Below are 55704 nucleotides of genomic sequence, written 5' to 3'. Positions count from 1 at the left end.
GACGAGCCGGAACCAAGCACCGGTGAACCGGGCCCCGGGCTCCTGCCGGCGGGGCAGGTGCGCGCGGGCCGCGCCGTCATCGAAGTCCGAGAGGCGGTCGACGGCGGCGTGGATCGCACCCGCCTCGTGGCCGGTCCCGTCGGTCCCGTCGGTCCGGTCCGTTCCGGCCCGGGGGAACGCGGCGCCGGGCGCGGGCTTCCTCGCGGCCACGGCCCGGGCGGCGGCGCGGAGGGCGGCCGGGTAGCGGGCGGGCCCCCGGGTGCGGCTGCGGCGGATGGTGGGCGCGGCGGCGATGACTGCGACGAGGACGTCGAGGCGGGCGGCGAGCCGGTCCGCGGTGCTGCCGGGGCGGGGCGGCCTCAGCCGGTGCACGAGCAGGGTCAGGTGGGCGTGGTCCATGGCCTCGGTGACGCGGTGGCGGGCCGAGGCCCACGTGGCGGGGTCGGCTTCGAGGAGGTCGGCCACCGCGTCGTGGGCGGCGGCGACGGCGGCGCGTTCTCCTCGGTACGGGTCGTGCAGTGCGCCGGCGAGGGACAGGAACATCAGCGGCAGCCCGCCGAGCAGGAAGAGCAGGGGGTTCTGCCACCAGGGTGTGGTGGTGGGCAGCCCGAGCCCCATGACGGTGGCGAGGAGCCAGACCAGGGTGGTCATGGAGGTGATCCGGCCGATGGTGGAGAGCAGTCCGGAGCAGCCGGCGACGAGCGTGACCGCGAGGACCTCCAGCCAGGCGGAGCCGCCCGCGGCCCGTCCCAGCGCCAGGCCGATCGCGCCCCCGAGCTGGGGCAGGGCGAGGGCGAGCGCCCGCGTGCGCACGGGGGCGGAGCTGTCGTCGACGGCGGCTCCGTACGCGCCGAGCCCGGCCGCGGCTCCGATCAGGGGCTGGCCGACGAGCTGGCCGACGACGAGGGGAACGGCCATGCCGATCGCTCCGCGGACCACCAGGGCGCGTTCGACCGGTATCGGCTTGATACGGGTGACGGCGTGCAGCCAGCCCGTGCGCGAAGTCGTCCTGCTTGCGGTGCGGGTCCTCATCGGCCGAGCATTCCTTCCTACGCGAGCCTGGGCACGGCACGGTGGGCCAGGCGGACCGGATGGTCACCTTCCAGGCCACCACCTTCTTCCATGAGTACCAGACATGTACCAGTTCGCGTAGAGTCCACAGTCGGTACGTCCCCGGCGAGCCGCCCGGGCGCGCATGTCCTGACCTCCCGACACCCGATTCCCTTGGACTCGACACCGATGCCGGATCCCGCCTTCGCCCCCGTCGAGGCCGACGGGGCGCACCCCCCGTACGTCCTGGTCCGCGACGCCCTGGCCCACGCGATCGCGGCCGGCACCCTGCCCGGGGGCTCCCGCCTCCCCTCCGAGCGGCATCTGTGCACCCAGCTCGCGGTCAGCCGGGGGACCCTGCGCCGGGCCCTGGGAGCACTGCGGGAGCTCGGCGTGATCGAGGCCTCGGAGCGCCGCGGCTGGCAGGTGCGCACCGCGGCCTTCAGTCACGCGGCCGGCGGGGCCGCACTCGAAGGCTTCACCGCCCTCAACCACGACCTGGGCCGGGCCGTCACGGCCAAGGTCCTCCAGAGCAGGACCCGCCGCGCCTCGTCCGCCGAATCGGACCTGCTGGACGTCGAATCCGGCGCCACGGTCTTCGAGCTGCGCCGACTGCGCTTCCTCGACGGGCTGCCCGTCTGCCTCACCCATGACCTCGTGCCCCGCGCCGTCGCGGCGGGCATCGGCGCGGTGGACTTCACGACCGGATCGCTCTTCGCCCACCTGGCCTCCACCGGGCACGCCCCCGCCACGGCCCGCTTCAGCGTCCGCGCCGCTCCCGCCACTGCGGACCAAGCCCCCGCCCTCGACCTGGCGGTGCGCGAGCCCGTACTGCTCACCGTGCGCACCTCCCTCGACGCGGCCGGAGCCGTCGTGGCCCACACCCGCGAGGCCTACCGCGCCGACCGCTACGAACTCCGGCTGACCCTCGGCTGACCCGCGACGGCGGCAGCGCCGTGCCCGCAGCCGCGGGCAGCCCTCGTCCTTTCGGCCGAAGGAATCCAGGGGGAGTTCAGGCCGAACGGCCAGCGACCAGCCCGGTCCCCATTGGGTACAACTGTGGTTGAGGGCCACCCGGCGGCGGACGCGCCGTCGAGGGACTCGGCGACCGCGAGGAAGCCGCGCACCCTTCGCACGGTGCCGGAACCCCGATCCGGATCAGGATCCGTGGGTCCCGGACCACCCGTCATGGCTGCGCGCCCGCCCCGCGCGGGCGACCCTCGGCGTCGGACGGCGCGGGCCCCGCGAACCGATGCCCTGCCGGTGCCGGCACCGCACGCACCAGCACGACGCCGGCACCCCCGTGGCAGCCAAGAGGAGATCCGCACATGCCCACCGCCGCACCTCCCACTCTTCCGGGCCCGGACGCGACCACCCGGACAACGGTGCCGGTACGGGGACTGCTCCCGCTGTGCCTGAGCGAGGCGGCGGAGCGGTTCTCCTTCTACGGCATGCGGGCCGTCCTCGCGCTCTTCCTCGTCGACACGGCCCACGGCCTCGGCATGTCCCCGGCCGTGGCCACCGCGCTCGTCGGCAGCTACCTGTCCGCCTGCTACTTCACGGCCCTGCCCGGCGGCTGGATCGCCGACCGGATACTCGGCGCCCGCCGGGCCGCGATCGCGGGCGGGGTCGTCATCCTCGTCGGCCACGTCGTCCTCGCGCTCGACCTCGGCGCCGCCGGCCTGTACACCGGCCTGGTCCTCGTCGCCGTCGGCACCGGCCTGCAGAAGCCCAACATGACGGCCCTGGTCGGCACCCTGTTCACCCACCAGGGCGACAGCCGGCGCGACGCCGCCTACAGCAAGTTCTACGCCAGCATCAACATCGGCGGACTCCTGGCCACCCTGCTCGTGGGCTGGCTCGGAGTGGAATTCGGCTGGCCCGTCGCCTTCTCGGCCGCCGCCGTCGCCATGGCCGCGAGCCTCGTCGTGTTCGTCGGCTCCAGCGGCCTGCGCGCCACCGACGACCGACCGGCGCACCCCCTCACCACCGCCGAACGGCGCCGCATCGTACGGACCACCGCCCTCGTCCTGTTCTGCGCGGCGGCCGTTGCCGCGGCCCTCGCCGGGACCGACCACCTCACCCTCACCGGGTGCCTCAGCGCCTTCGCCGTCCTCGCCGTCCTGGTACCGGCCGGATACTTCGTCAAGCTCCTGCGCACACCCGACCTCGACGAGCGGGGCCGCAACGGGATCCGCGCCTACCTCTGCCTGTTCATCGGCGCCGTGGTCTTCTGGGCGATCTTCGACCTCGCCGCATCCAGCGTCCAACTCTTCGCCGACCGGCACGTCGACATGCTCGGCATGCCCACCACCTGGCAGGCGGCCCTCAACCCGATCATGATCGTGCTGTTCGCAGGCGCCCTGGCCGCCGTGTGGAAGCGCGTGAACGTATCGGCCCCCGCGAAATTCGCCACCGGCCTGATCCTCGCGGGCGCGTCCTTCCTCCTCCTGGCCGTCGCCGTCACGCAGACCGGCGGGGGCGTCCGGATCAGTCTGCTGTGGCTCGTCGGCCTCTACTTCCTCCAGACCGTCGGCGAACTCTTCCTCAGCCCCACCGGTCTGTCCATCAGCCACAAACTCGCCCCCGCCGGCATGGGATCCCAGCTGGCCGGCCTCTTCTTCCTCTCCGCCTCCTGCGGTGACGCCATCGGCGCCCAAGTGGCCTCCCGCCTCACCGGAACCCCCCTCTACCTCACCCTGGGCACCCTCGCCGTCCTCGCCGGCTGCGCCATGGTCCTCGCGACTCCCCGCATCCGAGCCCTCATCGGGGAGTAGCGAAAGCACCACGCCCTCGTCTCACTCGGCAGGATGCTCCAGCAGCGCCTCGTGCTGACGCGCGGACGCATCACGTTCTTCTTGTTCGCATCGTTCGGAACCCTGTGGAGCGGGCTGTCCTTGCCCCTGGCGGGAGCGCCGTGGCGGCTGAGCGAGAGCCAGATCGGGCTGTTCGGCCTCGCCGGCCCGGCACCCCGAGTCGATCTGGGCGGAACGCCCCAGGGGGAGCGCACCTGCGTCAGAGCCGCATGACGCAGGTGACCTCGGCGCCGATGTCACGTGCGGCGATCTCCATGCCGTCGGTGATCTCGCGTACCAGCCAGAGACCGCGTCCGCCCTCGGCGGTGCCCGGGTCGGGCCGTACGTGGGGGACGCTGTCCGGGGTGAAACCCGGGCCTTCGTCGGTGACCCGGCAGCGCAGGGCGTCCGGGCCCTGGTAGAGCCTGAGCGTGCCGGACCCACCGCCGTGCCGCACCGCATTGCAGGTCACCTCGTGCACGGCCAGGACGAACGCGTCCCGGCGGGCCTGCGGAAGACCGGCGTCCAGGGCGATCCCGTCGATCCGCAGGCGAAGTTTGCCCAGGTCGGCGGCGTGGAAGCGGGTCTCCCACACCAGCTCTTCGCCCGCCGGGGGCGACGCCGAAGCCGGCAACCGGGTCATCCCAGGGCTCCTTCGTCCTCGACCAGGCAGAGGCCGGCCACCGCGAGCGCGCCGAGCCGCCGGAGCAGACCCGCGTGGAACGTCGAACAGCGGACCTCCACCCGCACCTTCGGATCGGCGTCCCGCACCTGACGCAGGAGGTCCGCGGCGCACGTCACCGACAGGAAGGGGACCGGAGTGAGGTCCAGGAGCAGCGGACGGCCCGCTCCGGCCCCCCGCAGCGCGGAGCGCAGGGCCGAACTCCACGGCGCGCGCGTCGACCAGTCCGCGTCGCCCACCATCCGCACCCCGTGGCCGAAGTGGAATGCGCCCAGATCCCCGGGATGCTCCAGGAGTGCCACGGGATGGCCCACCCGCATGGCCTCCACCGTCCCGGCGGAGAACCGGCGGCGGTCGTAGGTACAGATCTCCGCGTACGAGCGGTCGGTGAACAGGGCCTCCGCGTGCGTCTCCCGGTGCATGACGCCCTCGATGTCCATGCCGAGGTCCTCCACCCACGCCATGTCGATGACCGACCGCAGGCCCGCGTAGCCCTCGTCCCGGGCCCGTAGGGTCTCTTCGCGCAACCGGCCCAGCTGCTGCCCGGCGGTGAATCTCCGGTGCGGACTGATCAGTTCCCGCATGCTCGTGAGCCGTAGCTGGCCGCGCTCCAGCGCCTGAACGGGCCGCTCGTCCGGGAACATCTGCCGGACCACCTCATCGTGCGGCACGTCCGGGTCGGCCATGACGACGACCTTCTCGTTGCGGGCCAGCCCGAGCATCGCGAAGACCCCCAGCACCCCCCAGCGCACCTCGTCGTCCGCGTAGTGCGCAAAAGCGTGATCCCCCAGGCCCATCTGCTCCACCGACAAGGTGTGAGCGCCCACAGGAACGGCCATGGTCCCCCCTCCCTCCGTGCGATCCGCCCCGCCGTCCCCGTGCCGGAACGATGTGGGCGCGATGAAGGCAGCGACGGTACGGCTCGCGGCGGCATCGGGGGCCATCAGTCCAGTTTTGGATGAAGGTGAACCTCTGTGGCGCTTCCTGTTCGCACGCGCTTTCTGCTCCGCGGTCCGTACGTTCGCAGTCAGGGGCGCGGCTCCGGGGTGATCAGTGGCACCCGTACTGCGCGAGGATCGCCCGGGTGCGGGCGTCGGCGGGGGCGGGGGCGGCGGACTTGGTGGGCGCGCTCAGGACGAGCTGCGCGCTGCGGGGTTCTCCGTCCGGGCGGACGGCGAACCGGCCCCGGACCGCGAGTTGAGCCGGCTGCGTGGCGGTGGCCTTCGTGGGCTCGATGTCGGAAAGGGCCGCGATGGTGACGTGCGGGCTGGCGTACGGGGTGCCCGCGAGGCAGCGGCCCGCGCCGCCGGGGGAACGGTTGTAGTGGCCCTGGACGTCACTACTCGCCCAGGTGAACAGCGATGCCACGGTCAGGCCGCAAGCCAGGGCCCAGATGAGGCAGGCCCCAAGGAACCGGAGCGTTCGATTCGAGGTGCGACGCCGGATCCACAGCAGAGCCGCCACGGCGGCGCCCGCGAAGACGGCCGTGCAGACGACGCCGAGGGCGGCGTAGTCCGTGAGGGCCGAGGAACCCGCGATCAGGGACCACCGGGCCACGGGGACGGCCAGCCCCGCGACCGTGAGCAGCAGGGCGAGCAGGTAGGCGCCCGTCAACCGAACCGACATGACCGTGCACCTTTTCGTGAGGACTTCAAGGGTCCCTTCTGGAATAGCGCCGTCAAGGGCCGTCGTACATCGGCCGGTCGGCCGGATCCGGCCGCCGAACGGCCGATGTATCCCGCTCGTCGACCTCTCCATGAGGTGGCGGGTTCCCGGCGTTCGGCCGGGGCGCCGGAATTCTTCCCGGGCCCTGGTCGTGTCAGCGGGTGCGGAGGCCGTCGACGGCGATGCGCGCGGCGGTTCCGATGACGGCGTCGACGGCGGGGAGCGTGGCTGCGGGGTTGGCGGCGCGGGTGAAGACGGCGATGGCGTAGCGACCGCCGTCCGGGTATTCGACGACTCCCACTTCGTTGCGGAGCGTGGGCAGGGTGCCGGTCTTTCCCGCGACGTGTACGTCGTCGAAGGGGAATCCGGAGGCCATGCGGTGGGGCCAGACCTGGAGGCCGAGGAGGCGGCGGACAGCGGCGCAGTGCTCGGGAGCGGTTGCTTCGTCGCGCCAGACGGCCCGCAGGAGGGTGGTCATGTCGCGGGGGGTGCTGTGGTTGGTGCGGGCGGGGTCGAGCGCGCGCAGACGAGCGATGACGTGAGGGTCGCTCAGGGCCTGGATGCCGGTGGGGCCCGCGTCCTCGCGGAGGGTGGCGAGGGTCCCGGCGAAGGAGCGGACGGCGCGGGTGCGGGTGAGGCCGAGGCTCGCGGTGGTGGCATTGACGGCGTCGAGGCCGACGCGTTCCAGGATGAGCGCGGCGGCGGCATTGTCGCTGAGGGCGGTCATGAGGTAGGCGGCGTCGCGCAGCGAGATGCGGACGGGGTCGAGCATGGCGGACAGGCCGGTGGGACCGCCCGCGCGGTGCGCGGGCTCGCAGTGCACCTGCTCGGTCAGGTCCACCAGGCCTTGCTCGGCCTGCCGGTGGAGGGCGAGGAGGAGGGGGAGCTTGTGGACGCTGGCGGTCACGACCGGTTGGTCGGCGCCGGCGCTGATCTCGGCGCCGCTGTCGATGTCGACGGCATGGAGCCAGCCGGTGGCTCCCGCTTCGCTGAAGGCGCTGTGGATGCGCTGGAGGGGGTTCACAGCCAGTACTCCGATGCCGGACGCAGGTGCAGGGGGCGCGGGGACGGGGTGTCGGACAGGACGGTGGTGTGCCGCAGCCCTCCGGGGACGGCGTCGGCGAAGGCGCTGACGGAGGCGCTGCCCCGGCCGCGCGGCCAGGCGGCGGAGTAGCGCCAGGTCAGCGGGGCGCCGGCCAGGGGCCGCCACAGGACGTCGGATCCGGACGGACCGGTCGGACCGGTCGGAGCGGTCGGAGCGGTCGGGGCGCGTGGCGGCGCCGGGCTGAAGGCCACGGCGTTCACCGAGAGGATCAATCCCTCGACGAAGCTGTCGCCCTGGCCGTGACGGATCGCCTCGGGCGTGTAGCCGTCCCGGGCGCAGGTGGTGAGCATGTCGTCGTAGAGGGCGGGGGCGTCCGCACGCGGGAAGAGGACCAGGCCGTGCCCGGTGAGGGCGGCCAGGGGCACCTCGGTGCGTTCGGCCAGGGGTGAGGACGGCGGCAGGAGCACGCCGAGTTCGCAGCGCAGGAGGGGGCCGAGCTCGAGTCCGGTGACGTCGCAGGGGTGATGGATCAGCCCGACGTCGAGGTCGTGGGAGACGAGGCGGGCGAGCTGGTCGGCGGTGGGGAGTTCGTGGAGCTCGACGTCCAGTCCGGGATGGCGCTCGCGCAGCTCCGTCAGGATCGCGGCCACGGTGGCGGCGCCGACGCCCGGCGGAAGGGCCGCACGCAGGAGGCCCCGGTGGCCGTCCCTGATGCGGGCGGCGCTGCCCAGAAGCGCGTCGCAGCCGGTGATCAGGTCGCGGGCCTCGGGGAGGAGCAGGGCGCCCGCCTGGGTCAGGGTGACCTGGCGGCTGGTGCGTTCGAAGAGCCGGAGGCCGAGCTCCTTCTCCAGCCGCTGGATGCGCTGGGACAGGGGCGGCTGAGCCATGCCCAGGCGAGCTGCGGCCCGGCCGAAGTGTCTTTCTTCCGCAACAGCGACGAAACTCCGCACGTGCCCGACGAGGTCCATGAGCAGCAACGATATCAAATCTCAATTGATCGCCCATTGATCTAGATATTGGACATAACGGGGCTTGGGCTGTTGATGTCGGGACATGACCGCATTCCTCTTCCTGTGTGTTCTCGCCGTCCTCGGGGCGGGCCTGGCGGCCTGCGCCGTCGCGGCTGCCGCCCTCGCGCTCGTCACGGGCAGCGCGTACGCCGCCGAGTGGGGACCGTTCGCGCCGCGGACGTCGACCTGGCCGCCGTGACCGAGGCCGAGGCATTCCTGGCGGACTGGGGCCGCGAAAATGCCGGTCACGGACCTGGGCACCTGGGCGCCGCCTGGAAGGCGGCTCATGGAAAGTCGCACGGACGCGTCGGTGGTCGATCCGCACCTGAGCGGCACCGAGAAGTTCCGCCTGACCCGCCACGAAGCCGCCACGCCGCCGGTGACCGACCGGGCGGGCGCTGCCCTCTCCGCCGAGCGCAGCCCGTCCCTCAAGCCGGTGCTCGACCAGCTCGTACGGGAGTCGGACGGCGGCCCGCGCGGTGTCATCGAGCGGATTGACCGGGCCACCGGAGAGGTCGTCGCACCCGCGGCAGCGTCGCCGTCGCCGTCGTCGTCGAAGGCGGCGTCACCGGCGGATCCTCCGCCGTTCCGGTGGTCCGCCACCTCCTGGAGGCCGTCTCCCAGGACGCCTCCTGACCTCAACCGTGTCGCACCGTTTTTTGCCAGCCCGCCGAGCGCGCTCCATCGAAAGGGAACATGAACAAGACACTGCGGCACACGGCCCTCTTCCTCGGGGCACTGCTGTTCGCCCTGCTCGCCCGGGTGACCTGGATCCAGTTCGTCGACGCCGAGACGCTGGCCAAGGACCCGAACAACCGCAGGAACCTCATCGAGGCGTTCGGCAGCCCCCGCGGCGACATCATCGTCGGCGGGCGCCCGATCACCGGCTCCGTACCGGTCCCCGGCTCCGACCTCGCCTACAAACGCACCTACGTCCAGGGGGCGATGTACGCGCCGATCACCGGCTACCTCTCCCAGGCCCAGGGCGCCACCATGCTGGAGGGCGTCCACCGCGACGTCCTCAGCGGAACGGACCCGCGGCTGCGGGCCGGAGCCCTCGACGCTCTGACCGGCGTCCGGCCCCGGGGTGGTGACGTCGTCACCACCATCGACCCCGCCGCCCAGAAGGCGGCGTACGAGGGCCTCACCGGGATCGGCGCGAAGGGCGCCGTCGTGGCCCTCGACCCCCGGACCGGGAGGGTCCTCGCCATGGCCAGCACCCCGTCCTACGACCCCGGTGCCTTCGCCGGCCGATCCCGCGCGGAGGGGGAGGCGTTCACCCGGCTCGGCCAGGACGAGGACAAGCCCCTGAGCAACCGGGCGATCCGGGAGGCCTATCCGCCGGGATCCACCTTCAAGGTCCTCACCGCCGCTGCCGCACTCGAACACGGCACGGTCACCGACATCGACGCCGCCTCCGGGACACCCGCCCCCTACCAACTGCCCGACAGCACCACGAAGATCGGCAACGTGGTCCCCGACGCCCAGTGCGACAAGGCCTCGATGAAGACGGCCATGCAGTGGTCCTGCAACAACGTCTTCCTGGACGCGGCGCTGAAGACCGGCGTGGACAAGATGCGCGAGACGGCCGAGAAGTTCGGCTTCAACCAGGAACAGTTCATGCCCGTGCGCACTTCGGCCAGCGTCTACCCCGAGCAGCTCGACCGGCCGCAGACCGCCTTGACCGGCATAGGCCAGGGAAGCCTGACCAGCACCCCCCTGCAGATGGCCATGGTCGCGGCCGGCATCGCCAACGGCGGCACGGTCATGAAGCCCCACCTCGTCGACCGGATCAACGGACCCGACCTGTCCACCATCGAGAAGACGGAACCCCGACCGCACGGGCGGGCCGTCTCCGAACGCACGGCGAAGAAGGTGCAGGAGATGATGGAGCACACCGCCCGCGAAGGCACCGCGGACGGTGCCCGGATCCCCGGCGTCGTCGTCGGCGCCAAGCCCGGCACCGCCCAGCACGGCGCAGATGTCCGCGACGAACGCCCGTACGCCTGGTTCGTCTCCTACGCCAAGCAGGGCGACGGCGCCTCACCCGTCGCGGTCGCCGTCTTCATCGACCCGAAGGACATGGACATCTCCCGCTCCGACATCGGCGGCGGCCGCCTCGGCGCACCCATCGCCAAGGCCGTCATGAACGCCGTCCTCAAGCAAGGGGCGTAGCTGCCCCGCCCGGCTGCCGGGCCGCTCCCGCAGCGGCCCGGCAAGATCCGAAAGAGACGGCCTGGCTAGGGTCGCGTTCCATGACGAGGACCACGCCGCCGCGCCCGCTCGATGTCGAGGCGCTCTTCCCGGAACTGGCGGCCCACCGCGGCACGACGACGAGGCTCCACCCGAGGCCGGGCAGCCCGCAGCTGTCCGCCAGCTCGGTGGGTGGTCCGATGCTGTGGCCGGTGGGGGAGCGGTGGCCGGTGTGCGGTGAGGCCCACGGCCGCGGGCGGGGTCGGCGCCCGGCCGACATCCACGACCACCGCCGGATCCTGGCTGCCGCATGGGCTCGGGAACAGAGCCCGGGCCCGACGGACGCGGAACGCGCGCTCTTGACCGAGCTGCAGGTGGAGCACCGGCTTCCCGAGGCGGCGCGAACGGATCGGCTGCCGATGATCGGCCTGGCGCAGCTGTACCGGCGGGACGTCCCGGACCTGCCGGCGGGGCCGGCGGACTGCGACCTGCTCCAGGTGTTCTGGTGCCCCTTCAACGCGCACGGCCCGAGCCGGTACGACCTGAATCTGCTTCTGCGCTGGCGGCGTTCGTGGGAGGTCGGGGACGTGTTGGCCGTTCCCCCGCAGCCGTTGGTCGTCGGGTCCGCCGGGTTCGTGCCGGAGCCGTGTGTGCTGTACCCGGAGCGGGTGGTCAGCTACCCGTTCGCCGGCCTCCTGCCGGAGGAGCTGTGCGACCGGCTCGACGCCTGGGACGAAGCCCAGGACGAGGAGGCCGAGCGGTCGTCAGACGAGCTCGCGACCGATCCGGTCGGCTACCAGTACGACCTGTCCATCCCACCCGGCTGGCGCGTCGGCGGCTTCGCCTCCTGGCACGCCACCGACCCGTATCCCATGGACTGCCAGATCTGCCGGACGCCGATGTGCCTCCTGCTGACCATCGACAGCTCGGGATGGGACGGCGGTAGCGGCAGCTGGAAGCCGCTGGAGGATCGAGACCTGCCCGCCCATCGCTGCGCCACCCCGACGAAAGTCACCGTGGGCCGATCCGGCGAGCTGAACATCTTCGCCTGCCCCACCGACCCCGACCATCCGCACCGCTGGAGCATCCAGTAGCACGGGCGGCGGCCTCGTCCGGTTCGTCACTCCGATCATCGGCTCATCGGCGAACGCGGATGCTGTCGCTCCTGCCCCCTCCCGAGCTGACGGTCGGGTCCCGGTGGCCGAGCACCGCCGAGGCCGTGGCCGCGCCCGCGGGCTACCGGCCGCCGAGGTCGTTGGCGGCGGCTTCGATCAGGTCCGTCACCGGGCCCGGCTGGGAGGCCAGGGAGGCGTGGGAGGCGTCCAGTTCGATCGTTTTGCGGGGATCCATCCGGGCGGCCATCTTGCGTTCGTTGTCCGGGTGGATCATGCGGTCCTGGGTGGACACCTGGTACCAGCAGGGCTTGGTCCGCCACGCCGGATCGGTGACCTCGTCGCCGAAGGTGGAGGCCAGCGGGGCCTTCTGGGTGACGGCCATGATCCGGGCCTCGTCCTGGGACAGGTCCTGCGCGAAGCTCTCGCGGAACTTGTCCTGGACGATCCACAGGTAGCCGTCCGAGTCCGGCGCGATGTTCGGGAACGCCTCGGGCGGGAGCTCCTGGCTGATCCCGCCCGGGCTCTCGCCCGCGTCGGGCGCGAAGGCCGCGATGTAGACGAGCCCGGCGACGTTCGGCAGGGTCCCGGCCTCGGTGATGACCGCGCCGCCGTACGAATGGCCCACCAGCACCACCGGGCCCTTGATCTGGCGGACCATCTTGCGGGTGCGCTCGGCGTCGTCGGCGAGCGAGGTCAGCGGGTTCTCCACGGCGTGGAGGTCCTCGTAGCCGCGGCGGTGGAGTTCGGTGATGACCTTGGCCCAGTGGGCGGCGCCGCCCCAGAATCCGTGGACCAGGACGATGGCGGGTTTGTCGGGCATGGCAGACCTTTCGCGGGGGTGGGGGTGGGGGTGGGGGCGGGGGCGGGGCAACGCCCTGCCCACGCTAGGCAGGCTCCCCGGCCCCCGCCACTGCGGAATCGTCCACCGCGGCGGCAGCGGCCACTACCCGGCGACCTTGCCGTGCACCCCAGCGGAGCCTCCGCCCGACGTGCCGGCCGACCACGACCACGACGTCGTCGTCCGGCTCGAAGGCGCCAAGCGTTGCCCCTATACGGGCCCCCGCGCTGATGGCCGAAGTGGTGCTGTAGGCCGGGGACATGCTGCACTGCCGGCTCGCTGGCGTACGAGGGCCTGGCGGCGACGGTCGCGCTTCAGCAGGCGCCGGCGCGTGAGACCTGCCAGTGGGCCGGGTGCGCCAGGCCCGAGCCCCTCACCGCCCGATAGCCGTCGGCGGAACTCGTGCGGTGCTGCAACTAGGGTGTGGCGCATGAGCCAGACTCCCGTTGACCCCGTCGACCCCGTCGCGCACAACCGCCTCGCCTGGGACCGCGAGGTGGAGGCGGGCAACGAGTGGTCGCGCCCGGTGGGCCCCGAGGTGATCGCGAAGGCGCGGGCCGGTCAGTGGTCCGTCGTCCTGATCGGGCACGAGCCGGTCGACCGGACCTGGTTCCCGCCGGACATGTCTGGTCGCGATGTGCTCTGCCTCGCCTCCGGCGGCGGGCAGCAGGGTCCGGTGTTGGCCGCGGCGGGCGCGCGGGTGACCGTCTTCGACAACTCGCCCCGCCAGCTGGCGCAGGACGAGATGGTCGCGGAGCGCGAAGGGCTCGACCTGCGCACCGTGCTCGGCGACGCGCGCGACCTGAGCGCCTTCCCGGACGCCTCGTTCGACCTGGTCTTCCACCCGGTCTCCAACCTGTTCATGCCGGAACCGGCGCCGGTCTGGCGCGAGTGCCACCGCGTGCTGCGCCCGGGCGGAACGCTGTTGTCCGGCTTCCTCAACCCGGACGTCTACCTCTTCGACGCGGAGCCCCTGGAGGCGCGCGGCGAGCTGATCGTGCGCCACCGCCTGCCCTACAGCGACCTCACCCACCTGGAGCCCGCCGAGCGGGAACGGCTGTGGGGCCTGGACGCGCCGGTGGAGTACAGCCACTCGCTCACCGAGCAGCTCGGCGGCCAGATCGCGGCGGGCTTCGCCATCACCGGCTTCGCCGAGGCGCCGCACCACTCGGACGCCACCGCCGGCTGGCTCTCCGGCTACTTCGCCACGCGAGCGGTCAAGGCCGGCACCGGTCACTGACCCTCCACGGGCCGGGCCGGGTGAGCAGCGCGGGCTCGCCGGGGACCGGGCACGCGCTGTCGGTGGTGGCTGCAAGGCTGGTCGTATGAACGCTGATGACGAGCAGCTGATGCGAGGCCGGGTGTACGGCCGTGACCACGACGACCCCGACCCCGGACCGCTGCCGCACCGGAGGTACGCAGTCCTCGTCGGCGGGCCCCTGGACGGACTGCTGCTCGACATCACGGGCTGGCGGCCGGAGGAGGTCGACGACGGCGTCGCCCTGTCCACCGAGCTGTCGCGGTGGCCCGGCGGCCGCGCGTTCTACGACCCGCGCCCCGGCGAGCCGCGTCCGCCGGGTGGCCCGGGGGTGGTGTGCCGCTTGCACTTCTCCGGCGACACGCCCTGACCATTGCGCACGACCTGTGCCCGGCGCCGGGGCAGTTGCACGAACCGGACGCACCGGTCCGTCCGACTGGTACGCGCCCTCGGCTCTTCAGCCTCGGAAGGGGGCTCGACGTCGAGGCTGCTCGCCCATCCGATGCTGTACCGGGGCGAGCGCCCAGGCCGCTTGCACTTTGGCAACGCTGTTGCCAAAGTAGGCGCATGACTGCCCAGGAGACCCCCGTACCCGTACCCCTGCCCGCGCCCACCCCGACCGTGCCGGTCGCCCTTCCCGCCGGCGCCGCCGACGTGGCCGTGCTGGAGGCGCAGGAGGCGCGCCTCGTCCTGCCCCACTTCACCCATGACGACGCCTGGGCGCTCGGCAACCTGCTCGTATCGCTGGCCCGTGACAGGTCGGCGCCCGTGGTGATCGACATCCGCCGCGGGGCGCAGCAGATGTTCCACTGCGCGCTGCCCGGTGCCAGCGCCGACAACGACGCCTGGGCCGACCGCAAGCGCCGTACCGTGGAGCGATTCGGCGTCTCCTCGCTGCTGACCGGTACCCGGTTCCGTGCGCGCGGCCGGAACTTCGACACCGACGCACGGCTCGATCCCGCCGACTACGCCGCGCACGGCGGCTCGTTCCCGATCGCCGTCGAGGGTGCGGGCGTCATCGGATCCGTAACGGTGTCGGGGCTCCCGCAGCTCGACGATCACGCGCTGATCGTGGAGGCCCTGGAGCGGTTCCTGGGCTGACGGTCGGCGAGACCCGTCGGGGTCGCGGGGTCGCGGAGGAGGCGTCGGTCGTCCGTGCCATGATCGGCGCATGACCGAACACGCCCGGCCCCAAGACGGTCTGGCGGTCGCAGCCTTGACCCGGGCGGCATGGGCAGCGACGAGCCCCACACCCGCCTCGTAGCACCGGCCCGTGGTCCGGCGGCCTCGGCCGCCGTTCGCCCCGCCGGCGTGCCCCGGCGTCGACCGCTTTCTCTCCTGCCCGTTTCAAGGTCGATCCGGGGTAGAACTCCTGGTGGCCGTCGACGCCCGTACGGTGAGGCTCCAGGACCCGGGAGAGCACGTGCACCCTCTTCGCCCCGCGCACTCGTTACGTGCGGAGAGCGCCTTTCGAGAACGCCTTGCGGAAGCCGGCGCGCAGCTCCTCGAGGACACCTGGCTGGGCAACGGCGCCCCGCACACGATCCGCTGTCCGGTCGGGCACGTGGTCGCCCCGCGGCCGGCCAACCTCCAACAGGGACAGGGGATCTGCCGTGTCTGCGCCCGACGCTGTCGGGAAGCCGCGGGGGCGGCCTTCCGAGAGCGTCTTGCAGCGGCAGGAGCGACCATGCTGGAAGAGTCCTGGCTCGGGGTCCACACCCCGCACCGCATCAGATGCGCCAAAGGGCACGAATCCCGGCGTCGGCCTTCAGCGGTCCGCCGATCGGGCTGGGTATGCCGATCGTGTCCCCGTTCTCTGCCCGTCTGACCCCGCTGTCCGTCACCGGCGCGCTCGTGCCACCAGGGGCGGCTCGGAGGTCGCCCAGGGGGCGCCATCGTCACCGACGTGGTGCGCGGCTTCAAATCCGGCATCCGTGATGAGGGCGTGGCCCCCAGGATCGCCTCGTCGACCCTGACCTCAGCGACCGGCCAACCCCTCGCCGCCGTCCTTGGCGCTCTCGTCGGCGGTGGCCGTGTCGAGGGCTTCCGTGAGGCGGCTCAGCCGCGTCTGGAGGTCACGGATCTCCTCCAACTCGAATCCCGTCGCCCGTGCGATCCGGCGGGGCACCTCCACCGCGCGGGCCCGCAGTGCGGCGCCCTCCGCGGTGAGGACGGCGTGCACCGAGCGCTCGTCCTCGGTGCTGCGCTCGCGGCGGATCAGGCCGGCCGCTTCGAGGCGCTTGAGCAGCGGGGACAGGGTGCCCGAGTCGAGGCGCAGGTGCTGTCCGAGCTGTTTCACCGGCATCTCGCCGCGCTCCCAGAGCACCAGCATCACCAGATACTGCGGGTAGGTCAGGCCCAGGTCCTTGAGGACGACGCGGTACAGCCCGCCGAAGGCGCGGCTCGCGGCGTTGAGCGCGAAGCAGATCTGCCCGTCCAGGCGGAGGAAGTCCTGGTCGGAGAGGGGGTCGCGCTGCTGCTCGGTCATGGGACCCAGTGTACCCCGAGACGATTGCCAGCGATTGAGTTGTGCACAGTTTAGTTGCGCTCAATCAAACTGTGTGCTTCATTGGTGGAGCGACCGGACCCCGGCCGCAACGGTTCACCCCCTCCGAGAGGAACCCCGATGGACGCGCTGTACACCGCTGTCGCCACCGCCAACGGCCGCGAAGGCCGCGCCGTCAGCTCCGACGGCCAGATCGACCTTGCGCTCGCCATGCCTCCGGCGCTGGGCGGGAACGGTCAGGGCACCAACCCCGAGCAGCTCTTCGCCGCCGGTTACGCCGCCTGCTTCGCCAGCGCGCTCGGCCTGGTCGGCCGCCAGGCCAAGGTCGACACCAGCGACGTGTCGGTCACCGCGGAGACCTCCATCGGCCAGGACGCCACGGGCTTCGCCCTCGCCGTGACCCTGCGCATCGAGCTGCCGGAGGCCCTCGCGGGCGAGACGGGCGCCCTGCTCGTCAAGCAGGCCCACGAGGTCTGCCCCTACTCGAAGGCCACCCGTGGCAACATCCCCGTGGAACTCGTGATCGAATAACCTTCCGGTACCCCCGGGCAATGCTGAGCGATGTCTGTGACGCGGGTGTGAGCAGTCGGCGTACAGCCGGGCAATATGCGAAGAGCAATTGCTGAAAATGGGCGTCAGCGCTGCCTTTGAGGCCCAATGCTCGGTTCGCGAGAATTTCTGTGCAGGCGTGTCGTGCTGGGGCGACGGCGGTTAGACCGTGACGGTCTTCCGCTCTCCCCAGCACCGACTCTCGACCAGGACGGCTCCGCCATACGCGCCGGCCTGGAGGGATACGCGCCCATCCGGGGCCAAGCGGCCTGTCTCGTGAATCGAGGCGCTTCCCCCAGGATCCGCACCGCGAGCAGGTTGATCGCCGGAAGTCGGACATCGAGGCGGCCGCACCGGCGGGGTAGCGGCCCCAGCCCGAACCGTTCGCGATCGGCGGCCCGGACTCCCAGGTAGCTTCAGCGGGTCACCCGTACCGAAGTGGAGGGGAACCACTCGTGGACCTGGGCATCATCGGGCAGGCTGCCGGGCTGTTCGCCGTCACGAACATCGATGACATCCTGATCCTGGCGCTGTTCTTCGCCCAGGGAGCCGACCACCCGGGATCCGTCCGGCGCATCGTCCTCGGGCAGTACCTGGGCTTCGCGGCGATCCTCGCCGTGGCCGTGGCCGCAGCGTTCGGCGCCACCTTCCTTCCCGCGTCGTCCATTCCCTACCTCGGCCTGCTGCCTCTCGCACTCGGCCTCAAAGCCGCCGGGCAGGCGTGGAAGGCCCACCGCGACGGCGACGAGGATGAAGAAGAGGAGCAGGCGAAGGAGGGCGGCCCCAGCCCCCTGGAGGTCGCGGCGGTCACCTTCGCCAACGGCGGCGACAACATCGGCGTCTACGTTCCGGTGCTCGCCACCGCCGGCGTCACGGGGATGACCGTGTACGCCTCGGTGTTCCTCGTCCTCGTCGCGGTGTGGTGCTTCGCCGGCCGGTTCTTCGCCACCCGCCCCGTCATCGCCAGGGCCCTGGCCCGCTGGGGCCACATCCTGCTGCCGCTGGTCCTCATCACCATCGGACTGCTCATCCTCATCGAAGGCGGCGCCTTCGGCCTGTGACGCCGCTGGCCGTTCGCATTCCGACGGCATCCAGATGACTCCCGAGCTCACTCCCGATCTGCCGGGCACAGGCGGTGTCCGCAGAAGTCACGGTGACCAGGATGTCGGTGCACATGCGGCGTGACAGCCGGTCCGCGGCCGGTTGCCGAAGTAACTGCGCAGGGCGTCGTGGCCCGCGACGCGGCGGTCCCCGGCGGGCCGTTCCCACGTGCCGGCCCGCGTGAACAGGTTTGCCGCCGACCCCGGGTCCCCGAGGTCGAGTCGGTGGACGAAATCGACGATCAGTCGCTCACAAGCCCGCTCCGAGAGCAGGCGTGCCATCGGGTCAAAAGCTTCGTGCCGCGCGGCCTCGCCCGCAGACGCCCCCCTGAATGGGCGGGTACCGGGCGTCCGGCCGGCCTCGTTAGCTTCGTCGGGTCAAGGACGTACTCGGAACAGGAGAGAACGCGTGACCCGAAAGTCGATCCGCTTCGGCCGGCACGCCCTCGCGGCCACCCTGATGGCGCTGCTGGCCCTGCTACTGCCGACGTCTCCGGCGCAGGCGGCGGAGAACCCCGGAATCACCTACACGACGAACTTCCACAACGCGGCGATCTACGAGCTACGGGCCGCCGTCAGCTGGAAGTGCCTGGACATCCGCGGCGGCGGGGCGCCCCAGGCGGGCGCGGTCATCCAGACCTTCGACTGCAAGAACGCGCTCCACCAGCGTTTCACCTTCCAACGCACGGGCGGCGGCACCTTCACCGTCGGCGCGTTCGGAACCTACTGCCTGGGCACCCAGGGCGGCACCGCACCCGGCACCCCGCTGGTCCTGAGCAACGGCTGGGGCTGCGCCGCGTTCACCTGGAACTACCGCGGTACGGAGGCCTATCCGAACCGCTGGGAGCTCGTCGAGGCGAGCACCGGCCAGTGCATTCGCGACACCGGCCGGCGCTCTCCCGTGGTCCTGGGCGCGTGCGGGAGCACCACCACTCCCTGGCCCGAGGTCTGGGCGCCGCTCTACGACCGCCAGTTCGACTACGACCAGCTGGGCTGAGGCCCGGCGCCCACCACGGCCCGTCCACCCGACGGGCCGTGGTGGGCTGCTAGTGCTGTGACCGGAAATGTTCACCGGGTCACGGCGCCCGGCACGGCACCTCTCCCCCAGCGACCGCTGGGAGGTGCCCCCTGCGTTGTCGGACCACGACGGTACGTCCAGTACGAGTCCCGGCCCTCCGGACAACACACCTAGCGCGCTAAGCCCCGCAAGGTCGGCATCGGCGGCCGGAACGGCCGCAAGCAGATCGCCGGCTGAAACCGCCGGTGATGGCGATCGGTGTGTACGACGCTTTCGGGGGTAGGTTCGAGATAGCCGTTGGCGATACCCGTGCTGTCGCGTCATCCTTTGGGTGGCGCTTTTGGTCCGGACCTCCTCAATCGTGTGGCCGCCGTAGTGGTCGCGCACTTTCTTCCCGTTTCGCGGAAGGGGAGGGCTCCGACCGAGAAGGACGGCAGCCATGCAGCAGCGCGCCGAACACCCTCATCGCGTTTCGACCGGCCCCCCACGTGCGGCTACGCCGCCGTGCCCGGGCGTTCCTGTCGCGGACATCGAGTGCGTCGACGAACCCGATCGCACGGTCGTGATCCGGCTGTCCGGCCCGTTCGACATGGAGACCATCCACGTCATCAACGACGCCCTGGCCGCGTTCGTGACGTACCGCACGATCCTGGATGTCAGCGGCATCGCCTTCGCCGACAGCTCCTTCCTCAACGCCCTCCTGGTCGCCCGTACCCGCCACCATCTGATCCTGGCCGGCCCCGTACCCGATCAGCTGCACCGGTTGCTGGAGGTGACCGGCGCGCTCACCTTGTTCCGGTGCACTCCCGATGTGGCGGCGGCGCACGGGATCGACCCATCCGAGGCAATCACGGCGTGGTCCGCCTGAGCCCGACCGGCGCGGCGCCCACGGCGCCCTAGGTTCGGCGAACCGTGATGTTCCGTCCCGCGAGGACCGAGGTCCCATGAACGCAGAGCCAGCCCCAACCCCTGCCACCGGCACCAGCTCGGGCGAGATGCCTGAGGCCGTCGCTGCTCTGCGCGGTGATGTCGGCTGGGAGAGCGCGATGGGGATCCTGATGGCATTGGTGCCCTGCACCGCCGAGCACACCGAGCACATCCTGGCCCAGGCGGCCCGCACCGCGGGGGCCACGCCGGCCCGGACAGCCGCGGCGGTGGCGACCTTGCGTACGGCGGACACCGCGGTGCCCCCGGTGCTGGAACGCGCCCTGCGCGCCGAGGTGGACGCGGCCCGCGGGCTGCCGTCCTACCCCGCGGGCGTCGTTCTCCCGCCCCCGGTCGTCCTGCGTCAGCAGTTGACCCACCTACGGGCCGCCCGCCGGCGTACCTTGGCCGCCCCCACGGACCCCACCCTGCGGACCATACTGGCGAACGCCGCGTACACCCTGTGCATCCTCATGGGCGAACGCACCGTCCACGCCGCACTCACCGCTGCCGAAGAACGAGTGGCCCTGCACCGCCTCGGCCCGGCAACCAACCCCACTCCCACCTCGTAGAACCCGCCCGTCGCCGCCGGCTTCACTGCTGCCGGCGTCCGTCCGAGGGACTGCGGGGCCTCGTGGGCGGCGCCGGCCGGGCCGCACCGGCGGTCGGCGCTCATGCTGGGGTGGGAGCGAGAGGCGGAGTGGTGGGGGTCATCCCGAGTGGCCCGCAGCCCCGCCCCTCGCCTCGCTCTCTCCGGCGCTCCTGGTCCCCTCCCGCACCTCAAGGGCAGTATCCGCGCGGCAGCGGACGCAGCCGGGCACGCGGAACCCTCGCCCACACCACCGCGCGGGCCAACGGGCCGCCGAGCTCCGCGCTGCGCCCAGTGGGACTACAGGCATGCGGCCGGGAACAATACGTCCTGGTTGACCGTTCATCTATATGTGGGGGCGGGTAGGGCTGATGTCCCCGGGCCCAACCATCCGCCTGCGTGGAAGATCGTTCGGCTGAAGCCGCGCAGCGCTTTCCGCCGTGAGGCGACCACCCGCCCGCCCCCACCCTCGAACGCCCGCGGCCGGCCACCCCCCCCGGCTGGCCCGGGCACCGCCCCGATCGGCCACCCCCCCCGGCCGGTCGGGGCCCTCCCGTCGACGCGGGCCGGCCCGCACCGGGAGGATCGGACCAGCCGGTGGCGACTCCGTCAGGAGCTGGATGGCCCGGCGCTTCATCGTCGGCTGGTAGGTGTCCTTGCCGGAGGTTCCTGGCGCCCGGCCTACTCACGTCCATCTGGGTAGTTGTACCCAGGTGGAACATGCCGTCCTCCGCCTAGCCTGCGGATCATGAGTTCCGAGCAGCAGATCGATTGTGTCGAAGAAGAAGACGTTCTCCCGCGGTTGACGGGCACCTGGTCGCTCGTACTGGGCATCGCTGCTGTCGCGGCCGTCGGTTGCCCCTTGCTTCCGGAATCCGTTCCGAACCAGTTCCGATACTTCCCTGTCTACTCCATCCTGCCCTTGGGGATGTGGGCGGTCGTCTCAGGATGTATCGCCCTGAGACGTGCACGCGGCAACGAGGGAGCCACCCGTATCCGGGCGCGGGTCGGGGTCGCCCTCGGCGCAGTGGCCGTCGTGCCGGCGGTGGCCACCCTCCTCTGGGCGTGCTGGGCGCTGCGCAGTATGTGAGGGTGACGGTCCACGGGGCGCACGGAGGCCTGTGCCCGTCTGTTCCTTGCTCCTGGGAGGGAGTAGCGGGTGGGATGGAGCGCGCGGTGGCAAAGCGACTGGGCTCACCGTGAGGAGCGAGCTGGCCCATTTCGGCCGTGGCGGAACCGTCGCGCCAGTGCAGGCCGCGCTCGGCGTTGCTGCGCGGAGCCGGCGGACACGGCGGCCGAGCAGGACCTGTTCGATGTGGGACGCCGACTGGAGGTGCTGCTGCCTCCAGGCCCGCGAGCACGGGTTCCCGCCCCCCTGCGTGAGGCTCAGGAGCAGGCGGAGCGGCACGAGGGCGTCGTGCCGGCGGTGCGTCCGGCGCGGCAGGTCACCGGTCGTCCTCCCCGGGCCCTCCCGCCTCCGATGTGGTCCAGAACGGCGCGAGGGTGTCCAGCACGAGTCGGCAGACCGTGTCCGGGTCCGCTCCGGCGAGGGGCTCGCTCGCGGCGACCGTCCGCATGAGGCCGATTCCCAGGAGCCAGGCCATCGCCAGATCGGCGCGCAGGGCTCCGTCTCCGGACGGGGCCAGGCCGGCCAGCACCTTCTGGTACTCTCCGCCCAGCTCCCGCAGGGTCCCGCTGGCCTCGTCCCCCCGACCGACAGACCGCAGGTAGACCTCCAAGGAGCGGTCGGCCCCCGGAGCGCTGCGGGTCAACATCGAGCGCAGGGCGGTCTCGAACAGCTCCTCCGGAGGGGTGGCGCGCAGCTGTTCCAGGCTGCCGCGGGCGACGACCTCGGTGAGCAGCCCCTCCTTGGAGCCGAAGTAGCGGAAGAGAAGGGCTTGGTTGGCCCCCGATCGCTCGGCGATCGCCCGGACCGTGGTGCGCTCGTAGCCCCGCTCCGCGAAGAGGTCGGCGGCCGCTTCGAGCAGCCTGAGGCGAGTGGCCGCGGCGTTGCGCGGTCGCTCTTGTCGTTCCGTTGGTCGTTCCGTTGGTCGTGGCCGGAGGGATTCGTTCACTCACCTGGTCCTCTCGGAAGGCCCGTCAGGATAACGGCTGTAAAGCGTCGTTGACCGGCCGGGTGGCCGGTCCTAGCGTGTAAGCAGCTGCTTACATCAAGGAGGTCGACGTGACGAGTGTCGAGACCACCCCCTTCGCCTACCCCTTCAACACCGCCGAGGGGCTCGGGCTGGCCGAGGAGTACGAGCGGGTGCGCGAGCGCCCCGGACTGTTACGCGTACGGATGCCGTACGGGGAGCCCGCCTGGCTGGTGACCCGCTACGCCGACGCCCGGCTCGTGCTGGGCGACGTACGGTTCAGTCGCGCGATGGCGAGCGAACACGACGAGCCCCGCCAGTCCGAGGCCCGCGTCGACGCCGGGATCCTGGGCATGGACCCGCCCGACCACACCCGGCTGCGGTCCCTGGTCGCCAAGGCGTTCACCGTCCGCCAGGTCGAGAAGCTCAGGCCACGGGTACGCGCGCTCACCGCCGGGCTGCTCGACGAGCTGGAGGCGGCCGGGCCGCCCGCCGACCTCGTCGACCGGTACGCGCTTCCGGTCCCGGTCGCCGTCATCTGCCACCTGCTCGGCGTTCCGGTCGAGGACCGGCCGCGGTTCAGGGTGTGGAGCGACGCGGCCCTGTCGACGAGCTCGCTGACCGCGAAGGAGTTCCACGCCAACCGCGACGAACTGCGCGCCTACATGGCGGACCTCATCGACGCGCACCGCAGCAGCCCGCGGGACGATCTGATGACGGCCCTCATCGACGCCCGGGAGGCGGACGACGACCGCCTCTCCGAACTGGAGCTCATCGACCTGTGCGTTGCCGTCCTCGTGGCCGGCCACGAGACGACGGCCTCGCAGATTCCCAACTTCGTCCTCACCCTCCTCGATCACCCGGACCAGCTCGCGCTGCTGCGGGGGAACCCGGCCCTCATCGCGAACGCCGTGGAGGAACTGCTGCGCTTCGTCCCGCTGGGCAGCGGAGCGAGCCAGGCCCGGTACGCCACCGAGGACATCGAGGTCGGCGGCACCCTGGTCGCCGCCGGGGACCCGGTCGTGGTCGCGACGGGCGCGGCCAACCGCGACGCGCTGCGCTTCACGGCGCCCGGGGTCCTCGACATCGCGCGTCCCGCGGGCCAGCACCTGGGTTTCGGCCACGGTGTCCACCACTGCCTGGGAGCCCCGCTGGCCCGGATGGAACTCCAGGAGGCCCTGAACGCGCTCCTCCAGCGCTTCCCCGGACTCCGACTCGCGGGCGACATCACCTGGAAGACCGAGATGCTGGTGCGCGGTCCGCGTGTCATGCCGGTGGCCTGGTGAGCGCCGACGTGACGTGGACGGTCCGGGTCGACCGGCAGTTGTGCCAGGGATCGGGCATCTGCGCGGGTACGGCCCCCGAGGTGTTCGTGCTGGACGAGGACCGGGCGCGCCCCCGCGCGGACGGGGTCCCGCCCCGGGAAGTCGTCCTGGACGCGGCCGACATGTGCCCCGCCCGGGCCATCACGGTTGAGGACGGCACCCGAGTCATCGGCCCGCGGCCGGACTGACGGGCACCTCTGCCCCCGCTCCTCCTCCCTTGAACGGCTGACGGCCGCCTGCCCTCCCGGCACGGCTCCGGGCAGCCCCGGCCGTGCCGGGCCGACGCTTCCGGCAGCGGTGGGACGCGTCGGCCCGGATGCGGGCAAGGACCCCAGCATGGCCCTCTCCGTCAGGGGCGGGCATCCGGGAGCCCTCAGGGCCGTGCGACCTGAGGGGTACGCGGATCCCGGCCGTCGGACGGATGGATCCGCGCGCTCCGGCCCGAAGGATGGAAGCACGCAATCAGCCAGCAACAGGAGCAAAGCACCATGAGTCGCAAGAACATCGTCCTGGCCGCTTCCGGAGCCGTCGTCGCCCTCGGCGTGGCAGCGGCGGTCGCCGTGCCCGCCGTGAGCGACTGGGTGGCGAACCGGCACCAGGAGACGAGCTCCTACGCGACGGGTGCCGAGGCGAAGGCCGGGCGCACTTCCGTCCCGCGCTGGCTGCCGGACGAGGCGAAGTCGGTCCGGTACGCGATGAAGACGACGGGCGGCGAGCGGCTCCTGAAGGCGGTGCTCCCGGCCGGCGAGCTCCCGGCCCAGTGCAAGGCCGAGCCCGCGGCGAACGCCAAGGACGTCCAGATGCGGGCGGACTGGTTCCCGGGCGACGCCCGGGGCAAGGCCACCCTGCGGTGTGGCACGTACTACGGGTACAAGGAGGGCGACACCCTCTACGCCTGGCAGCACGGCGACGACCTGGCGGAAGGCGAACGCGTCAACGCGGCCGGCTGAAGGGCGAGCACGGACCGGCGCCCGTGTCCCGCGCCTGCCTCCCGATGTCCGGGGCGGCGCGGGAGCACGTCGATGCCGCTCCCCGGCCGGACGCTCGGACATGCCGTGCGGACGATCACCCATGGCAGCCGGTGCCCCGTCCTGTGAGGCTCGACGCATGACACACACCGACAGCCCTGACAGCCCCTACAGCCCCTACAGCCCCGACAACGACACCACGAACACCCCGGCCACCGTCCTGGTCCTCGGCGGCACCGGCAAGACCGGCCGCAGGGTCGTCGCCCTCCTGCGCGAGTCGGGCGTGGAGACCCGCGCGGCTTCCCGGTCCGGCGACACGCCTTTCGACTGGTCGGACCCCGACACCTGGCAGCCGGCCCTCGACGGAGCCGACGCCGTCTACGTCGTCGGGCCCGAGGGATCCCCCTCCCCGACGCCCGCCTTCGTCGAGCGGGCCGTCGCGAGCGGCGTGCGCCGGCTGGTGCTGCTCTCGGCCCGCGGCGTCGACACTCCGGGCCACCTCTCCACAGCGGTCGGCGCCCCGCACCGGGAGAGCGAGGCGGCCGTCCGCTCCTCCGGGGTCGCCTGGACGATCCTGCGTCCCGGTTGGTTCGCCCAGAACTTCAGCGAAGGCGTCTTCCGCGACGGCGTGCGCGCCGGTGAACTGGCCCTGCCCACCGCGGACGGGACCGCCGCGTTCATCGACGCCGACGACATCGCGGCGGTCGCCGTCGCGGCCCTCACCGAGGACGGTCACCACGGAGAGGTGTACGAACTGTCTGGCCCCCGCGCGCTGAGCGTCGCCGACGTGCTGGGCGAGATCGCGGAGGCCACCGCGGTGCGTGCCGCCTACGTTCCGGTCGAACCGTCGGCCTACCGGGCCGGGCTCGTGGCGCAGGGAGTGCCCGAGGAGGAGGCCGTGGTCTGGACGGAGGCGATGGAGCCGATCCGCACGAGCCAGGAGGCTCCGCTCACGGACGGCGTCCACCGGGCGCTCGGGCGCCCGCCGCGCGACGTCGCCGAGTTCGCCCGTGACGCGGCGGCCGCGGGCGCCTGGTCCTGACGCATGGGGACGGGCGGACGTACGGACCCGGTGCGCCAGACGCTCGCCCCGGGTCCGGGTCCGGCGCCGGCGCCTGGCTGCGCCGGGGAACGCGCCCGGTTCAGCCCGCCGGAGCGGCCCGGTCCGGCTCCGGGGCGGCCTCTCGGCGGTAGGCGCCGGGGCTCACGCCGCGCAGGCGTTTGAACGCGGCGCCGAAGCCGAAGGCGTCCGCGTAACCGACCCGCCGGGCCACCGCCGCCACCGTGAGCTCGGTACTGCTCAGCAGGTCGGCGGCGAGCGTCATCCGCCACTCGGTGAGATAGGCCACCGGCCCGTCGCCGACCAGCTCGGTGAACCGCTTCGCCAGGGTCGTCCTCGACACGCCCGCCCGCGCCGCCAGCTCCGCCGTCGACCAGGAGTGCGCCGGATCCGCGTGGATCGCACGCAGCGCCGGGCCGGCCACCTCGTCGCCGAGCGCGGCGTACCACCCCGGTGGCCGCGCCTCGGGCCGGTCGAACCAGTCCCGCAACGTGCACACCAACAGCCAGTCCAGCAGCCGGTCGAGAACGATCTGGCGCCCCGGCCCGCCGATGCCGATCTGCCCCTCCAAGTAGTCGCGCAGTGGCGTGCAGTCCGCGTCGTCGGCCACCACCAGCACCGGCGGAAGCGCGCGCAGCAACCGCTGCGGCACCTGGGCCCGTACGTCGTAGGCGGCGGCGAGCAGTACCGTCGGGCCGGTGAACTCCCGCTCCGGCTCGGCCGCGTCCGCCGGTTCCTCGCCCCAGCGGACTTCCCGCACTCCGGCGGCGCGTCCCGTATCTGCGGCGTCGGCCGGGTCGTCGGTGAAGGAGAACGGCGCCGGCCCCCGGACGATGGCGGCCTCGCCGATCGCGACGCGCCGGGGCTCCCCGTCCTCCGGCACGATCCACCCCGCGCCGCGCAACGGCAGGAGCAGCGTCAGGTAGGGCCCGTCGGTGAACCGCAGTGACCAGGGCGGCCACAACACCGAACGCCCGAACACCGCCCCCTTGCCCCGCACGCCCCGCAACAGCTCGTCGAATACGTCCATGCCGTCAACGATAGGCAGCATCGACTCCGCGCCCGACCGCCTCGGGGAACTCGTGACGGCGGCCGTCGCGTGCGCTGCGCCCGGTTCAGCCTGCAGCGGCCCCGTCCCATCCCGCCCCATCCCGTCCCGTCCCGTCAGTACGCGCGCGGCCCGTCCTCGGTGGCGCGCATCGCCTGGGGGTAGTACACCTGACCGTCCTTCATGACCTGTTGGCACGCGTACTGGGGGGTGGGGCCCATGGGTACGGCGACGGCCTCCGGTATGTCGGTGCACCGGATGTGGTCCAGGGTCCCGTCGGAGTTGCCGAAGATGATCCGCTGGGCGCCCTCCCTCGACATGATGCCCTTGCGCGCCCGAGCGGTGAAGGTGACGTAGTTCTGCGACCAACCGGGCTTGTCGCCTATGGCGACGTCCCACTCCACCTCGGCACCCTTGAAGTGGGACGTGCACACGACCGTGGTGCCCTTCCTGGAGGCCACGTCCTGAGGGCACTTGGCGCTGACCTCGCCGGTGGCGTTGGCCAAGGCGAGTGTCTTCTTGCGGAGTTCGTACTCCAGGTTCGCCGCGAAGGGTGCGTCGGCGGCGGGGGACGGCTGCAGGTCGCCCTCGGGCCGGGGTGCGGGTCGGTCGAGCCGGATCGGCAGCTGGCTGACGGACGGCGCGGGCGCGGCGGACCGGGAGCCGGTGCCCCCGCACCCCGTGGCCAGGAGACCCGCGCTCACGACAGCTACGAGGCCGATGATGTTCATACGCATGATCGAAAGAGTAGTGCGGATCCGCAACACTGCTGGTCAGACCCCTGCTGCCACGGCCAAGTCGAGGGGATGCGGGGAGCGGAGAGCAGAAGGACTCACCGATCGCCGGCTCGGTGAGTCCGTGTAGGGGGCCGGGAGTTTCTGCTTGTTCTACCGCGTGGGCGAGAGATGACTGAGCGGAATCTTCGTGGGTCAGTGCCAGTAGGACGGCGAAGACGAGCCGGAGTCGTTCCAGGAGATGATCAGGAGAATGATGACGATCGCCAACGGGACGGCGACGAGCAGGGCGCACCCGATCGCACCGGGCAGGTTCTTCCTGCGATGGCGCTGATCGAGCAGCTTGGCCTCGGGGGTGTCGTTCCGCCAGTGCGGCTGGAGCTCCGCGGTGCCGTCGGCGATCGCCCTGGCCACTCGGGCGGCGTCTGCGGCGTGGTACGTGCGCCACCTGCTCTCGCCCCAAGTGGAGTGCGATACGCGGAGGTTGCTGCGGACTCCGTTGGCATTCGCGGTGGCGTCCAGGCAGGCCGCCCGGATGGTCGGCCAGGCTCGGGCCAACTGCCTCTCGGACAACCAGGCGACGTGCTCCGGTTCAGCTGCTGCCACGGGTGCACCTCCTCTCGGCTCGCAAGCAGTCTCTCCCCGCCCCCGCTGGATAGGCAACACCCCCTGCGTCCGGTACCTGGCGCGACGGGCTGCACCGCCCCTGTTCAAGGGCGTGCGCCCGTCGGCAGGTAGTACGGGCGGTTGTGGGCGGCGACTGGTGGTGACTGGTAGGTCCAGGCACCGGCGGCCGGTGTGCCGTCGGCGAGTACGGCGCGGATGCCGAGCCCGAGGTCGCCGTCCGGAGCGTGGACCGTCAGCCGCGTGCGCTCGGAGTGTTCGGGGCGGGTCAGGTCGTACCACTGGTACGGCTGATAGAGGTTCATGGGGCCGGCGAGCAGGCGCCCCTCCCGGTCGGTGCCGTAGCCGGTGACGGGGGCCGCGTTGGCGGCGACCGCGGCGAGGCCGTCCAGCTTCGCGGTGACGTCGAGCAGCGGGGTCGCTTCCTGCTTCAGGGTGTCGTTCGGGCCGAGGGAGGCGGCGTTGCACCGTACGTTCCAGGTCTCGCCGGTGGGGCCGTTGAGGGAGGGCAGGTCGACCTCGAACCAGCCCGGGTATTTGGGTTCCGCGTAGATCTCCTGACCGGCTCGGATCGCGAAGAGGTTGTCGCACACGACGTGGAGGCGGGCGATACCGAGCAGCTTCGTCTGGTCCCATCCCTGCGCGAACTGGGCGTAGGCCAGCCGGGGCAGCCGGTCGCTCTCGGTCGTGGGGAAGGCGATGACGTTGAACTCGATCTCTTGGGTGACGCCGCCGCCGAAGGCGTACTGCGCGAAGTACAACTGGTAGTTGAGAGAGACCAGCGCTCGCCCGTCCTCGAAGGTGGCCGCGGTCAGGTCCGGGTGGTGCTTGGCGAGCAGCTCGCGGACCGGCTCCGGTTCGACCAGCCAGTCGAGGCCGATCTGGTGCAGTGCTCCGTAGTGGAAGGGGAGCCGGAACGGCTCGGGCACGGGCGGCAGGGGCAGCGGGTCGGTCATGTGAGGGCTCCTCGGGTCGGTGTCGTTTCGCTCGTCGCGAGGGTTGGTCGGGACGGCCCGACGTGGGCCGGGCGGTCGCGCGCGGTCAAGTCCGCCTCGATGCGTTCCGTGCTGCGCAGGGCGAGCGCGGCCATCGTCAGCGTCGGGTTGGAGGTGGCCACCGACGGCATGCTGCCGCAGCCCACGGCGTACAGGCCGGGGTGGTCCCAGCAGCGCTGCCAGGCGTCCACCACCGATGTGGCGGGGGAGTCGCCCATGATGTGGGTGCCGGCGGCATGGCCGGCGCCCCGGTAGCCGTAGGTACGCCCACCGTGCTCGAAGCGGCCGGGCCAGGCCGCTGGGGGCGCGTAGTCGGTGTGGTCCTCGGCGCCCAGCAGCGCGAAGATCTGGTCCGAGACCGCGCCGGCCGCTGCGATCCCCGCCTTCACGTGCTCGTCGAGGTCGTACGTGACGAGGGGGCGGGGGAGTCCCAGGGCATCGCGCTCGGAGGGGTGGAGGGTGACCCGGTTGGCGGGGTCGGCGCCCTGTTCCATCTCGAACTGGAGGGTGAACTGGCGGCGGATCCGATCCCCGACCGCCCGCCGCAACTCCGCTCCCAGCAGCCCCCGTTCGAGGAGGAAGTGAGCGACGTCCGTCTCGACGGGCCCTTTGGCCCAGACCCACCCCCATGCCCCGAACTCGATGCGGAACGGCGCCCTTCGCCGCCGGGCCGGCCCGGCGCGGAAGCCTTCCAAGCCGGAGACCGACCCGGGACCCCGATACGGTCGGGTCTCCTCGGGCAACAGTCCCCAGGTCAGCAGCACCGGATGGTCCATCAGGTTGCGGCCGACCTGGCCGCTGCGGTCGGCGAGCCGGGAGAGGAGCAGGAGTCGTGCGTTCTCCACGGCGTGTGCGGCGAGCACGACGACGTCGGCGTGTGCGGTCGACACCTCCCCGTCGTAGGAGCGGTACTCGACTCCGGTCGCCCGCCCCCTCCCGTCGACGAGGACACGGCTCACCACGGACCTGTCCCGTAGCGTGACGGTGGTGCTCCAGCGGCCCTGGGTCTTCTGCGGGGTGTACTTCGCGTATGAGGGGCAATGCGGGATGCAGGTCGCGTTGCCCACGCAGCGGCTGCCCGGGTCCTTGCGGCCGCCGCGGCCGCGTGGGACGTAGCCGCGGCCGCCGTCGTACCGGGGGTCCGGGACGCCGTTGCGCGCGTGCGGGGTGCCGACCACCTTCAGCTCGACGTCGCTCAGGGCGACGGGGTCGCTCACGCGCCGCCCGTCGAGGCGGGCCGCCAAGAGGCGGTCCAGCCGCGCGGCGGGCAGAGGCCGCATGGGGAAGACGTAGTCCTCGGGGAAGGGCAGGCCGACGTGCACGCGTTGATCGTCGGCGTCGGCTGCCACCCCGAACTCCTCCTCGGCCGCCCGGTAATGCGGCTCCAGCTCGTCGTACGTGAGCGGCCACCGCCGCCCGTAGCCGAAGCGCTCGGTGTCGAAGTCCTCCGGCAGCATGCGCGGTGCGAGGCCGGTCCACACGTTGCCGGTGCCTCCGTTGGCGCGGACGTAGCCGCTGGCGTAGGGGAGCGGGCCGTCCTGCAGCACATGGCCGGCCGCCCGGAAGCCGGGTCTCCCGTCCATGCCGGTGAGGTCCGTCACCTGCGGCGACGCGGCGGCCGGATGGGGTCCGGAGGAGGAGCCGGGAAGCCTGGCAGCGGCCGTCAGATAGGTGGAGAGCGGGTCGGTGGCCGGCTCGTCACCGCCCGGGCCGGCCGCGCCCGCCTCCAGGACCAGGACCCGCCGCCCGTTCCAGCCGAGCCGGTGCGCGACCAACGACCCGGCGACACCGGCGCCGACGACGATCACGTCGTACCGCGTCACCGGCCGCCCGCCTCGGCCCAGTCGCCCGTCGGGGCGTGTCCGTCCGCCTCGGCCCAGCTCCCGTATCCGCCCGGGCCGGAGGCGGGAGCCTTGAGGCCCGCCGCCTTCCACATCAGGGCCTCGGCGTAGGCACGGGGCGAGACCACGGTCGAGGTCCCGAACCAACTGCCCGTGAACCAGAGATACGTGACGGCTCGCGCGGCCTCGCGCAGGTCGACGTCCACGAGGTCATCGGGATTCTGCAGCTCGCGCAGCAGCCGGTCGTAGCTCTCGGTGCCGAGGTGCTCCGTGGCCACCGCCCGGTATTCCCCCGCGAGTCCGGTGGCCTCCAGGTCGGCCTGGTCGAAGCCGGTCAGCCGTGCCGACAGGGCGGTGAAGTGTTGCGTCTCGTTCATGAGGTGCATGCGGGCATCGGTGCCCCATCGTCCGCGTACCTATTCCACGCGCTCCGTGAACGGCGCGATCACGCCACCGGGCGCTCCCTCACAAGGCTGGCGTCGTGTGCCTCGTGGTTCGAAATGCCTTCGCGTGCCTACTCGTCGGTCCGGGCGGCGCATGGGCCCGTACCGCACCGTGCCGGTCGGGGGACAGCAAGACGATCTGAAGGCCTACACGATGAGGGAGGCGACCGCGCCCTCGCCTTCGCCGGGGTGCATCCGCAGAGCGCGGCCCACTGTCACATCACAGGCCCCTGGCCGGGGGGTTTGCTGCTGGTCCGCGCGCTCGGAACGCGAACCGCGTGCCCTACCCTGCCTGCTTGACGCAGGTCTGGTCCCTCGCCGGCAGCTTGCCGGTGGCCAGGTACCGGTTGACCTGCTCGTCCACGCACGCGTTGCCGTAGCGCCCGAAGAGGGCGTGCCGGTTGGCGCCCTCGAGGGTGACCAGCCTGGAGCTCGGCAGCTGCTTGTGGAGTTCGACGCTTCCCTTGTACGTCGTACGCGGGTCACCGGTGGCGGCGACGATCAGTGCGGGGGCATCGCGTTGCACCCGGGTGGGCTCTTCGCGCGGCGAGTCCCAGAAGGCGCACGGGTTGATGTTGTTGGTCAGAGCGCCGAACAGCGGGTGCGCGGTGCGGTTGCGCTCGATGTTCCGCCAGTAGAACTCGGGATCGCGCTCGGCGGCTACGTCCCCGCAGAGGACGGCGGACTGCACGCCGGTGGGCTCGCCCTCACCGCGCAGCACGTACCGCAGCTCCGGGACGAGCGTCGGCGGCACCGTCGTCGGCCGGCCCTCCGCGGCTTTGGCCAGTACGGAAAGCAGCTCGCCGAACGACGCTCGCGCCGGGGCGGTGTCGTCCGCGATGCCCGAGAAGAGGAGGAGCGGGGCCTGGCTTTCGTCGATCCGGAAGGCATCGGCGCCGGCGCCGATGGTCAGCGGACCGCGCGCGGCCGCCGCGACGATGCGGTCGACGGTACCGAGGACCTCTGCGCGGCTGCGGCCCAGGCCGTAGGTGTCGTGGTGCTCCGCGGCCCAGGCGGCCCAGTCGGACAGAGCCTTCTCGTTCTCGCGCTCGGTGCCCTTCAGCAGCCGGGGGCGGTAGTCGCTCGGGTTGATCGCCCCGTCCAGCACCATCCGATCGTGGCGGCCGGGGAACATCTGCGTGTAGACCGTGCCCAGGTAGGTGCCGTACGAGTAGCCCAGGAAGGAGATCTTCCGCTCGCCCAGCGTGCCGCGGATGACGTCCATGTCGCGGGCCGTGTTGCGGGTGGTGATGTGCGGGAGCACCGCGGCGTCGGTGGCCCGGCACTTGTCGGCCAGGCTCTTCTGCAGGGCGACCTGGCGGTCGAAGCCCGCCCGGCCGGCGCCGGCGGACAGCCAGGTCATGCCGACGGGCAAGCCGCAGTCCAGCGCGGTGCTGCGCCCGATGAAGCGCGGGTCGAAGCCGACGATGTCGTAGCGCGCGCCGACCTCTTTCATCGACGCACGGGCCTGCGGCGGGGACTGGAGCGCGGGACCGCCCGGACCGCCGTTGTTGAGGAGGATCGCGCCGATGCGGTGGCGGGTGTCGGTGGCCTTGAGCCGGGAGATCGCCACGGTGATCGTGCGCCCCCGGGGGTCGGTGTAGTCCAGGGGCACGGTCACGTCCGCGCACTGCACGCCTGCCTGGTCCAGATCGCGGCCCGTGGTGTCGTCGGGGCCCTTGATGCAGCTGCCCCAGCCGAGGTGCTGGCGGTAGTACGGGTCCAGTCCGGTCCCGGAGCTGTCCTGGGTGGGGGTCTCCGCGGCCGTGGCCAGGGCGGGGGAGGACGTGAGGCAGGCGGCGAGGGTGAGGCCCACGGCCAAGGCGCGGCGTGCGGCGGGGCTGGCAGTGGTCACGGGGTCTCCTTGAGCATCGTCCGCTTGGTGTGATCGCATGCCTTGAGGCTAGGAACCCGCCCTGGTACGGCACATCGCCCAAGGGCACGAGGACCGCGGTCCTGTCCACCTCTGGTCCGGGACCTGGGTCCCGGACCGGCCTCCTCCGCCAGGAGGAGACCGTCGGTGCGTCCGACCGGCGCATGCACGGTCCCGGTCCCGGCACCGGGGGCTCTCCTGATGTGGACGGGGTGCGAGGGGGAAGCGCTCAAAAGTGGCTGACGCGTGTTCCCGCCTGTGTCGATAAGAAACAGGTAAGTTCCGCGTGCATGTCGAGCATGTGGTGGGGCATGCGGTGCTTCGGAGGTTGATAACTATGGTTCCCCTGCTTCTTGTTCTTCTGCTGGTTCTGCTTCTCTTCGGCGCGGGTTTCGCTCTGAAGATTCTCTGGTGGGTCGCGATCGCCGTCCTGGTGTTGTGGCTGGTCGGTTTCGTGGCTCGTCCGAAGGGCGGCAGCGGCCGCTGGTATCGCTGGTAGCCGCCTGATATTCACGCAGTTCGGATGCGGTATGGCTGTGGCCTGCCACCCTCGACGGCCGAGGGTGGCAGGCCACAGCCATGCGTTCCGCCATGTGCGGGCTCTGGTCTTTCCGTACTGGGTGAAACCGGATATCTGGGGGTAGCCGGGATATCGCAGGGGCGGTCGCAGTGACGCAGCAGCGGGCGCAGTGACGCAGCAGGGGACCTGCTCGCCTCCAACGATCGACGGCCGTCCCGGTGCTGAATGGGATTGAGGTGTGTGCGGGACCGAATGCGGGGCAGGCGGAGGTATGGCGGATGCAGGTTTCCGCCGCGTACGCAGTACGGAAAAGGGCAGATGGGTGGGGAGTATTTCCTTCCTGTCTCCCGTTGACCGGAGGAGTTGTTTTCGCATGACTGAGAATGTGTGGGGTTACCGTGCAACGTCCGGCCGTCTGGCTGGTGCGGATCTGACGGGTTACAAGGTCGAGGCGACGGACGGTTCCATCGGGAAGGTCGACAAGCACTCGGACGAGGTCGGCTCGGCCTACATCGTGGTCGACACCGGTCCGTGGATCTTCGGCAAGGAAGTCCTGCTGCCCGCGGGCACGGTCAGCCGGGTTGATCCGAACGACGAGAAGATCTACGTCGACCGGACGAGGGAGCAGATCAAGAACGCTCCCGAGTTCGACAAGGACAAGCACCTCGGCGACCTGGACTACCACCGCCAGGTCGGCGGCTACTACGAAGGCCCGCACCGTCTCTGACGGGCGCGGACACCGGCACCGCAGGGCGGGGACGACACCCATAGGGCTGTCGTCCCCGCCCTGCGGTGCGGGTACCGTCCAGGCAGTGCCGAAACGGCTCGACCGCGGGGGGAGATCCACTCGGTGGTCACCGGCGAAGGCCCGGCCGCACGCGGCGGGGGCGGCCTGTCTGGACCTGATAAATCTAGAGAATACCGACAAAACGGCGCACCCCCCTACGATGGGCCCATGAGCTGGATAGATGGGGCCCTTCGCGGACGCGGGCGCGGTTCCGACCTGATGCTGTGGGGCGGCGCGTTGTCGGCGGGTGCGGTGAGCGCCATGTCACACGGGCTCTCGTTGTACCCGATGTTCAACGCACATCCCCTCGGCTCCTACCTGGCCGATGCCATGACACCGGGAACACCGGCGGCGCTCGTATGGTTCCTGCTGGTGCCGTTCGTGGGCAGCGCCGCGCTGTGGTGGCGCCGGCGGGCCCCGGTGGGCGTCACCCTGGGGCTGCTCGCGGCCTCGACGGTGGCGCCGCTGTTCCCCGCTGCCCTGTTCGGCCTCGCGACGGTGGTGGCCTCTCGCCAGCGCCGTACGGTGGCGACGACCGCCGGGTTGGCGCTACTGCCCCTCGCGCTCCAGCCGTTGGTGCATCCGGTTCCGTTGGGTGAGGCGGGCGCCACCGCGTTCACCACGTCCGCGCTGCTCACCGGCGCGGTTATGGCGGGGTTGTACGTCCGCTCGCGGGCCGAGCGCCGGGCGCAGGCCGAGGTGGAAGCGGTGCTGCGCGCCCAAGCGGTGCGCCGTCAGGAGCGGGAGGAGCTGGCGCGGGAGATGCACGACGTGCTGGCGCACCGGCTCTCCCTGCTGAGCATGCACGCGGGCGCGCTGGGGGTGAACCCGACGGCGCCGCCGGAGCAGATCACCGCGTCCGTGGAGGTGATCCGGTCGAGTGCGGTGCAGGCGCTGGAGGACCTGCAGCAGGTCCTCGGGGTGCTCAGGTCGGGGCCGCGCGAGAGAACGGAGGACGCCCCCGATCCTCCGCAGCCGGGCTTCGCCCACCTGCCGGCCCTCGTGGCGGAGTCCGCCCGCGCCGGCATGCACGTCGAACTGAACGAGGACCTGCGGCCCGACCTGCTTCCGGTGGTCCCCGAGCTCGTAGGCCGGACGGCGTACCGGATCGTGCGCGAGGCCCTGACCAACGTGCGCAAGCATGCTCCGGGCGGGCGCGTACGCATCGACCTGCACGGCTCGCCCGCCGCGGGGCTGACCGTCGAGGTCAGCAACACGATCCCCGCCGCCGCAGACCACCGGTACGCCCTGCCCGGCAGCGGTTCGGGGTTGCGGGGGTTGGCCGGGCGCGTCGACCTGATCGGTGGCGAGTTCAGCCACGGGCCGGCCGACGGGGTGTTCCTGGTGAAGGCGAGGCTCCCGTGGCCGGCGTGATCCGTGTCCTGCTCGTCGACGACGACGCCCTGGTCCGGGCCGGACTGCGCCTGATGCTGGGCAGCGCCGCCGACATCGAGGTGGTCGCGGAGGCCGACGACGGACACCGGGTGCCCGACCTCGTACGCACGCACGCGCCCGACGTGGTGCTGATGGACATCCGCATGCCGGGGCTCGACGGGCTGGAGGCCACCCGCCTGGTCAGGGCGATGCCCGACCCGCCGCACGTACTGGTACTGACCACCTTCACCGCCGACTCGTATGTCCTGCGGGCCCTGAGAGCCGGCGCGGACGGGTTCCTCCTCAAGCACACCAGCCCGGCGCGCATCATCGAGGCGGTGCGGCGGGCCGTCGCCGGTGAACCGGTGATGTCTCCGGAATCCCTGGGGCAACTCATCGACAAGGTGACGGCTGGTGGCACAGAACCGGAAGCCGAAGCGGAAGCCAAGGAAGGAGCCGAGGCCAAGGAAGAAGCCGAGGCGGAACCATCTTTGCCGACCTCGCCGACGGCCGATCAGCTTGCCGCCCTCGGTGCGAGGGAGCGGGAGGGGGCCCTGGAGGTGGCGAAGGGTCGTACGAACGCCCAGATCGCCGTGGACCTCTACATGAGCGTGCCCACGGTCAAGTCGCACGTCTCGCACATCCTCACCAAGCTCGACCTCGACAACCGTGTGCAGATCGCCCTGCTCGTCTACCGCGCCGGACTCCTGTGAGGCCGTAGCGGCCGGCGCGGCATCCGTCACTCCACCCTTGGCAGGGGTGCCCCCCGGCCCCCGCTCCACCTTTGGTCACGGGTGGGGCCGGCGGTTCTCTACTTTCCGCCGATGCCCGCCCGCCGGTCCGGTTCGTAGCGTCGGGGACATGAACCGCCACCTCGTTCCCCGCCCGGGCAGCACGGCGCTGGAAGCCGTCGACCTGGGCCACCGATACCGCAGGGGCTGGGCCCTGAACGGCTGCTCCCTGCGCGTTCCGGCCGGCCGGGTCTGCGCACTGGTCGGCCCCAACGGGGCGGGCAAGTCCACGTTCCTCTCCCTCGCGGGCGGCCTGCTCGCGCCCAGCTCCGGCAGCGTGCGCGTCTTCGGCGCCGACGCGGGATCGCCCCGAGCCCGCGCGACGACCGCCCTGCTCAGCCAGGACAAGCCCCTCTACCGGGGATTCAGGGTCTCCGAGATCCTGCGCATGGGCGCCGCGCTCAATCCGAGCTGGGATGAGGCAACCGCACACCGCATCGTGGACGCCGGCTCGATCCCACTGAAGGCCCGCGTCTCGTCCCTGTCGGGAGGGCAGCGCACCCGTGTGGCCCTGGCGTTGGCCTTCGGCAAGCGGCCACGCCTGTTGATGCTCGACGAGCCCATGTCCGACCTCGACCCGCTGGTCCGCCACGAGATCGCCGGTCTGCTCCGTGACGAGGCCGCGACGCACGGCACCACCGTGGTGCTCTCCTCGCACGTGGTCGGGGAATTGGTCGGCCTGTGCGACTACCTCGCCGTGATCAACGCGGGCACCGTCCGGCTGGCCGGTCCGGTCGGCGAACTCATCGCCGGCCACAGCGCCCTGGCGAACGACGCACCCCACCCGCCCGGCAGCCGAGTCGCACAACTACCGTCCCACGCGCTGACCATCACCCGCCGCAGCCCGCGGACCCCGGAGGAGCTCCGGGCCGAAGCCCCGGACGCCCGGGCCGACGCACCGAGCCTGGAGCACCTCCTGATGGCCTACCTCCTCGCCTCCGACGCCCACCCCTACCTCGCCTCCGACGCCCGCCCCCTCACCCGACCGGACGAGGACCAGTGACCCCAGTGACCAGCACCAGTACCAGTACCAGTACCCCGGACCACCCCCGCGGCCACGCCCGCACACGGAAGCAGAACCGGAACGAAGACCACAACCTGAAGCGCTCCGCCCGGGGCGGGCTGCTCTGGCTCGTCCTGCGCCAACAACGCCTAGCCCTGGCCGCGTTCGCCCTCGCGGCCACCGGCATCGTGCTGTACGCGGTCATGGGCCGCTCCGCGACCCTCGACGCCATCGCGCACCTCCGGTTGCCGCTGTGCCCCGAGGGGGAGGGCTGTCAGCTACCCCCGGAGTTCAGTACCGACCACGTGCTGCCGCTCCGCGGGCTGCTGAGCCTGCTCACACTGCTCCCGGTGGCACTGGGCCTGTTCCTGGGCGCGCCCCTCTTCGCCCAGGAGCTGGAGTCGGGCACCTACCGCACGGTGCTGTCGCAGTCCGTCACGCGGAGCCGCTGGTTCCTGGCGAAGGTCTCCCTGCCGCTCGTGCTCGCCGTCATCGTCAGTGCGGCCGCCAGCTGGGCCGCCACGTCCTGGTGGTCCACGGTCGCCGGGCGCCTCGGCAGCTACTCCGACTGGTCCTCCTGGATGCCGTACGACGCCATCGGCCCGGCGCCGGTGGCCCGCTCGGTCCTCATGGTGTCGATCGGCATCGTCTTCGGGCTGGTCCTGCGCCGGACGGTGACCGCCATGGGCGCCACCGTCGTGACCGCCGGAGCGCTGCTCGTCGTCCTGGAGCGCTACCGGGGAGCCCTGCGCCCGACCGTCACGGACAACCTGCCCATCACCGATCCCCTCTCCTTCCCCGGGGGCGCCTGGGTCCAGTCGCGCGGCCTGCTGACCAACACCGGGGCCCCGGCCCAGGAACTCCCCGAGTGCACCGTGAGCGGTGGCCTCACCGGCGACCACTTCGCCTGCCTGCGGGACCACGGGATCACCCGCCAGTGGGTCTCCTACCACCCCAAGTCCCACCTGTGGCCGATCCAGTACACCGAGAGCGCGATCTGCCTCGCCCTGTCGCTACTGGCACTCGCCGGGGCCTGGTGGTGGACCCGCAAACGCATGAGCTGACCCTGCCCTCGCCCTCGCCTAACTCCGGCGGGGGCGGCCGGCTGCCGAAGTCACGGCAGCGCCTGTTTCACTCCGGGCCCGCAGGGCGGAGCGTCCCGACGCTTCCTGGCCTGGCGCGCCAGCGGTACCGCGATCCGGGCTCAACGGCTGCCGCCCACTCGCTGACGCTCAATCAGGTCGGACACGGCGGCTGGGTGGCTCAGGTGGGGGGAGTGGCTGGTGTCCCACACTTCCGTACGAGAGCAACGCTCGGCGAAGCGGGCCGGAAGCGGGGTCGCCATGGTCCGGTCGTGCGGCCCGCGGAGGTAGAGCGAGGGGGTGTCCCGCCAACTCACCCGAGCAGGAGCGGCGTCGAAGATCGACGGATGTTCCGGACGCAGCAACTCCACCGCACGCACGGCCGCCGGTTCGTCGACATCGCCGACATCGCCGTAGAGCTTGGCCTTGGCATCATCCGGATCCAGCCGAAGCCGCCCGTCCGCGTCCGGCAGCGCGAGCAACCCCTCGCCAGGCTCGCCCGGAGTCGCCGCGAGCACTTCGGCCGGGGATTCACCGACGTCGAGAATCCAGCCGGCGAGGAAGACCAACGCGCCGGCACCACGCACCGTCCCAGCGGTGACACCCCCGAACGAATCTCCCACCACCACCGACGGCTCCGGCGAAACCGAGGCGATGGCCTCGACCTTCGCGGTGCTCTCGGCGAGCGAGAACCCGTAGAGATCGGGCACCCCCACGGACAGATCCCGGGCGCGCAGCAGATCGGCGAGCTCGGCGTAGTGAGCGGGCTGGTGCCAGGCGGACCCCGTCCGACGCACCGCCCACCCGGGTTCCCCGTCCCGGCCACCGCCGTCGTCGTGCGCGGGTTGGTGGTCGCGTGGCTGCTGGCGCGGGCAAGATCGAGGTTCCCGCGCGCCGGCGGTGGCGACGCTGGTGGTGTCCGGGGCGGGCGGGGGTACGAGCACCGTCCGGGTCGTTGACCCGCTGCTGCTCCTCGCCGAGGACGTGCGCGGGACGGACCGGGTGTCCAGCTGGGTCCGGACGCCGATGCCGACGCGCTCGTCGAGATGGGGGAGGGGCGGGTCGGGATGGGGCAGTGCCCGGTGGTGCTCGGGTGATGGAGCGTGACGGCGCGGCGTCGCGCCGGGCGTGGATCGAGGTGGGTGGGCGGCGGGGCTTCGGGGCGCCGTGGTGGGCACGGGCGGTTTGGCCCGGCACAGGGTTACCCATCGGGGCTCGGGTGAGGGTTGGGTGTGCCGGCAGCACGAGTGCGGGGGCGTCCCGGTGAGTTGGTGTGGCGACACGGCTCCGGGCTCGGCACCCGATGCCGGGTTGTCGAGCGTGCCTTCGCCCACCTGCACTGGTTCCGCCGCCTGCGGATCCGCTGGGAGATCCGTGACGACATCCACGAAGCGTTCCTCGCTCTGGGATGCGCGCTCATCTGCTGGCGACGCCTGTCACGGCCGGTCCGAGCCCTCGCCTTCGCGCAGGAGCCATTCCCTGACCGAAGGAGCACGGTCAAGGAGCTGGCTGACCTGTATGCCTTCTTCGCGTGAGGTCACCCTCGGCAGCGGGGTGAAGTCGTAGGGAAGCACGTCCAGGAGGCTCATCACGCGGTCCCCGGCAGACAGAGTGATCAATAGCTCGCACCGCAACTGACGTGGAACGTCCTGACGGTGGGACAGGCTGTTCCACAGGGCTGGCCACAGGTAGTGGGCGCCGTCGGGCGCCGCATTCGCCCGCACCCACTCCGGATCCAGCCGCTGGTTCAGGCTGAGGTCACACGCCCGCTCCTCCAGCCTGAACAGCGAGGCCGAATCAATGATCTTAACCTCGCGAGGCAGCGGCTGATCGAAGTTCATCGCCCCATCTTGCCCGCCCCGACCCCGCGCCGAGCGACGCCTTCGCCCTGCCCCTCTCTCCCGGGGCGGGGCGGGGCGGGAGGTGTGTGACACGGCGGCCGATAGCCCCCGATCGTCAGAGCCAGCCTTGCTGCGCCGCTTTGAGGCCGGCTTCGAAGCGGCTCGTCGCGTGGAGGCGTTCCATCAGGGCGGACATCTGGCGTCGGACGGTCCGCAGGGACACCCCGAGGCGCTTGGCGGCGGCCTCGTCGGTCATGCCCGAGGCCAGGAGCTTCAGCAGTTCGAGCTCGGTCGCGGTGGGAAGGGTGTCGCTGGGGCGGGGCCGGTCCGCGCCGAGCGGTACCGCCGAATCCCACGTCTGCTCGAAGAGGGTGGTCAGGGAGGCCACGATCCCGGGTGCTCTGGTGCACAGGGCGCCGAGCCGGGAGTGGTCCGGGTCGATCGGGACGACCGCCACCGCGCGGTCGAATATCAGCAGGCGCGGCGGCAGGAGCGGACTCGTCCGCACCTGGCCGCCCTGTTCGGTCAGCCACCGCGCGTAGGCCAGCGTCGTCGGATCGTTGCGGGCGCTGTCCTGGTAGACCGAGCGCATCTCGATGCCGCGGTCCAATGCCCGCCGGTCCAGCGGCCGGGAAGCCTCCAGGCTCGCTTCCGAGAGTGCGCCGCCCGGCAGGATCGCCAGGCACTCCCGGGTCAGTCCGTGGGCGAGCTGCTCCAGGCGGCCCTGGATGGCGTCCATCCCCACGAGCCGTTCCGCGCCGTCGACCTCGGTGTTGGGGCTGAGTCCGGCGAACTCGGAGACCACCTGCGCCGCGGCCGCTTTGCTGCGGGCCAGCTCCTGCTGCTGCCTGGCCAGCTCCTCTTCCTGGCGGCGCAGGAGCAGCTCCAGGCCCAGTTCGGGTCTCACCGCGCGCAGGCCGCCCGGGCAGTCCCGGGACGGTCTGAGCAGGTCGAGGTCGACGAGCCGGTCCAGGCCCTCGCGGACCCGGGTCTCGGTCAGACCGAGGCGGTCACTGAGCTCGGCGATGCCTCCCGAAGGGTCGGCCAGCATGCCCCGGTACACGGCTTCCACATCGGCTCCGAGCCCCAGCGTTTGCAGCATCTCCCAGCCCCCCGGCTGTAGTTGGACCGCCCCCGGCGAGCGTCGCCCCCGCGATCCTAGGCGAAGTCTGTCACCAAGGTGCCAGGGCCTGTTGGTGCCAACCGGAACCTCTTCTGCGCAGGTCCCGCGGGCAGCAACATGGTGTTCACCGGGACGGCGGGGACGAAACTCCCCGACTCAGGCCAGAGCCGCAAGGACGATCCGGACCAGCGCGCAGCACACCGCACCGAACGCCTCGCTTCCACGCCTGTGACCTGGGGGAAACCATGTCCCGCACCGCCCGCTTCGCCGCTGTCGCCGCCGTCCTCACCGCTCTGTGCGCCGGCGCGGTCACCACCGCCTCGGCGGCCGCCGCCGAGGACCACAGCGTCAGCGCCGCCGCCGACGGCAGCATCAACTGGGACACCACGCCCGCGTCCATCGACGGCAGCATCAACTGGGACACGGCGCCCGCGTCCATCGAGGACAGCATCAACTGGGACACGACGCCCGATTCCACCCGGGACAGCATCAACTGGGACTGACCGCAATGCGCGTCGTACGGGCCTCACTCTCAGGGCCACCTGCCGACCCGGACCCGACGGGCGTGCTCGCGCTCGTCTCCGATCTGATCTGGGCCCACACGCCCGCCGCCCACGGACTGGAACACCTGCGGACCAAAGCCGCAGCCGACGGCGTGGACGTCTACCTCTTCCTGAGGGCCGGCTCCGAAGCCGCGGCCCTCACCCAGGCCCACGCCATCCTCGACGGCGCCCGCGCCCCGCTGCGGGTGCACGGCTACCGCCCCGGCGAGCCGCGCCGCGAACGTTCCCCAGGAGAACACAGTGACCGCCACCCTCCGCCAGGCCGCCCGTAAGAGCGCGGGAGCCGCCCTCTCGACCGCCCTCGGAGCCTGCCTGCTCACCGCCGCGGCCGTCGCCGCCGCCCCGGCCGCCGAGGCCGCGACCACGTGCGGCGGAACCGCCTCGATCTACGGCGTCCTTCCCGACGGCCGCCTGACCTTCAGTACCATCACCCCGGCCACCGGCGCCCTGAAGAAGGTGCGGGTCGGAGCGGACTTGGGGTTCGAGCCCAGGGCGATGGCCACCCTCGACTTCAACACCGTCCTGGTGACCTCGACGACGGGCGCGCTCTACCGCCTCGACGTCCTCACCAACAACGAGTCCCTCGTCCTGGAACGCCCGCCCGTCAAGATCTTCGACAGCGGCTGGACCCACGACAAGCTCACCTACGACGGACACGGCCACCTGTACGGCACGGCGGGCGGGGTCCTGCTCCAGTACCTGGTCTCACAGCCCAAGCCGACCGGCTCGGCGCACATCGGCCAGCGCAAGGAGATCGGCAGCGGCTTCGTCCTGAAGACGCTCACGGCCGCCGGAGACGATCGTCTGCTCGCCACGACGTCGGCCGGCGCGCTCTACTCCTACAAGATCAACGCCGATGGCACCTGGGACCGGGACGACCTCAAGCCGTCCGGCTGGTCCGGCTTCGACCAGGTCGTATCGCCCGGCGGCGGCCTCTACTACGGTCGGATCGAAACCACGGGCGCCATGTACTGGTACAAGGACGCCAATCCGGCGGACGGTTCCGGAACCGACATCGCGTACCACAACGACACCCCCGTCAACACCGGCGGCTGGACGCAACGACTGCTCTCCGCCCAGCCGGGGACCTTCAGCTGCACCACCACCGCGGACCCGCTCGACGGCCACGACATACCCGCTGTGAAGGCGGCCGGCCGCGACCTGATGAACCGGCACGACGGCGGCGCCTGGAACAGCACCACCCAGTGGAACTGCCTGGAGCAGCTCTGGGACAGGGAGAGCGGCTGGCGCTACTGGGCCGACAACCCGAACTCCACGGCGTACGGCATCCCCCAGGCCCTGCCCGGTTCGAAGATGGACGCCTTCGGCGACGACTGGCGCACCAACCCGGTCACCCAGATCAAGTGGGGCCTGTCCTACATCGACGGCCAGTACGGCACGCCCTGCGGCGCCTGGACCCACTTCCTGAACAACAACTGGTACTGAGCGGCCCCGAGCCGCGCCCGCTCGCCCGTTTCCCCTCCCCTCCCCTCCCCTCCCCTCCCGGCCCGACGCGCGTACGTCAGGGCTGCCCAGAACCTGGAGACACCCATGTCCTCGTCGTCGTTCAAGCGCCGCCTCGCCGCCACCCTGGCCGTCTCTGCCACCACTCTCGGCATGATCACCCTCACCTCGGCGCCCGCCCAGGCCGCCGCCGTCTGCGGCGGCAACGTGTCGGTCTACGGCACCCTCCCCGACGGCCGCCTCACCTACACGGCGATAGCCCCCAACACCGGTGACCGCGTCAAGACCCTGGTCGGCGCGAACCTCGGCTTCACGCCCAAGGCGATGGCCACCCTCAACTTCAACACCGTCCTGGTGACCTCGACGGCCGGCGAGCTGTACCGCGTCGACATCCAGACCAACGACAGCGCCCTGGCCCTGGCCGGTGTCACGAAGATCTGGGACAGCGGCTGGACCTTCGACAAGCTGACCTACGACGGCGCGGGTCACCTCTACGGCACGGTCGGCGGCGAGCTCCACCGCTACAACGTCTCCCAGGCCAAGCCCGCCGGGCCCGCCCACATCGCCAAGCACGCCGTGATCGACACCGGCTTCGTCCTGAAGACGCTCGCCGCCGCCGGCGACGACGTCCTCATCGCCACCACCGCCGACGGCCGTCTGCTGTCCTACCAGATCAACGGCGTCGGAGACTGGGAGAGCTCGGAGCTCAAGAGCTCCGGCTGGTCGGCGGTCGACAACCTCGTCTCGCCCGGCGGCGGCCTCTACTACGGTCGTACGAACGGTGGGATGTACTGGTACCACGACGCCGACCCCACCGACGGCAAGGGCGACGACATCGCCTACCACCCCGCCGACCCGGTCGACACGAGCGGCTGGACCCAGAGCCTGCTCTCCGCCTTCGCCAACGACTGCACCTACCAGCCGCCGGCGCCCCCCACCCCCACCCCCTCCACCAAGGGCGGGCAGATCGCCCGCAGCGAGATCATGAGCCGCGCCGCGAACTGGCTGAGCCGTGACATCGCCTACAACCAGGGCGCGTACGCCTCCGACCCGGACGGCGACCACACCTACCGCACCGACTGCTCCGGCTTCGTCTCCATGGTCTGGCACGCCGGTGCCAGCTACACGACCCAGAGCCTGCCGGGCACCGCCGCCACCATCTCCAAGTCCGACCTCCAGCCCGGTGACGCGCTGAACACCCTGGACGGGCACGTGGTGCTCTTCGAGAAGTGGGTCGACAAGGCCGCGGGCAAGTTCTCGTACATCCACGAGGCGAACACCAACGACGACATGATGCGCGGTCAGGACTACCTGAACGGCGGCAGCGACGGCCGCATCGCCGGCCACGCCGCCTCGGGCTACGTCGCCCTGCGCTACGACCACGTCGTCAACGGATAACCCCCCGCGCGAGCGAAGGCCGGACCGCCCTCCACCGGGCGGTCCGGCCCTTACCCGTGGGTCACTCCTGGGCCTCGGAGGCCGAGGTCCGGAGCCCGATCGTGCCGGTGATCACGCCCGGGGCGACCGCGCGGGAGTACAGCCGGCCCTGGGGGGCCTCGACGATGGTCTCGTCGGCCGGGTTCGGGTGGGCCCCCTCCTCGTAGCGGAAGCCGCGCACGAAGGAGCCGTCGACCTTCAGCACCGAGACCGGCAGCCGCTGGCTGAGGTAGGCGAGCTTCGAGTACCCCGTGCCGAAGTCGTCGATGGCGATCCGCACGCCCATGTAGCTCAGCGCCTGGAGGGCCTGGAGCGGCCGGGCCGCCGAGCCCGTCACCGCAGCCTCCGTCACCACGGACGGCCGCCACCGAGACCGTTGCCGCCCCGCTCCCGCATCACCTTCCCCAGCTTCGCGAACCGCTCCATCCGCAAGCCCGTGAACGTCTCCACCCGCAACGACTCAGCCCGCAACACCCCACCCATACAAGAGGAATCCCCGAGCGTAGACCTTCTGCAACAGCCTTTAGGCCGTACATCGAAAGTGGCTGAGGCTGAGGGATGTCGTTCAGCGGCTGCGGATTGCCTCGGCCAGGTCAGAACCGCAGGAGGCCCAGCAGATCACCGAGCCGTCGTTGTCGAGCTGCCCCATGCACCACTCGCCGTCGTCCCTCACGAGGCACAACTCGTGGAAGGCAAGGACCACATCAGGCCGAAGCGGCTCGTAGTCGCCCTGGCCGTTCACCTCAAGGACTACGAGCCGATCGAAGGAGAGCGGAACGGGGCTTGGGTACGGTGGCCTCGTAGCGGACGGCGAGCTTGTCGTATCGCGTGGCGCCGGCGCGGTGTCTCTCAAGGCGGTTGATGCCGCGCTCGACCGCATGACGCGCGGGGTAATCGGCCGAGTCGAAGTGCTGCGGCCGGCCGCCGCGGGAGCCGAGCTGTCGGCGATTGCGCGCCTGGTCGCCCTCGTCGGGGATGGTGCAGCGCAGGTAGGCGCGGTTCCTGCGGGAGGCGTACGCCTTGTCGGCCCGTCCTGCGCACCCAGCCCGACCGCGGAATGGACAAGACAGCGCTCGCCAGCGCCCCGCCCGCACCGCCAACCGCGAGCTCGTGGCTCAGCTCAACCGCCCGGCCGCCCGGCCGCCCGCCACCCAACCCGCCCGGGTAAGCGCCCGCGCCCGCAACGACCCGGTCGCGGTCTCTCAGCAGCCGGGAACCGAGTTGTCGGGAACGGGGTCTGTGACGGATCTTGTGAGACATCGCCGTATTTCAGAGGCATCCCCGCGCTGTTCTGCCAGCGGTGAACACCGGCCCGACCGAGCTCGACCATCAATACGGTCCAGTCCCATGACGATCACGACGCGCACGATCGAGTACCAGGCCGACGGTCTGACGATGATCGGGCACCTCGCCGTCCCGGCCGGTGTCGACCGCCTGCCCGCGGTGCTGCTCGGGCCGGAGGGCATGGGGCTCAGCGACGTGGAGTGCCGCCGGGCCGATGCTCTCGCCGTGCTGGGATACGTAGCACTGGCTTTCGACCTTCACGGCGGGCGCTATTTGGGTGACCCCGAGGAGATGCTGGCCCGTTGCCTGCCGCTGCTCGCCAACCCCGACCGGATGCGGGACATCGGGCACGCCGGGCTCGACGTGCTGCGCGCCGAACCGCGGACCGACCCCGACCGGATCGCCGCCCTCGGCTACGGCACCGGGGGCGCCATCGCGCTGGAACTCGGGCGCGCCGGCGTCAACCTGCGCGCGATCGGGACAGTCAACGCAACGACCACGGGCCGAGCGGGGGAGGCGGCGCGCATCCGCTGCCCGGTGTGGGCCGGGGTCGGATCGGAGGACCCGATCATGCCTCCCGCGCAACGGGACGCGTTCACCGCCGAGATGCAGGCCGCAGGCGTCGACTGGCGCCTCACGGTCTACGGAGGCGCCCTGCACGCCTTCCACCATCCGCCGGTCGACCACCCCACGGTCCCCGGCGTCGGCTACCACCCACAGCACGCGCAGCGAGCCTGGCGCGACGTCCTCGACCTGCTCGCCGAGTGCCTTCCCATAGCCGAATGATCTAGTCGGCAAATTTCGCGATGCCGTCCCGCGAACCAGCCCGGTCGACCGCCACCGCTCCGGTGACGGAAGGGGCCTGCCGCCTCGATGACCAGACCTCCCTGCGGGCCTTGGGTCAAGGTCCGCAGGGGTGGGGACCGTATCCTGCACTCCGGGACGGAAGGGACCTCGATGGATACGGCTGTGCCCCAGGTGATCGCGGTCAGTGCCAGCCCGTCGCACGAGACGGTCGACAAGGAGCTCCGGTCCTCGATCGTGCTGCTCGCCGGGCTGGGCGTGGAGGGTGACGCGCACGCCGGCGCCACGGTCCGCAACCCCTGGAAAGTGCGTCGCGATCCCACGGAGGCGAACCCGTCCCAGGTGCACCTTCTGCCCGCCGAGCTTCTCGACGCGCTCGCTGTCTCCGGGTTCGTGCTCGGTCCCGGAGAGCTGGGAGAGAACGTCACCACCCGGGAACTGGCGCTGGAGCGGCTCCCGTTGGGAACCCTGCTGTTCCTGGGAGACGAAGCGGTGGTGCGACTGACCGGTCTGCGTGATCCCTGTGTGCGGATCAACAGCGTTCGTCCACGGCTGCTGAAGCAGGTCCTCCACCGCGATGACGCCGGCAGCCTGGTCCGGCGCGCCGGGGTCATGGCGGTGGTGGAAGCGGGTGGCGAGGTCACCGAGGGCACGCTGATCGGTGCGGAGCTACCGCCCGGTCCTCCTCGGATCCTTCCCCCCGTCTGAGCCTTCCCACCTGCACGCGTGGCCGCGCGTCGAGGACGTCCTCGACGCGCCACCCTGACCGGCGGTCCCGGCGGGGCCGGTTCCGCGACGGCCACTCGGACGGGACGGTGGGCTGTTGTGTGCGTGCGGCCAATCCAGGGAACCATGATCACAACGCTGGTAACGGCGAGTAGCGCTCTGTTACGTTGTGTGTGCGTCCATTCGGACTGTGAACTCTCGTTCGTCCCGTCACCCCGGAAGGGGCATGTTCGGCATGCGCAGATTCCCCCGTATCCCCATTGCCTTGTCCATCGCCGCCCTCACGCTCGTCTGCGGGCTCTCACCCGCGGCCGCCGCGCCGCTACTACCCGGTTCACCCGCCCCCGTTCCCCGAACCGCCGTCCTGGCACCCCTCGATGGCGAGGACCCGTGCCCCGGCGGGGAGGCCAAGCCGTGCTCGGCCTCCCCTGAGGAGCGTGGAGCCGTCGACAAGGACCGCGACGCGGCCAAGCAGGACACCGCCGCGGCCAAGCAGGACATCGGGGCCGCCAAGCAGGAGGCGCAGAAGTGCACGGCGGAATCCAAGGCGTGCATGACGCAGCTGATCGGCGGCGGCACGACGCAGGAGACCGACATGGCGCAGGCCCGCGGTGAGTTGGGCACCATGCATCCGGCCCCGGCCAACAACGCCGAGGCCGCCCTGACCGGCACGTGCGCTTCCTTCTCCGCTGACCTCCCGGCCGGCCTGTCCAATTCCTCCGAAATGACTTCTCTGTGCGGGGAGATGAACCGTTGAAGACGATCACCGCCATGCCGGGCCGACGTGCGGCCCTGGCAGCCACCGCAGCACTCCTCGCGCTCACCTGCACCACCGGTTCCTCGTACGCCGCCGCGCCGCCGGCGGTACCGACTCCCGTCGCTTACGAGGGCAACACCCCGCTCGCCTCGACGCAGAAGGTCACCGAGTACTGCGTCTCGCACCCCGGGGGCTGCCGGTTCGAGATCAACCGTGCGGCGTCCGGCGACTATTACAGCGCCGTCAAGTCGCTGGGCAACGCGGTCGTGAACTGCACCAAGGACGAGATCACCGTCGCGCGGGAGATCACCCTGCGCACCGCGAGCAGCGACAACCTCGGTGGTGAGATCACCGGGAAGATCTCGATCGAGGGCGCCATCAACACCTCCGGTGAGGTGACCGCCGGCGTCGACGGGAAGGCCAAGGGCGAGTTCTCCACTCCGGACAAATCCAAGGGGCCGACCGCCACCGTCGGGGCGGAGGCCGGGGCTTCGGGCAGCGGGAAGATCGCAGGCTCCCTCGGCGTCAAGGGAGCTTTCGAGGGCGCTTTCAAACTCGCCTACCAGCGAACCTGGACGACCGAGCAGACCGAGAAGACCACCTACAGCACCAAGGTCCGCCCCGGCGACGCACTCGTCTTCGGCGCGAGCTCCGCCATGCAACGCATCGCCGGAGAGATCACCACCGGCACCGGCCTCGGCATCCGCAAGGTCGTCGTCGATGGCCCCTCCACCGTCAACACCAGCACCTTCATCGCGGACACCTTCACCGTGCCCGGCAACACCTGCGACCGCCTCCGCCCGGAGGGCAAGACCGGAACCGAGGACACCACCGCACCCGCCCCGCCCCGCGGCCTGATGCCCGCGAACCTGCCGGAGGGCTCCCGGTTCAAGGACCGTGACGTGCTCACCCCCGCCACGTCCTGACCATTCTTGAGAACCCCTGTGGAGAACCTCATGGCATCCCGCCCTCGCTCTGCCGCACGCACCGGCACCCTCACCCGTACCGCGCCGGTCATCGGCGCGTGCCTAGCCCTCGGCCTGCTCGCCGCAACGCCCGTCGGCCACGCAGCGGTCCAGCCCGCCGGGGCCGCCACCCCCGTACCGGTCACCGTCCTCAACAACGACTTCGCCCAACCGGCCTTCACCGCCGTCACCAGCGCCAACCCCTACGCCTGGTCGGTCGGCTCGACGGTGGGGACCGGCACCGCCAACGGCATCTGGCGCTGGCCCGCCGACATCGCCGGCCACCCCGATGGCCTGACCACCGCCATGCTCCGCCTCCCCGGCGAAGCCACCTACGGCCTCAAGCAGCGCCTGCGCGGAGTCCGCGCCGGAGCACGGGTCACCGTCACCTACGACGAGAGCCCCAGCGTCTCCAACTACTGCACCGCCGCCGCACTCGAACAAGGCCAGACCTACACCGTCCAGGGCGAAGGCGGCGCCCTCACCGACCGGACCACCCTGCCCACCACCGAGAAGCTGCCCAGCAACTACTGGAAGCCGGCCTGGCGGACGGGGGTCACTCTCACCTTCATCGCCGGAGCCAACGAGCCCCTCCTGACTTTCACTTCCACCGTTCCCGCCGCGCAGAACAACTCCGGCTATTGCGGCCCGCTCATCACCAACGTCCGTGCCGTCCAGGAGCCGCCGCCGGTCGACAAGACCATTCCGGCAGGAGCCCTGCCCGCCTCCGAAGCCTTCCTGGGCAACGACCGCAACACCACCGCGAGCGCGGTCAGCTACTGCAACGGCGCCGCGAACCGCTGCACGTTCACCACCGAAGAGGACTACTCGTTCAGCTACTACGCACCCGCCCGCGTAGCCGCCGAGACCTATCTGAACTGCACCCGCAACACCCTCAACCGCGTCCGCCCCGTCGCCACCGCCAACCGCTCCTACGGCGACCTCCCCGCGGCCGCGGGCCTGCCCGGCACCGGTACCGGTACCCCGACCATCATGGCCCAGCAGTACACCCAGGGCACCGGTTTCGCCCCCGCCTGGAACACCACGCAGGAACGCTCGGTCACCGAGATCGTCCAGCCGGCCGAAGCCTCCTGGATCGAGACGCAGGCCGCACGCCGGCGCACCGAGGGCTGGTACACCGCCACCACCAAGGCGACCGACCCCAATAGCGACTGGCGCCTGCACACCGTCCTCGACCACCCCTCCACCGACCTTTCCGACCGCATCTACCAGCGCACCGGCCCCATGACGGCCCCGGAGAAGCAGCGCTGCCAGTCGGACCGCCCCAACGCCCCCACCCCGGTGGGCGCCACGTCACCGGCCGGCGCCGAACGATAGGCCGTCCCCTCCTGATCCTGCCGGGCCCACACCGCCCGGCACCGCGTTTCGGGGCGCCCGAGCACGTCCAGAACTCGGGCGCCCCTCCGCCCAGCGAAGCTCAGGCCGTCTCCGACCCCTCTCCACCTCCACCGGAGTGCCCGACGCCGCCCAAGCTCGTGAACACCTCGCGCCGGCCGCGGCGCCGAACGTCAAGTACGGCGGTGCCGGCCGACCACGGATCGCTGGTGCGGTCGGGATGACCCGGTGACGGGTACCCCGGTCACCCGGGGCAGTGAGGGTACAGCGGTGGCCCGCACAGAAGGCCCCGCCGTGCCCCCCTTGCGTGTGGACGACCGGTGCGCGTACCGGGCCGCAGCGACCGGCCCGGCACTCGGCGCTGGCCCGACGGTTCAGCCAGTCCATCTCGTCGTCGAAGAGATCGGCCGCGGAGTGATTGCTGTGCTCGGCGGCCACCGCGGCGTCGTCCTCGTAGGAGGGGACCGGATGCGGGATGCGCAGCACCCGGACCCACGGTGACAGCTGGGCGAGCGCGTGTTCCGCTGCGCGCGCCCAGGAGTCGGGGTCGTCTGCGAGGAGGTCGCACATGCCAACGGTGTTCCTGGTCCAGCACCGTGATGCGGCCGCCGCGGTGGCGGTCGTAGCCACCAGGTGTGTGCCGGTTCCTGCTGCTGACCCACCCCCAACTCCCCTCGGCGTACGGGTCGGGGCGGTCGGCCCGGGGTCGGCCGGGAGGTGGCCCAACACGTGGGGTGTCGTCCACGGCCAGTGCACGCGGCATTCCCGCCCGCTGGGGCATCAGACCCGACCGGTACGAACCGAGCGGACGCGTCCGCGCCCTCTACCGCGCCGATCAGGTCACCGCGGCCAAGGCGGCGCGCCCGGGGTAGGGCTACCGGTCGGACCGCAAGACGTTCACTTGACCGGCGCCCCCGCGCCCTGCCCGGGGCAGCCGGTGCCGAGGTCGGCGAGCGCGACCAGCCGCACGAGGTCGAGCCGGGCCCGTGTCGACGCTCACGCCATTGGCCCGTCGAGGTTATGGCGAGCGTTCGGGTCGTTGGCCCTGGTGGCCGGGGGGGTCTATACGGTCAACGGGGCACCACTCAACGGTGTGTGACGGTAAGTCAGGCGAGTGGAGTGGCTGGGGCGCGGTGCGGAACCCCGCTTCGCGGCCCGCGCACACGAGTCCCTGGCGAGCCCGGGCGCCGGCAGCTGCGCGGGGGCACGGGGTGCGGTGCTGCTCCCGGACCGGCAGACGGATGGCCACGGCCGCCATGGCCCCGAGGGATCCCCGGCCGGCGCCCCCGCTCGCCAAGGACCATTCGCGACCCGGCCATCCTGGCCGGAGCGCGCACGGGGACGGGGGCCTTACGATGACGGACGCCGCCGTAGCCGGCTCCGGCCGCAACGGCCTTGCCGCCGCCCGCACGCCGGCCCGTGCGGGACTCTCGGTCGAGGTCTTCGAAGCGCACGAGCGCCTGGGCGGTGGACTGCGCACAGAGGCCCTGTTCGACTCCGACGCGGTGAAGGCGGATTTCCTCGTCGAGGGTGAGATCCCGTGGACCTACTGTCGCCTCTCGCGGGCGCGCCCCTTCACCCGGCGGGAACCCGTAGCACTGCGGCCGAATCGGCCAGGGTGGCACACGGAGCGGCCGTACGTCATCGTGGTCGACCCGGCGGCGGCCGATCCCGAACGGGCGGTTCGTGGCCGCCGCCCGGAGTGGGCGTACGCGCACGTACTCAACGGCGATAGGCGCGACCCCCGCACGCACGCTTTACCGGTGGGTATCGGGTTGGGCGCTGGCTGCGGATTGAGGAACCCCAGCACGACCACGACATCGGAAGGCCCGTCACCATGCCCCGCAGGTCGCGCGACCAGCGCCGGCTCAGTCACTCTCCCCAGCCGAGGGCACCAACTGCGGCGAATATCAGACCAGTTCCGTATCGCATCCGGTGACTCTGGGACATCGCATCGCTGCACTGACCGGATATTGATTCCACTCGTCACTACATGTGTGTATATGCTCCCCAGGTTTGGTTAAGGAATGGGTAAAGGGTGGGGAATGTGAAGGTCGTCCGCAGGCTCAGGACATGCGCCGTGCCGGTGGCCGGCGCGGTCGTACTTTCCATGGGCCTGACCGCCTGCGGTGGGGGGAGCGCCGGTGACAGCGACGCCGCGAAAGGTGAGACGGGCGAGTCGCAGCGCAAGGACGCGGCGGCGGTTCTGACAGCCGCCGCCAAGAAGACCGGTGAGCAGAACTCCTACCGGACCCACCAGTCGGACGGCTCCGCCACGGGGCCCGCCAGCGACATGGCCTGGCAGAGGACACCGTTCTTCTCTTCGATGATGATCCACGGGGCGAAGACCGCGGACAACCCGAGCGGCGAGACATACCTCGTCGACACGGCCGATGGCGCGTACACGAAGACCGACAAGATCCCCGGCAAGGACTGGTTCAAGATCGACCCGTCCGGCGAGAAGAAGACCGACACGTCTCGCTCGCGCGGGCTCCTGACGGAACTCCTCGGCGCGCTCAATGCCACGGGCTCCGCCAAGTGGGTCGGTGCGGAGCAGGTCGGCGGCCGCCCGACCGACCACTTCAGGGGCACGGTGAACTTCGCGGAACTCGCCGAATACCAGGGCCCTGCCATGAACAAGGAGAGCCACGACTGGTACGTCGACGTCATGCGTAAGGGCGGCAAGGAACAGGCCGTCATCGACGTGTGGGTCGGCAAGGACGACCTCGTGGCCAAGTCCCGGGAAGTCAGCTCGGGCCAAAAGGGCCAGGAGACGATCGTCGAGGAGTACACCGCCTACGGCACCAGCCTCAAGGCGGAGATCCCGCCCGCGGACAAGGTCGCCACGTTCGACGAGTACATCGACGCCCTCTCGAAGCGCCCTGGCGCCTGATCCGGGCACACATACCAAGTAGTGCCCGTGCGCTTGCCTCAACTGCCGCACCGTGCGATGAGCCGCTTTCGTGTCATTGCTGTGCGGCAGTGATGTTCCGTCAGGTGTATTGGCTTTCCGTAGGTGAGAGGTACGCGGAGGCTGTGCGTCGACTGACGTGGAAGTGGCGTTCCGCGGTTGTGGCGCTGACACGAGGTGTGCCGCTTACCGCGAGGGCTGCCGTGTGCCTGCCGGCGGCAACCCTCATGATGATGGTCATGACAGACGGAACGAGATGGCTCGCTGCACCTCAGTCGATCGCCTTCGGCGGTTACCACGTCGTCCTTGCCCGCGGGCTGTCTCAGGAGGAACTCGCAGGTCGCCTCGCGGAGAACCTGCTCCTCCCGGCCCCGCACGTCGTGGTACCAGTCGGCGAGCACACCGGTGACTCCCTTCGGAGAGGGCCCTGTGTCCTGCTCGGTCGGCTGTTCGGCCTGGTGAACCGGCTCGACCCCGACGTCTCCGCCCTGCTCCTCGTCGAGGAGGTCTCCGACGAGGCCGCAGGGCTGATCGGAGGTCTGGAGACCACTGGCAGAGGTCCCACCCGTACCTGAACGAACGTGATCCGGACAGCCGGCGCAGGCGCCGTGCCGGGAGGAGTTCCTCATGGCCAAGGCAGTGGGCATCGACCTGGGCACCACCAACTCGGTGATCGCCGTGTGGGAGAGCGGAGAGCCGTCCGTCGTGCCCAACAGCGAGGGCAACCGCACGACACCGTCCGTGGTGGGCTTCACCGATACCGGGGAACGTCTGGTGGGCCAGCTGGCCCGGCGCCAGGCGATCCTCAACCCCAAGGGGCGAACGCCGCTTCCAGCAGGTCCTGGTCGAGCAGCCGACCGTGGAGGACACCATCTCCATCCTGCGCGGACTGCGCGAACGCCTCGAGGTCTTCCACGGGGTGAAGATCCAGGACACCGCGCTGGTCTCCGCGGCCACCCTCAGCCACCGCTACATCACCGATCGGTTCCTGCCCGACAAGGCCATCGACCTCGTCGACGAGGCGTGCGCCAGGCTGCGTACCGAGATCGACTCGATGCCCGCCGAACTCGACGAGATCACCCGCCGCGTCACGCGGCTGGAGATCGAGGATGCCGCCCTGTCCAAGGAGACCGACCCCGCCAGCAGAACGCGCCTGGAGGAGCTGCGCAGGGAACTGGCCGATCTGCGCGGCGAGGCCGACGCCAAGCGCGCCCAGTGGGAGGCCGAACGGCAGGCGATCCGCCGCGTGCAGGAACTGCGCCAGGAACTGGAACAGGTCCGTCACGAGGCCGACGAGGCCGAACGCGCCTACGACCTCAACCGCGCCGCCGAACTGCGCTACGGCCGCCTCCTGGACCTGGAGCGCCGTCTCGCCGCGGAGGAGGAGCAACTGGCCTCGAAACAAGGGCAGAACCGGCTGCTGCGCGAGGTCGTCACCGAGGAGGAGATCGCCGAGATCGTCGCCGCCTGGACGGGCGCCCCCGTCACCCGCCTCCAGGAGGGCGAACGCGAGAAGCTGCTTCGCCTCGACGAGATCCTGCGCGAGCGCGTCGTCGGCCAGGACGAGGCCGTCAA

57 protein-coding genes and 7 pseudogenes (2 of these 64 running past the window's edge) are annotated in these 55704 nt (G+C 71.4%); 41 read left to right on the top strand and 23 right to left on the bottom strand.

All coding sequences use genetic code 11. The annotated features are described in order from the left end of the window. A protein-coding gene (locus tag ACIBEA_RS30945; protein WP_399266494.1) for an FUSC family protein crosses the window boundary here: on the bottom strand, nt 1–1032 show its 5' portion. 816 nt of this gene lie to the left of the window's left edge; 1032 of the gene's 1848 nt are visible here — the first part of the coding sequence; the start codon lies at nt 1030–1032; the stop codon falls past the left edge of the window. Nucleotides 1033–1224: 192 nt separating this feature from the next. Between ACIBEA_RS30945 and ACIBEA_RS30940 the strand changes: the two genes are divergently transcribed. The 3 genes and pseudogenes from ACIBEA_RS30940 to ACIBEA_RS30930 all read left to right on the top strand — a co-directional run. Next, nucleotides 1225–1986, top strand: coding sequence for a GntR family transcriptional regulator (locus ACIBEA_RS30940; RefSeq protein WP_399266493.1), 762 nt, complete (start codon nt 1225–1227; stop codon nt 1984–1986). A gap of 392 nt (nt 1987–2378) precedes the next feature. Then, nucleotides 2379–3827 (top strand): peptide MFS transporter, encoded by a 1449-nt coding sequence (locus tag ACIBEA_RS30935; RefSeq protein ID WP_399266492.1) that lies wholly within the window; start codon nt 2379–2381, stop codon nt 3825–3827. A 12-nt stretch (nt 3828–3839) separates the two neighbouring features. Then, nucleotides 3840–4019: pseudogene (locus ACIBEA_RS30930) on the top strand (MFS transporter); the annotation flags it as partial. A 46-nt stretch (nt 4020–4065) separates the two neighbouring features. On the opposite strand, the gene ACIBEA_RS30925 reads toward ACIBEA_RS30930, so the two are convergent. From ACIBEA_RS30925 to ACIBEA_RS30905, 5 genes are all read right to left on the bottom strand, one after another. After that, a complete protein-coding gene (locus tag ACIBEA_RS30925) occupies nt 4066–4488 on the bottom strand; it encodes an ATP-binding protein (protein WP_399266491.1) in 423 nt (140 codons plus the stop codon). Further along, nucleotides 4485–5366, bottom strand: a complete 882-nt coding sequence (locus ACIBEA_RS30920) for an MEDS domain-containing protein (protein WP_399266490.1) — start codon at nt 5364–5366, stop codon at nt 4485–4487. Before ACIBEA_RS30920 ends, ACIBEA_RS30925 begins: the two co-directional genes overlap by 4 nt. Nucleotides 5367–5577: 211 nt before the next feature. Further along, a complete protein-coding gene (locus ACIBEA_RS30915) occupies nt 5578–6153 on the bottom strand; it encodes a hypothetical protein (RefSeq protein ID WP_399266489.1) in 576 nt (191 codons plus the stop codon). Nucleotides 6154–6346: 193 nt separating this feature from the next. Next, nucleotides 6347–7216: a serine hydrolase gene (locus ACIBEA_RS30910; RefSeq protein ID WP_399266488.1), complete on the bottom strand. Its 870-nt coding sequence runs from the start codon at nt 7214–7216 to the stop codon at nt 6347–6349. After that, nucleotides 7213–8205 carry a LysR family transcriptional regulator gene (locus tag ACIBEA_RS30905; protein WP_399266487.1) on the bottom strand — a complete coding sequence of 331 codons (993 nt, stop codon included), beginning with the start codon at nt 8203–8205 and terminating at the stop codon, nt 7213–7215. The genes ACIBEA_RS30910 and ACIBEA_RS30905 overlap by 4 nt, the downstream gene beginning before the upstream one ends. 85 nt (nt 8206–8290) lie before the next feature. On the opposite strand from ACIBEA_RS30905, the gene ACIBEA_RS30900 reads away from it, so the two are divergent. The 4 genes from ACIBEA_RS30900 (at nt 8291) to ACIBEA_RS30885 (ending at nt 11534) form a co-directional block, all read left to right on the top strand. Beyond that, nucleotides 8291–8446 (top strand): hypothetical protein, encoded by a 156-nt coding sequence (locus ACIBEA_RS30900; protein ID WP_399266486.1) that lies wholly within the window; start codon nt 8291–8293, stop codon nt 8444–8446. Between the two features lie 87 nt (nt 8447–8533). Then, on the top strand, nt 8534–8947 hold the full coding sequence (locus tag ACIBEA_RS30895) for a hypothetical protein (protein ID WP_399266485.1): 414 nt from the start codon (nt 8534–8536) through the stop codon (nt 8945–8947). Further along, nucleotides 8944–10422, top strand: a complete 1479-nt coding sequence (locus ACIBEA_RS30890) for a peptidoglycan D,D-transpeptidase FtsI family protein (protein ID WP_399266484.1) — start codon at nt 8944–8946, stop codon at nt 10420–10422. The genes ACIBEA_RS30895 and ACIBEA_RS30890 overlap by 4 nt, the downstream gene beginning before the upstream one ends. Before the next feature lie 80 nt (nt 10423–10502). Beyond that, entirely contained in the window at nt 10503–11534 is a 1032-nt protein-coding gene (locus ACIBEA_RS30885; protein WP_399266483.1) for a hypothetical protein, read from the top strand. Nucleotides 11535–11676: 142 nt separating this feature from the next. Here the strand turns inward: ACIBEA_RS30885 and ACIBEA_RS30880 are convergent, their stop codons facing one another. Further along, complete coding sequence (locus ACIBEA_RS30880) at nt 11677–12375, bottom strand: alpha/beta hydrolase (RefSeq protein WP_399266482.1); 699 nt, start codon at nt 12373–12375, stop codon at nt 11677–11679. A 448-nt stretch (nt 12376–12823) separates the two neighbouring features. On the opposite strand from ACIBEA_RS30880, the gene ACIBEA_RS30875 reads away from it, so the two are divergent. The 3 genes from ACIBEA_RS30875 (at nt 12824) to ACIBEA_RS30865 (ending at nt 14752) form a co-directional block, all read left to right on the top strand. Continuing rightward, nucleotides 12824–13633, top strand: a complete 810-nt coding sequence (locus ACIBEA_RS30875; RefSeq protein WP_399266481.1) for a class I SAM-dependent methyltransferase — start codon at nt 12824–12826, stop codon at nt 13631–13633. Between the two features lie 85 nt (nt 13634–13718). After that, nucleotides 13719–14021, top strand: coding sequence for a hypothetical protein (locus ACIBEA_RS30870; RefSeq protein ID WP_399266480.1), 303 nt, complete (start codon nt 13719–13721; stop codon nt 14019–14021). Nucleotides 14022–14218: 197 nt separating this feature from the next. Next, nucleotides 14219–14752 carry a heme-degrading domain-containing protein gene (locus ACIBEA_RS30865; RefSeq protein WP_399266479.1) on the top strand — a complete coding sequence of 178 codons (534 nt, stop codon included), beginning with the start codon at nt 14219–14221 and terminating at the stop codon, nt 14750–14752. Between the two features lie 877 nt (nt 14753–15629). Here the strand turns inward: ACIBEA_RS30865 and ACIBEA_RS30860 are convergent. After that, the gene (locus tag ACIBEA_RS30860; protein ID WP_399266478.1) at nt 15630–16139 is read right to left on the bottom strand and encodes a MarR family winged helix-turn-helix transcriptional regulator; all 510 of its coding nucleotides are present in this window, start codon (nt 16137–16139) and stop codon (nt 15630–15632) included. Nucleotides 16140–16277: 138 nt separating this feature from the next. On the opposite strand from ACIBEA_RS30860, the gene ACIBEA_RS30855 reads away from it, so the two are divergent. Both ACIBEA_RS30855 and ACIBEA_RS30850 read left to right on the top strand, forming a co-directional pair. After that, a complete protein-coding gene (locus ACIBEA_RS30855) occupies nt 16278–16688 on the top strand; it encodes an organic hydroperoxide resistance protein (RefSeq protein WP_399266477.1) in 411 nt (136 codons plus the stop codon). A gap of 473 nt (nt 16689–17161) precedes the next feature. Beyond that, entirely contained in the window at nt 17162–17767 is a 606-nt protein-coding gene (locus ACIBEA_RS30850) for a cadmium resistance transporter (RefSeq protein ID WP_399266476.1), read from the top strand. Nucleotides 17768–17831: 64 nt separating this feature from the next. Here the strand turns inward: ACIBEA_RS30850 and ACIBEA_RS30845 are convergent. Then, nucleotides 17832–18088 (bottom strand): annotated as a pseudogene (locus tag ACIBEA_RS30845) (nuclear transport factor 2 family protein); the annotation flags it as partial. Between the two features lie 127 nt (nt 18089–18215). Here ACIBEA_RS30845 and ACIBEA_RS30840 point away from each other — a divergent pair. From ACIBEA_RS30840 to ACIBEA_RS30825, 4 genes are all read left to right on the top strand, one after another. Beyond that, a complete protein-coding gene (locus tag ACIBEA_RS30840; protein WP_399266475.1) occupies nt 18216–18803 on the top strand; it encodes an RICIN domain-containing protein in 588 nt (195 codons plus the stop codon). A 460-nt stretch (nt 18804–19263) separates the two neighbouring features. Continuing rightward, entirely contained in the window at nt 19264–19692 is a 429-nt protein-coding gene (locus ACIBEA_RS30835) for an STAS domain-containing protein (protein WP_399266474.1), read from the top strand. A 76-nt stretch (nt 19693–19768) separates the two neighbouring features. Beyond that, nucleotides 19769–20320, top strand: a complete 552-nt coding sequence (locus ACIBEA_RS30830) for a DUF5133 domain-containing protein (protein ID WP_399266473.1) — start codon at nt 19769–19771, stop codon at nt 20318–20320. 765 nt (nt 20321–21085) lie between these two features. Next, a complete protein-coding gene (locus ACIBEA_RS30825) occupies nt 21086–21427 on the top strand; it encodes a hypothetical protein (RefSeq protein ID WP_399266472.1) in 342 nt (113 codons plus the stop codon). 355 nt (nt 21428–21782) lie between these two features. On the opposite strand, the gene ACIBEA_RS30820 is transcribed toward ACIBEA_RS30825, so the two are convergent. After that, nucleotides 21783–22412 (bottom strand): TetR/AcrR family transcriptional regulator, encoded by a 630-nt coding sequence (locus ACIBEA_RS30820; protein ID WP_399266471.1) that lies wholly within the window; start codon nt 22410–22412, stop codon nt 21783–21785. A 110-nt stretch (nt 22413–22522) separates the two neighbouring features. On the opposite strand from ACIBEA_RS30820, the gene ACIBEA_RS30815 reads away from it, so the two are divergent. From ACIBEA_RS30815 to ACIBEA_RS30800, 4 genes are all read left to right on the top strand, one after another. After that, entirely contained in the window at nt 22523–23716 is a 1194-nt protein-coding gene (locus ACIBEA_RS30815) for a cytochrome P450 (RefSeq protein WP_399266470.1), read from the top strand. After that, on the top strand, nt 23713–23943 hold the full coding sequence (locus ACIBEA_RS30810) for a ferredoxin (RefSeq protein WP_399266469.1): 231 nt from the start codon (nt 23713–23715) through the stop codon (nt 23941–23943). The genes ACIBEA_RS30815 and ACIBEA_RS30810 overlap by 4 nt, the downstream gene beginning before the upstream one ends. A gap of 300 nt (nt 23944–24243) precedes the next feature. Then, nucleotides 24244–24705: a hypothetical protein gene (locus ACIBEA_RS30805; protein WP_399266468.1), complete on the top strand. Its 462-nt coding sequence runs from the start codon at nt 24244–24246 to the stop codon at nt 24703–24705. Nucleotides 24706–24862: 157 nt separating this feature from the next. Next, nucleotides 24863–25765: an NAD(P)H-binding protein gene (locus tag ACIBEA_RS30800; RefSeq protein WP_399266467.1), complete on the top strand. Its 903-nt coding sequence runs from the start codon at nt 24863–24865 to the stop codon at nt 25763–25765. A 100-nt stretch (nt 25766–25865) separates the two neighbouring features. Here ACIBEA_RS30800 and ACIBEA_RS30795 read toward each other — a convergent pair whose 3' ends face one another. From ACIBEA_RS30795 to ACIBEA_RS30765, 7 genes are all read right to left on the bottom strand, one after another. Continuing rightward, a complete protein-coding gene (locus ACIBEA_RS30795; RefSeq protein WP_399266466.1) occupies nt 25866–26813 on the bottom strand; it encodes an AraC family transcriptional regulator in 948 nt (315 codons plus the stop codon). Nucleotides 26814–26947: 134 nt separating this feature from the next. Beyond that, nucleotides 26948–27568 carry a hypothetical protein gene (locus ACIBEA_RS30790; RefSeq protein ID WP_399266465.1) on the bottom strand — a complete coding sequence of 207 codons (621 nt, stop codon included), beginning with the start codon at nt 27566–27568 and terminating at the stop codon, nt 26948–26950. 192 nt (nt 27569–27760) lie between these two features. Then, nucleotides 27761–28171: a hypothetical protein gene (locus ACIBEA_RS30785; RefSeq protein WP_399266463.1), complete on the bottom strand. Its 411-nt coding sequence runs from the start codon at nt 28169–28171 to the stop codon at nt 27761–27763. 104 nt (nt 28172–28275) lie between these two features. After that, the gene (locus ACIBEA_RS30780; protein WP_399266462.1) at nt 28276–29145 is read right to left on the bottom strand and encodes a hypothetical protein; all 870 of its coding nucleotides are present in this window, start codon (nt 29143–29145) and stop codon (nt 28276–28278) included. Further along, nucleotides 29142–31007 carry a GMC family oxidoreductase gene (locus ACIBEA_RS30775; RefSeq protein ID WP_399266461.1) on the bottom strand — a complete coding sequence of 622 codons (1866 nt, stop codon included), beginning with the start codon at nt 31005–31007 and terminating at the stop codon, nt 29142–29144. The genes ACIBEA_RS30780 and ACIBEA_RS30775 overlap by 4 nt, the downstream gene beginning before the upstream one ends. Next, nucleotides 31004–31402, bottom strand: a complete 399-nt coding sequence (locus tag ACIBEA_RS30770) for a hypothetical protein (protein WP_399266460.1) — start codon at nt 31400–31402, stop codon at nt 31004–31006. Before ACIBEA_RS30770 ends, ACIBEA_RS30775 begins: the two co-directional genes overlap by 4 nt. A gap of 349 nt (nt 31403–31751) precedes the next feature. Next, nucleotides 31752–33323, bottom strand: a complete 1572-nt coding sequence (locus ACIBEA_RS30765; RefSeq protein WP_399266459.1) for an alpha/beta hydrolase — start codon at nt 33321–33323, stop codon at nt 31752–31754. A gap of 355 nt (nt 33324–33678) precedes the next feature. On the opposite strand from ACIBEA_RS30765, the gene ACIBEA_RS30760 reads away from it, so the two are divergent. From ACIBEA_RS30760 to ACIBEA_RS30735, 6 genes are all read left to right on the top strand, one after another. Then, a complete protein-coding gene (locus tag ACIBEA_RS30760; RefSeq protein WP_283453945.1) occupies nt 33679–33840 on the top strand; it encodes a hydrophobic protein in 162 nt (53 codons plus the stop codon). A 394-nt stretch (nt 33841–34234) separates the two neighbouring features. Continuing rightward, nucleotides 34235–34588, top strand: coding sequence for a PRC-barrel domain-containing protein (locus tag ACIBEA_RS30755; RefSeq protein ID WP_399266458.1), 354 nt, complete (start codon nt 34235–34237; stop codon nt 34586–34588). 228 nt (nt 34589–34816) lie between these two features. Beyond that, on the top strand, nt 34817–36022 hold the full coding sequence (locus ACIBEA_RS30750; protein WP_399266456.1) for a sensor histidine kinase: 1206 nt from the start codon (nt 34817–34819) through the stop codon (nt 36020–36022). After that, nucleotides 36010–36735 (top strand): response regulator, encoded by a 726-nt coding sequence (locus ACIBEA_RS30745; protein WP_399266455.1) that lies wholly within the window; start codon nt 36010–36012, stop codon nt 36733–36735. The genes ACIBEA_RS30750 and ACIBEA_RS30745 overlap by 13 nt, the downstream gene beginning before the upstream one ends. 148 nt (nt 36736–36883) lie before the next feature. Then, a complete protein-coding gene (locus ACIBEA_RS30740) occupies nt 36884–37816 on the top strand; it encodes an ABC transporter ATP-binding protein (protein ID WP_399266454.1) in 933 nt (310 codons plus the stop codon). A 5-nt stretch (nt 37817–37821) separates the two neighbouring features. Then, nucleotides 37822–38880, top strand: a complete 1059-nt coding sequence (locus tag ACIBEA_RS30735; protein ID WP_399266453.1) for an ABC transporter permease subunit — start codon at nt 37822–37824, stop codon at nt 38878–38880. A 140-nt stretch (nt 38881–39020) separates the two neighbouring features. Here ACIBEA_RS30735 and ACIBEA_RS30730 read toward each other — a convergent pair whose 3' ends face one another. Then, complete coding sequence (locus ACIBEA_RS30730) at nt 39021–39608, bottom strand: alpha/beta fold hydrolase (protein WP_399266452.1); 588 nt, start codon at nt 39606–39608, stop codon at nt 39021–39023. Between the two features lie 570 nt (nt 39609–40178). Here ACIBEA_RS30730 and ACIBEA_RS30725 point away from each other — a divergent pair. Then, nucleotides 40179–40343: pseudogene (locus tag ACIBEA_RS30725) on the top strand (IS5/IS1182 family transposase); the annotation flags it as partial. Here ACIBEA_RS30725 and ACIBEA_RS30720 read toward each other — a convergent pair. Both ACIBEA_RS30720 and ACIBEA_RS30715 read right to left on the bottom strand, forming a co-directional pair. Beyond that, nucleotides 40335–40739, bottom strand: coding sequence for a hypothetical protein (locus ACIBEA_RS30720; protein ID WP_399266451.1), 405 nt, complete (start codon nt 40737–40739; stop codon nt 40335–40337). The pseudogene ACIBEA_RS30725 and the gene ACIBEA_RS30720 overlap by 9 nt on opposite strands. A gap of 115 nt (nt 40740–40854) precedes the next feature. Then, nucleotides 40855–41841, bottom strand: coding sequence for a LuxR C-terminal-related transcriptional regulator (locus ACIBEA_RS30715; protein WP_399266450.1), 987 nt, complete (start codon nt 41839–41841; stop codon nt 40855–40857). 266 nt (nt 41842–42107) lie between these two features. On the opposite strand from ACIBEA_RS30715, the gene ACIBEA_RS30710 reads away from it, so the two are divergent. The 4 genes from ACIBEA_RS30710 (at nt 42108) to ACIBEA_RS30695 (ending at nt 45287) form a co-directional block, all read left to right on the top strand. Further along, entirely contained in the window at nt 42108–42365 is a 258-nt protein-coding gene (locus tag ACIBEA_RS30710; protein WP_399266449.1) for a hypothetical protein, read from the top strand. Nucleotides 42366–42427: 62 nt separating this feature from the next. Continuing rightward, nucleotides 42428–42697: a hypothetical protein gene (locus ACIBEA_RS30705; RefSeq protein ID WP_399266448.1), complete on the top strand. Its 270-nt coding sequence runs from the start codon at nt 42428–42430 to the stop codon at nt 42695–42697. Then, complete coding sequence (locus ACIBEA_RS30700) at nt 42666–43871, top strand: peptidase S1 and S6 (RefSeq protein ID WP_399266447.1); 1206 nt, start codon at nt 42666–42668, stop codon at nt 43869–43871. Before ACIBEA_RS30705 ends, ACIBEA_RS30700 begins: the two co-directional genes overlap by 32 nt. Before the next feature lie 105 nt (nt 43872–43976). After that, on the top strand, nt 43977–45287 hold the full coding sequence (locus tag ACIBEA_RS30695; protein WP_399266445.1) for a tachylectin-related carbohydrate-binding protein: 1311 nt from the start codon (nt 43977–43979) through the stop codon (nt 45285–45287). Between the two features lie 61 nt (nt 45288–45348). Here the strand turns inward: ACIBEA_RS30695 and ACIBEA_RS30690 are convergent. The 3 genes and pseudogenes from ACIBEA_RS30690 to ACIBEA_RS30680 all read right to left on the bottom strand — a co-directional run. Continuing rightward, nucleotides 45349–45678 (bottom strand): annotated as a pseudogene (locus ACIBEA_RS30690) (EAL domain-containing protein); the annotation flags it as partial. Further along, nucleotides 45678–45809: pseudogene (locus tag ACIBEA_RS30685) on the bottom strand (IS5/IS1182 family transposase); the annotation flags it as partial. The pseudogenes ACIBEA_RS30685 and ACIBEA_RS30690, both read right to left, overlap by 1 nt. 82 nt (nt 45810–45891) lie before the next feature. Continuing rightward, entirely contained in the window at nt 45892–46068 is a 177-nt protein-coding gene (locus ACIBEA_RS30680) for a hypothetical protein (RefSeq protein ID WP_399266444.1), read from the bottom strand. A 605-nt stretch (nt 46069–46673) separates the two neighbouring features. Here ACIBEA_RS30680 and ACIBEA_RS30675 point away from each other — a divergent pair. The 10 genes and pseudogenes from ACIBEA_RS30675 to ACIBEA_RS30630 all read left to right on the top strand — a co-directional run. Next, nucleotides 46674–47396, top strand: coding sequence for a dienelactone hydrolase family protein (locus tag ACIBEA_RS30675; protein WP_399266443.1), 723 nt, complete (start codon nt 46674–46676; stop codon nt 47394–47396). A 171-nt stretch (nt 47397–47567) separates the two neighbouring features. Then, entirely contained in the window at nt 47568–48122 is a 555-nt protein-coding gene (locus tag ACIBEA_RS30670; RefSeq protein WP_399266442.1) for an MOSC domain-containing protein, read from the top strand. 283 nt (nt 48123–48405) lie between these two features. Continuing rightward, a complete protein-coding gene (locus tag ACIBEA_RS30665) occupies nt 48406–48897 on the top strand; it encodes a hypothetical protein (protein WP_399266441.1) in 492 nt (163 codons plus the stop codon). Further along, nucleotides 48894–49823 (top strand): hypothetical protein, encoded by a 930-nt coding sequence (locus tag ACIBEA_RS30660; protein ID WP_399266440.1) that lies wholly within the window; start codon nt 48894–48896, stop codon nt 49821–49823. The genes ACIBEA_RS30665 and ACIBEA_RS30660 overlap by 4 nt, the downstream gene beginning before the upstream one ends. Nucleotides 49824–49853: 30 nt before the next feature. Further along, nucleotides 49854–51200, top strand: coding sequence for a hypothetical protein (locus tag ACIBEA_RS30655; protein ID WP_399266439.1), 1347 nt, complete (start codon nt 49854–49856; stop codon nt 51198–51200). 1259 nt (nt 51201–52459) lie between these two features. Continuing rightward, on the top strand, nt 52460–53242 hold the full coding sequence (locus ACIBEA_RS30650; protein WP_399266438.1) for an NAD(P)-binding protein: 783 nt from the start codon (nt 52460–52462) through the stop codon (nt 53240–53242). A gap of 14 nt (nt 53243–53256) precedes the next feature. Further along, a complete protein-coding gene (locus ACIBEA_RS30645; RefSeq protein ID WP_399266437.1) occupies nt 53257–54111 on the top strand; it encodes a hypothetical protein in 855 nt (284 codons plus the stop codon). A gap of 257 nt (nt 54112–54368) precedes the next feature. Further along, nucleotides 54369–54704 carry a hypothetical protein gene (locus tag ACIBEA_RS30640; RefSeq protein ID WP_399266436.1) on the top strand — a complete coding sequence of 112 codons (336 nt, stop codon included), beginning with the start codon at nt 54369–54371 and terminating at the stop codon, nt 54702–54704. Between the two features lie 52 nt (nt 54705–54756). After that, nucleotides 54757–54948: pseudogene (locus ACIBEA_RS30635) on the top strand (Hsp70 family protein); the annotation flags it as partial. 1 nt (nt 54949) lies between these two features. After that, nucleotides 54950–55704: pseudogene (locus ACIBEA_RS30630) on the top strand (AAA family ATPase) (its annotated part continues 883 nt past the right edge of the window); the annotation flags it as partial.

It is taken from the genome of Streptomyces sp. NPDC051555, from assembly GCF_044454405.1.
Lineage (GTDB): Bacteria > Actinomycetota > Actinomycetes > Streptomycetales > Streptomycetaceae > Streptomyces.
The sequence above is the reverse complement of the archived record's forward strand: the minus strand, read 5'-3'. Positions and strand labels throughout refer to the sequence as shown.

Coding starts and splice junctions, on each gene's coding strand:
- ACIBEA_RS30750 (WP_399266456.1), top strand. CDS start 34,817: ATGAGCTGGATAGATGGGGCCCTTCGCGGACGCGGGCGCGGTTCCGAC.
- ACIBEA_RS30640 (WP_399266436.1), top strand. CDS start 54,369: ATGACAGACGGAACGAGATGGCTCGCTGCACCTCAGTCGATCGCCTTC.
- ACIBEA_RS30715 (WP_399266450.1), bottom strand. CDS start 41,841: ATGCTGCAAACGCTGGGGCTCGGAGCCGATGTGGAAGCCGTGTACCGG.
- ACIBEA_RS30865 (WP_399266479.1), top strand. CDS start 14,219: ATGACTGCCCAGGAGACCCCCGTACCCGTACCCCTGCCCGCGCCCACC.
- ACIBEA_RS30830 (WP_399266473.1), top strand. CDS start 19,769: ATGAACGCAGAGCCAGCCCCAACCCCTGCCACCGGCACCAGCTCGGGC.
- ACIBEA_RS30655 (WP_399266439.1), top strand. CDS start 49,854: ATGGCATCCCGCCCTCGCTCTGCCGCACGCACCGGCACCCTCACCCGT.
- ACIBEA_RS30870 (WP_399266480.1), top strand. CDS start 13,719: ATGAACGCTGATGACGAGCAGCTGATGCGAGGCCGGGTGTACGGCCGT.
- ACIBEA_RS30935 (WP_399266492.1), top strand. CDS start 2,379: ATGCCCACCGCCGCACCTCCCACTCTTCCGGGCCCGGACGCGACCACC.
- ACIBEA_RS30695 (WP_399266445.1), top strand. CDS start 43,977: ATGTCCTCGTCGTCGTTCAAGCGCCGCCTCGCCGCCACCCTGGCCGTC.
- ACIBEA_RS30835 (WP_399266474.1), top strand. CDS start 19,264: ATGCAGCAGCGCGCCGAACACCCTCATCGCGTTTCGACCGGCCCCCCA.
- ACIBEA_RS30920 (WP_399266490.1), bottom strand. CDS start 5,366: ATGGCCGTTCCTGTGGGCGCTCACACCTTGTCGGTGGAGCAGATGGGC.
- ACIBEA_RS30805 (WP_399266468.1), top strand. CDS start 24,244: ATGAGTCGCAAGAACATCGTCCTGGCCGCTTCCGGAGCCGTCGTCGCC.
- ACIBEA_RS30720 (WP_399266451.1), bottom strand. CDS start 40,739: ATGAACTTCGATCAGCCGCTGCCTCGCGAGGTTAAGATCATTGATTCG.
- ACIBEA_RS30825 (WP_399266472.1), top strand. CDS start 21,086: ATGAGTTCCGAGCAGCAGATCGATTGTGTCGAAGAAGAAGACGTTCTC.
- ACIBEA_RS30760 (WP_283453945.1), top strand. CDS start 33,679: ATGGTTCCCCTGCTTCTTGTTCTTCTGCTGGTTCTGCTTCTCTTCGGC.
- ACIBEA_RS30860 (WP_399266478.1), bottom strand. CDS start 16,139: ATGACCGAGCAGCAGCGCGACCCCCTCTCCGACCAGGACTTCCTCCGC.
- ACIBEA_RS30710 (WP_399266449.1), top strand. CDS start 42,108: ATGTCCCGCACCGCCCGCTTCGCCGCTGTCGCCGCCGTCCTCACCGCT.
- ACIBEA_RS30885 (WP_399266483.1), top strand. CDS start 10,503: ATGACGAGGACCACGCCGCCGCGCCCGCTCGATGTCGAGGCGCTCTTC.
- ACIBEA_RS30890 (WP_399266484.1), top strand. CDS start 8,944: ATGAACAAGACACTGCGGCACACGGCCCTCTTCCTCGGGGCACTGCTG.
- ACIBEA_RS30755 (WP_399266458.1), top strand. CDS start 34,235: ATGACTGAGAATGTGTGGGGTTACCGTGCAACGTCCGGCCGTCTGGCT.
- ACIBEA_RS30670 (WP_399266442.1), top strand. CDS start 47,568: ATGGATACGGCTGTGCCCCAGGTGATCGCGGTCAGTGCCAGCCCGTCG.
- ACIBEA_RS30875 (WP_399266481.1), top strand. CDS start 12,824: ATGAGCCAGACTCCCGTTGACCCCGTCGACCCCGTCGCGCACAACCGC.
- ACIBEA_RS30790 (WP_399266465.1), bottom strand. CDS start 27,568: ATGCGTATGAACATCATCGGCCTCGTAGCTGTCGTGAGCGCGGGTCTC.
- ACIBEA_RS30905 (WP_399266487.1), bottom strand. CDS start 8,205: ATGGACCTCGTCGGGCACGTGCGGAGTTTCGTCGCTGTTGCGGAAGAA.
- ACIBEA_RS30795 (WP_399266466.1), bottom strand. CDS start 26,813: ATGGACGTATTCGACGAGCTGTTGCGGGGCGTGCGGGGCAAGGGGGCG.
- ACIBEA_RS30900 (WP_399266486.1), top strand. CDS start 8,291: ATGACCGCATTCCTCTTCCTGTGTGTTCTCGCCGTCCTCGGGGCGGGC.
- ACIBEA_RS30675 (WP_399266443.1), top strand. CDS start 46,674: ATGACGATCACGACGCGCACGATCGAGTACCAGGCCGACGGTCTGACG.
- ACIBEA_RS30740 (WP_399266454.1), top strand. CDS start 36,884: ATGAACCGCCACCTCGTTCCCCGCCCGGGCAGCACGGCGCTGGAAGCC.
- ACIBEA_RS30895 (WP_399266485.1), top strand. CDS start 8,534: ATGGAAAGTCGCACGGACGCGTCGGTGGTCGATCCGCACCTGAGCGGC.
- ACIBEA_RS30780 (WP_399266462.1), bottom strand. CDS start 29,145: ATGACCGACCCGCTGCCCCTGCCGCCCGTGCCCGAGCCGTTCCGGCTC.
- ACIBEA_RS30915 (WP_399266489.1), bottom strand. CDS start 6,153: ATGTCGGTTCGGTTGACGGGCGCCTACCTGCTCGCCCTGCTGCTCACG.
- ACIBEA_RS30770 (WP_399266460.1), bottom strand. CDS start 31,402: ATGAACGAGACGCAACACTTCACCGCCCTGTCGGCACGGCTGACCGGC.
- ACIBEA_RS30925 (WP_399266491.1), bottom strand. CDS start 4,488: ATGACCCGGTTGCCGGCTTCGGCGTCGCCCCCGGCGGGCGAAGAGCTG.
- ACIBEA_RS30880 (WP_399266482.1), bottom strand. CDS start 12,375: ATGCCCGACAAACCCGCCATCGTCCTGGTCCACGGATTCTGGGGCGGC.
- ACIBEA_RS30650 (WP_399266438.1), top strand. CDS start 52,460: ATGGCCACGGCCGCCATGGCCCCGAGGGATCCCCGGCCGGCGCCCCCG.
- ACIBEA_RS30800 (WP_399266467.1), top strand. CDS start 24,863: ATGACACACACCGACAGCCCTGACAGCCCCTACAGCCCCTACAGCCCC.
- ACIBEA_RS30855 (WP_399266477.1), top strand. CDS start 16,278: ATGGACGCGCTGTACACCGCTGTCGCCACCGCCAACGGCCGCGAAGGC.